The sequence below is a fragment of the Tsukamurella strandjordii genome, assembly GCF_039525985.1.
GTDB lineage: Bacteria > Actinomycetota > Actinomycetes > Mycobacteriales > Mycobacteriaceae > Tsukamurella > Tsukamurella strandjordii.
Map to the genome: position 1 here is coordinate 521,064 of NZ_BAAAII010000006.1, position 54,872 is coordinate 575,935.

Consider the following 54,872-nt stretch of genomic DNA (forward strand, 5'->3'; position numbering starts at 1 on the left):
CATGACGCCGGAGCCGCGGTCGACGTGGTCTTCCGCGGCTTCGGTCTCGCCGCGGTCGACGAGAGCCCGTTCGTGAACCAGATATTCGACCCCGACGTGGTCGACGAGTTCCAGATCGCGCCGCCGCATGTGCGGGACGACCTACTGCGGCGCCATGCCAACACCAATTACGGCGCCGTGGAACACGCCCTCACCGAGGACCTGTTCACCCGCTGGTACCGCGAGCGGGTCAGCGGCGAACACCGCCTGCGAGTGCACCGCACCAGCGAGGTGACGGCCTGCGGTCCCGCCGCCGACGGCCTGCTCGATGTGACGGTGCGCGTCACCACCACGGGCGAGGAACGCACCGCGCCCTTCGACGCGGCGATCTGCGCGACCGGCTTCCGTCCCGCCGGATTGCACGGCCTGTCCACGGCGGCGCCGGACGGGACCGATGTCCGGGTCGCGCGCTCGCACCGCGCCGTGATCGAGGGCCGTGAGGTCCCGGGCCTGTACGTACAGGGCGCCGATCTGACCGGCCACGGCCTCGCCACCACACTCCTCTCCAACGCCGCCGTCCGGGCGGGGGAGATCGCAGCCGCACTCGAACACGACGATCACGAGGAGGAGCGATGACGAGCCGCACCGACAGCCCGCTGTTCCGCGCCACCGCCACCACACCGTTCACGGTCTTCGTCGCCGACGATCCCCGGGACGTCGAACTCGCGCAGGCGTTGCGCTACGACGCCTTCTCCACCGAGCTCGGCGCACCGCTGCCCGGTGCCACGATGAGCGAACGACTCGGCCGCCCCATCGATGTGGACCGGTTCGACGCGTACAGCTCGCAACTGCTGGTGCGGCACGAGCCCACCGGCCGCATCGTCGGCTGCTACCGGGTGATCCTGCCTGCACCCCGGGACCAGCGGGAGGTGTTCACCGAGACCATGTTCCAGCTCAGCCCGCAGTTCGCCGCGATCGCCGACGACGTCGCGGAATGGGGCCGGGCCACCATCGCGGCCGACTTCCGCGGCGGTGTGGTCTCCGTGCTCCTGCGGATCGCCTTGCTGGAGTTCTACGAGCGGTCCGGGTTCCAGTACGCGATGGGCTGCATGTCGGTCCGCATGGAGGACGGCGTGCACCCCCGGGGCGCGCTGATCCGCGCCACCCAGGGGTACGTGGACGACACCGACAGTCGCACCGTCGGCGAGCTGTACGCCGTGCCCCGCCGCCCCGTCGAGGTCGACGGCGTCCCCCTGGCGCGTTTACCGCGGCCCGCCGGCACAGTCGAGGAACTGGTGCCGCCCACCATCCCCACGGCGATCCGGTACGGCGGCCTGATCTGCGGCGACCCCTCGTACGACCCGGACTTCGAGATGGCCGATTTCCTGGTGCTCTTCGACGCCGACCGCCTGCGCAGCCGGGGCCTGATGGACGACGTGCGGGCGCTGGTGGCCGCACTGTGAACCTGATCGCACCGCTGACCCGGGCGGTGATCCGCCGCCCGCGCACCGTGCTCCTCCTGGCCGGCCTGGTGCTGGTCGTGCTCGGCTGGCTCGGCGCCGGTGTGGGCGGCGCCCTCAAGAGCGGCGGCAGCGTGGACCCGGCCGCCGAATCCGCTCGAGCGCAGGCCGTCCTGGACGAGGAGTTCGGGCGCGGCGGCTCCTCGCTGGTGCTCGCGCTGACCGCGTCCGAGGGCGCCGATCCGGCGGTCGGCGCCGACTACGCCGCCCGGGTCAGCGAACGGCTCCAGGCCGACCGGACCGTGCAGCGGGTGTCCTCCGCCTGGTCGGGACCGGCCGCACAGGCACGCCTGACCTCGGCGGACGGCCGCACCGGGCTCATCGTCGCGGCGGTGTCCGGCGGTAGCGGTGAGGCCCCGAAGAACGCGCAGGCACTGGTCGACGCCCTACCGCCGCCACCCACCGGGATCCGGCTCGATGTGGGCGGCGAGACCATCACCTACCAGCAGATCAACGAGCAGTCGGGCCGCGACCTCCTGCGCGCCGAGCTCGTGGCGCTCCCGCTCACCTTCCTGGTGCTGGTCTGGGCGTTCGGGGGACTGGTCGCCGCCGCGGTCCCGGTGGTGCTCGGAGTGGCCGCCATCATCGCCACCTCCGGTCTCCTGCGGCTCGTCGCCGAAGTCACCGACGTCTCCGTGTTCGCCCTCAACCTGATCACCGCGATGAGCCTCGCACTGGCCATCGACTACACGCTGCTCGTGGTCAGCCGGTACCGCGAGGAGGTGGCTGCGCGCGGTGACCGCGACGAATCGCTCGTCGTGGCCATGACCACGGCGGGCCGCACGGTGGTCTTCTCCGCCGTCACCGTCGGGCTGAGCCTGGCCGCGATGGTGCTGTTCCCGATGTACTTCCTCCGGTCCTTCGCCTACGCCGGACTCGTGGTCGTCGGCTTCACGGCCCTCGCCACGCTCATCGTCACGCCGGCCGTGCTCACCGTGCTCGGGAACCGGATCGACAAGGGGCGGGTGGGCCGCGGGCCCCGCCCTGCCGACGAATCCCGCTGGTACGGCATCGTCCGGGGCGTGCAGCGCCGCGCCCTGCCGCTGGGGATCGGTGTCGTCGCACTGCTGCTCGTGCTCGGCGCCCCTTTCCTGTCCGCGAAGCTCGGCTACCCCGACGACCGGGTGTTGCCGCGCGAGGCCTCCTCGCACCGGGTCGGCGACGAACTCCGGAGCTCCTTCACCCCGAATCCCACCGCCGATGTGCTGATCCTGCTGCCCGACGGCGCACCGTCGGGCAGCGAGGGCTACGCCCGCGAGCTGTCCCTGGTCGACGGCACCGGAGCGGTCCTCGGACCCGACGGCACCTGGCAGCGCGGTGTGCGCGTGGCCGACGGCGATCCGACCGCGCGGGCCGGGACGAAGCTGCTGCTCACGGTGGCCAGCGACCGCGACCCGATGTCGGAGGCCGGCCGGGCCCAACTGGACGCCCTGCGCGCCGTCCAGCCGCCCGGAGACGTGCTGTTCGCCGGTGCGGCACAGGCCGATCGGGACGCGGTCGACTCGATCCTCGGCGCCGTCCCGAAGGTGCTGCTGGCGATCGCAGTCACCACCTTCCTGCTGCTGTTCCTGCTCACCGGCAGTGTGCTGCTCCCGATCAAGGCGCTCGTGATGAACGTGCTCTCACTGTCGGCGACCTTCGGGGCGATGGTGTGGATCTTCCAGTGGGGCAACCTCGGTGGCCTCGGCACCACCGTGACCGGGCACCTCATCGCCGATATGCCGGTGCTGATGTTCTGCATCGCCTTCGGCCTCTCGATGGACTACGAGGTCTTCCTGCTGTCCCGGATCAAAGAGGAGTGGGACGGCATGGGGGTGCAGGACCGGGCGGCGAACGACGAGGCCGTGGCCCGCGGTATCGCGAGCACCGCCCGGGTGGTCACCGCGGCGGCCCTGCTCATGGCGGTGGTCTTCGCGGCGATCGGTACCTCGCAGGTGTCGTTCATGAAGATGTTGGGCGTGGGACTCGCGCTCGCCGTGATCCTCGACGCGACCCTCGTGCGGATGGTGCTGGTGCCCGCCTTCATGAAGATCGCCGGCACCGCCAACTGGTGGCCCGGATTCCAGCTTCCCGGCACCGCTGATCACACGCCGGTCAGGTCTCCGCTGGACGACGACCCCGCCCGGCTGTGATCCGAGTCATCGAATCCGTCGTAGAGGATCGTGCACGATAGGATTCGGGCGTGACCGAGGAATCGCCCCTGCTCGCCAGCCTCCGTGCCGCCGTCGCCGCGGCCCCCGACGATGTGGCACTGCGCGTGCACTACGCCGAACTGCTGCTGGACGCCGGGCGTGCGGACGAAGCGGTCGCCGAGGCGGCACTCGCGCTGAGCCGCGCACCGTCGGACGCCCCGGCCCGGGCGCTGCTGGCCCGCGCCATGGGCGGTGGCCCGGCGCCCGCCGCGCCCGCGGAAGAGCCCGGCACGCGGCCCGAGCACGAGCACGAGCCCGATCCTGAGCCCGGATTCGACTGGGCGGCGGCGGAGGACGAAGTGCGCGACGTGATTCCGCCCCGGTTCGAGGACCCGGAGGAGATGATCGCGGTGCCCGCCGTCGAGGCGGGAGCGGCGGGCCTGTGGCAGGTGGACGGTCCCGAGGGGCTGCGCCTCGCCGACGTCGGCGGGATGCACGACGTCAAGCAGCGGCTCGAGGCGGCCTTCCTCGCTCCGATGCGGAACCCGGAACTGCGCCGCCTGTACGGCAAGTCGCTGCGCGGCGGCATGCTCCTGTACGGCCCGCCCGGCTGCGGTAAGACCTTCCTCGCCCGCGCGGTCGCCGGTGAGCTGGGCGCCGGATTCCTCTCCGTGACCGTGAGCGACATCCTGGATCAATTCCTGGGCAACTCCGAGAAGAACCTGCACGAGATCTTCGCGACCGCGCGGCGGCAGGCGCCCTGCGTGATCATGTTCGACGAGCTCGATGCGATCGGCGGCAAGCGATCCCGGCACCAGTCCACCGTGATGCGTACCGTGATCAACCAATTGCTCATCGAGCTGGACGGGGTCGATTCGGCCACGGAGAACGAGGGGGTCTTCGTGCTCGCCGCCACCAACACGCCGTGGGATGTGGACCTGGCACTGCGCCGGCCCGGACGGCTCGACCGGATGGTGCTGGTGACGCCGCCGGACGCGCCCGCCCGCGCCGCGATCATCGAATACCACCTCCGTGAGCGTCCGATCGAACGGATCGACGTTGCCGCGCTGGTGCGCAGGACGGACGGATACTCGGGAGCCGACATCGCGCACATCTGCGAGAGCGCCTCCGAGATCGCCCTTCTCGACTCCGTGCGTACCGGCACGCCGCGGATGATCACCACCGGCGATCTACTGACGGCGGCGAGCCAGATCCGATCGTCGTGCGAGGAGTGGTTCTCGGCCGCCGAGAACGTGGCCACCTTCTCCAACGAATCCGGCGCCTACGACGATCTGGTCCGGTACCTGCGCACGCGGGGACGCAGGTGACCGGCCAGCGGGACCAGCTGGGCGATGCGATCGGCGAGGACGCGCGCACCCTGGAGAAACTCGGCCTGCTCCTGGAGGCTCGGCAGTTCACCACGGCCGCCGCGCTCGCCGGGGCCTTCCTCGCGGCGCACCCCACCGATCCCGACGCGCTGGTGGCCCTCGGCAAGGCGCAGGCCGGACTCGGGGACGAGTCCGCCGCCATCGATTCCTTCGCGCGCGCCCTCGGCGCCGCGCCCGATCACTACATCGCGGCGGTGTGCCTGGCCGGGGCCTACAGCGACGCGGGCCGCCACCAGGAGGCGCTGACCAGGGCCCGGGCACTCGTGAAGGCGCATCCGCACATCTGGGGCAGCCACCTCACCCTGGCGGCACTCGCCCTCGCGACGCAGAATCCCCGCCTGGTCAACGAGGCCTACATGGCGGCGAGGACCGCGGTGGAACTCGAACCGCAGGAACCCGAGAATCACGTGACCCTCGGGCTCGCGGCGCACCGGCTCGGCGACCGCGACACCGCGCGGCGAGCGACCGAGGAGGCCCTGCGCCTCGACCCGAACAACGCCGCCGCCCTCAACAACCGTGGCCTGGTGATGAAGCGGTTCCGGCCGGGCAAGCACGCCGCGGAGATCGACACCTACGCGCGTGCGGCCGCCCTCGATCCGCTCGATCGCGTGGCCCGCTACAACCTCGAGGTCGTGGCCTACAACACGTTGGCCCGGACCGGCTGGTTCATCGCGCTGCCGATGATCGTGGCGATCATCTCGTCGGTGCTCGTCTCCCGCCCCACCGGCGGCCCGATGTCGTCGGCGATCATCCCCGCGCTGATCGGCATGGTGGTCGTGACGGCGCTGTGGGGTGGCTGGGCGGCCTTCAACCTCCGACGAATCCCGTCGCGTCGTCGCCCGGTGCTCGCGCGTGTCGCGAGGAGTTCGGGACCGGTCGCGACGATCGGCGCCTCGCTGGCGCTGTTCGCGCTCGCGACTCTCACGGTGATACCGCTGTCGATGATCGTGACCGGACTCGGTGCGGGGCTCTTCCCGCTCCTACTGGTCCATCGCGTCGTCGAGTACGCGACCCGCGCCGCCCTCCGGCGTCGACATCCCGACCGCGGCTAGATCCAATTGCGGCGCTTGAACATCCAGTACAGGCCGCCCGCCAGGATGATCATCGTCAGCGTGCTGAGCACCCAGCCCCACTCCTGCTCCGAACCGGGATACGGGACGTTCTGGCCGAAGTAGCCGGTCACGGCGGTGGGCACGGCGATGATCGCCGCCCAGCTGGTGAGCTTCTTCATCACCGTGTTGAGCTGATTGTCGACCAGTGCCAGATTCGTCGATCGCACGGATTCGACGTTGTCGCGCAGGGTCTCGGTCCAGTCCGCCGCGCGCATGGTGTGGTCGTGGACGTCCTCGGCGTAGGGGAGCAGCTCGCGCTTGTCCGGATCGGCGGACACCCGGCGCAGCAACGCGCCCGAGACCTCGCGCATCGGCTGCACGATCCGGCGCAACTGTCCGACCTGTTTGTGCAGCGTGAAGGTCTCCTGCGCCACCTCGTCGCCGCCGTGGCCGTCGTCGAACAGCGCCGACTCCAGCTCGTCGACCTGCTCGTCGATCGCGGTGACCCGCACCGTGTACCCGTCCACGATCGAATCGAGCAGCAGCAGTTCCAGCGCGTAGGGCCCGTGTTTGAGCAGCACCTCGTTCTCGGCGATCGAGTGAGCCGCCCCCGCGACGTCGAACCCCGCGCCGAGCCGGACCGTGAGCAGGCCGCATTTGAACAGGAACAGTGAGATCCGGCTGGTGGTGCCGTCCTCGGTGACCGTGTACGCCGTCACGAACAGCGCGTTGTCGTAGCGCAGCGACTTCGGCCGCTCGTGCACCGTGAGCGCGTCCTCGACGGCGAGCGGATCCAGGTTCAACGCCTCCGCGATCGGTGCGAAGGACTCGTCCGTCGGGTCGAGCACGTCCACCCACGCGAGACCGGACTGATCGGACAGCGCCTCCGCGATCACCGCGGGGTCGGAGTTCTCCTCGACGTCGAAGTGCGACGACGACCCGGGCTGCCAGGTGCGGATGGTGGACTTCATGGTCGCAACATTAGGACGATCACGGGCCCGGCCGCTCCACGAGCGACGCGAGCGACTCCGGCGCCTGCACGCAGTACGAGTCGGTGAGCAGCTCGGCGACCTCGTCCCAGTCGGTGTCCTCGTCGACGATGATGCCCACCGTGGTCGCGCCCCACTCGGTGCGGAAGTACGGATGGCCCAGGTTCTCGAACGCGGGGACCTCGCCCGGCTCGGCCCGGAAGATCAATCGGAACAGCTGATCCTCGCCGCCGAAGACGTGCGCCACCGTCGAACCGCGGACCCGCCACCGGGTGCCCACCCAGGCGCGGTCGGCGACGCATTCGGGGAAGGCGTCCAGGATCGCCGCGAGGCGGTCGATCCACTCGTCGGGAACGTCTGGTCGGGCGGTCACGTCAGAAGGGTATCGTCGGCCCCATGCTGAACGTGGGTGTGTTGGGATCCGGCGGCAAGGTGGGCCGCTCGATGGTGGACGCGGTGGACGCGGCCGACGATCTGGCGCTGAGCGCCGCCGTGGACGCGGGCGATACGTTGACCGCGTTCCTGGACTCGAACACGCAGGTGGTCATCGACTTCACCCATCCCGACGCGGTGATGGACAACCTGAAGTTCCTCATCGACAACGGTATCCACGCCGTGGTCGGCACCACCGGCTTCACCGACGACCGGCTCGACACCGTGCGCGGCTGGCTCGCCGAGAAGCCCGGCGTCGGAGTGCTCATCGCGCCCAACTTCGCCATCGGCGCCGTCCTCTGCATGCGGTTCGCCGCGCAGGCCGCGAAGTACTTCGACTCCGTCGAGGTGATCGAGCTGCACCATCCCCACAAGGCCGACGCACCGTCGGGCACCGCCACCCGCACCGCCGAGCTGATCGCCGAGGCCCGCGAAGAGGCCGGCCGCGGCAAGATGCCCGACGCCACCTCCGCCGAGTTCGATCGCGCCCGCGGCGCCCGGGTGGACGGTGTGCGCGTGCACTCGGTACGTGTCGCGGGCCTCGTCGCCCACCAGGAGGTGCTGCTGGGCACCCAGGGCGAGACCCTCACCATCCGGCACGATTCGCTCGATCGCAGCTCCTTCGTTCCCGGCGTGCTGCTCGCGGTGCGCGGCATCTCGGACCGCCCCGGTCTCACCGTGGGCATCGAACCGCTGATGGACCTGTGACCGGACGCAGCTCCGCGCGGAGCAACCTGGGGCCGCTCCTGGTGATCGGCTTCCTCTCGATCGCGATGCTGGTGTACATCGGCCTCATCGGGGTGTGGGCGTGGATGATCATGCGTCGCGGCGGGGGAGCGAACCTGGGCCTCGGCGCCGGCATGATCCTGCTGGGTCTGGTGGGGCTGTGGATCCTGTACTCGGTGCTGCGCAACGGCTACGCGCACCAGCGGCTGGCCGCGCAGGTCAAGGACATGGGCCGCGACCTGGATGTCAGCGACCTGCCCACGATGCCCTCCGGCCGTGTGCAGCGGGACGCGGCGGACACGCTGTTCGCCCAGGTCAAGGCCGAATACGAGGACGATCCCGAGTCCTGGGTGAACGCCTACCGGCTGGCCCGCGCCTACGACTACGCCGGAGACCGCTCCCGCGCCCGGGACTGGATGACGCGCGCCGTCGCCATGGAGAAGAAGAGCCACTGATGGCCGTGCTCCTGGTGATCCACCACACGCCGTCTCCGCACTGCCAGGAGATGTTCGAGGCGGTGCTCGCCGGGGCCACCGACCCCGAGATCGAGGGTGTGGAGGTGGTGCGCCGCGCAGCGCTGTCGGTGACCGCCCCCGACGTCCTCGCGGCCGACGGCTTCGTGCTCGGCTCGCCCGCGAACCTCGGCTACATCTCGGGGGCCCTCAAGCACGCCTTCGACACGATCTACTACTCGTGCCTGGACTCCACGCAGGGCCGGCCCTACGGCCTGTACCTGCACGGCAACGACGGCACCGAGGGTGCCTCCCGCGCGGTGGAGTCCATCACCGCCGGTTTGGGCTGGGTGCAGGCATCGCCGCACGTCGTGGTGTCGGGGAAGCCGACCAAGGCGCAGCTCGAAGAATGTTGGAACCTGGGCGCCACGGTGGCCGCCCAGCTCATGGCCTGAAGATCGGCACCGCTGCGCCGATCCGTGATCGAGCCGGTCTACCATCCCGGCATGTCCGATTCGCGGCTCGATCTCCTGCGGTGGCAGTTCGATTTCACCTGGTCGCTCGCCGAGGTGCACCTCGCCGAGCTGGTGCCCGAGGACTTCCTCTGGGAGCCGGCTCCGCAGTGCTGGACGATGCACCGCGATTCCGCGGGCACCTGGACGCCGGACTGGGCCGACACCGAACCCGACCCGATCCCCATCCCCACCGTCGCGTGGGTGGCCTGGCACCTCGGCTGGTGGATGAGCGTCACCGTCGACCACCTCAGCGGCGCCCCGCCGCGATCGCGGGATGACGTCCGGTGGCCCGGGCCCGACGGTGCCGTGGCCTCGCTGCGCGGGTTCCGCGACGAATGGCTGACGGTGCTCGGCGGGCTGACCGAAGCCCGGCTCGACGAGCCGTCCGCGTTCCCGTGGCCGCAGGACGCCGGACTGACGGTGGCGAACCAGCTCGCCTGGGTGAACGCCGAGCTGATGAAGAACGTGGCCGAGATCGGCCAGTTGCGCCTGCTGCGCGCCGTTCGTGAGCCTGTCAGCGGTCCCGCCTAGACTGGGGGCGTGATCGCGACGCCCTACGAAGACCTGCTCCGCGACGTGCTGGAGAACGGCACGCACCGCCCCGACCGCACCGGTACGGGCACGCGCAGCGTGTTCGGGCGCCAGCTCCGCTACGACCTGTCCCAGGGCTTCCCGCTGATCACCACCAAGCGCGTGCACCTGAAGTCCATCGCCTACGAGCTGCTGTGGTTCCTGCGCGGCGATTCGAACGTGAAGTGGTTGCAGGACAACGGCGTCACCATCTGGGACGAGTGGGCAGATGCGGACGGCGAGCTCGGCCCCGTCTACGGCGTGCAGTGGCGCAGCTGGCCCACCCCCAACGGCGAGCACATCGACCAGATCAGCAAGGCCATCGAACTGCTGCGCACCGATCCGTCCAGCCGGCGCAACATCGTCTCCGCCTGGAACGTGAGCGAGATCGAGAACATGGCCCTGCCGCCGTGCCACGCCTTCTTCCAGTTCTACGCGGCCGACGGCAAACTGAGCTGCCAGCTGTACCAGCGCAGCGCCGACCTGTTCCTCGGCGTGCCCTTCAACATCGCCAGCTACGCCCTGCTCACCCACATGGTGGCCGCACAGGTCGGCCTCGAACCGGGCGAGTTCATCTGGACCGGCGGCGACTGCCACATCTACGACAACCACGTCGAGCAGGTCACCGAGCAACTGCGCCGCGACCCGTACCCGTACCCGCGGCTCGAACTCGCGCCGCGCGATTCGATCTTCGACTACACCTACGAGGACATCACCGTCCACGACTACCAGCACCACCCCGCCATCAAGGCGCCGGTGGCGGTCTAGTGATCGGGCTCATCTGGGCCCAGGCCCGCGGCGGCGTGATCGGCGCCGACGGTGGGATTCCGTGGCACATCCCGGAGGACATGAAGTTCTTCCGCGAGACCACGGCCGGCGCCACCATGCTCATGGGCCGCAAAACCTGGGATTCGCTGCCGCCCCGGTTCCGGCCGCTGCCCGGCCGCACCAACATCGTCGTCACGCGGGACCGCACCTGGTCGGCCGACGGTGCCCTGGTCCAGCACGATCTGACGCTCCCGGACACCGAGGACCTCTGGGTGATGGGCGGCGGCGAGATCTACGCCGCCGCACTCCCGTCGGCCGACCTGCTGGCCGTCACCGAGGTCGATGCCGACATCGACGGTGACACCGTGGCCCCGGCGATCCCCGACGACTTCGCGCTCACCGACGACACGGGCTGGCGCGACTCCTCGTCGGGCCTGCGGTACCGCCACCTGACCTACCGGCGAACGGCAAGCCAGTAGGGATTCGCCCCGAGAGGGTGGGTAGCCTTAGCCCTTATGAGTGCGACCTCGGCGACCACATCGCCCACCACCCCCTTCGGCACGATCTCCGTCGCGATGGTCACTCCGTTCAAGGCCGACGGCACCCTCGACCTCGAAGCCGGGCAGAAGCTGGCGTCGCACCTCGCCGATCAGGGCGTCGACGGCCTCGTCGTCGCGGGGACCACCGGTGAGTCGCCCACCACGCAGCCGTGGGAGAAGGTCCAGTTCCTCAAGGCAATCCTGGAGGCCGTGGGCGACCGCGTGAAGATCACCGCGGGTGTGGGCACGTACGACACCGAGGAGTCGGCCGTCTTCGCGCGCGACGCCGCCGAGGCCGGCGCACACGGCCTGCTCGTGGTGACCCCGTACTACTCGCGCCCGCCGCAGGCCGGCTTGCTGGCGCACTTCACCACCGTCGCCGACGCCACCGACCTGCCCGTCCTGCTCTACGACATTCCGCCGCGCTCCGTGGTCCCGATCGAGACGGCCACCCTCCGCGCGCTCGCCGAGCACAAGAACATCGTGGGTGTGAAGGACGCCAAGGGAGACCTCGGCGCCGGCGCCCGCCTCATCGCGGAGACCGGCCTGCAGTACCTCTCCGGCGACGATCCGCTGAACCTGCCGTGGCTCTCCGTGGGCGCGGCGGGATTCGTCTCGGTGATCGGCCACGTGGTCGCACCGCAGCTTCGCGCCCTGCGCGACGCCTACTTCGCGGGTGAAGTCGCCCGCGCCCAAGAGATCAACGCCTCACTCAGCCCGGTGTACGAAGCCATGGCGGGTCTGGGCGGCGTCACGTTCTCGAAGGCAGCACTGGCCCTCCAGGGCCTCGATATGGGCATTCCGCGCCTCCCGCAGGTGCCGCCCACCGGTGAACAGCGCGACCGGCTCGCCGCGCTCCTGACCCAGGCAGGGGTTCTCTAAGACATGACAGACGACGCAGCAGGCAGTACCCGACGGAGCCGGAAGGTCACCCGGCAGGCCGGCCCACCCGCCGAGCCCAAGCCCGTGATCTCCACCTCGGCGGCCCGCGTCGTGGTCGAGGACGCGCCGAAGGCGGCCGCGAAGACCGCGCCCGCGAAGACGGCACCCGCGAAGACCGCGCCCGCCAAGGCCGCACCGGAGAAGGCCGCTGCCGAGCAGCAGGCACCGGCCCAGAAGTCGGCGCCCAAGGGCGACCGGAAGCGCGGCGGTGGCGGACGCCGCGGCAACGACCGCGGATCACGCGGCAGCGCACCGTCGCCCGCGGTCGAGCGGCTCGGGCCCCCGCCCAAGCTGCGCAAGGGCGGCCTGCGCGTGGTGGCGCTCGGCGGCATCAAGGAGATCGGTCGCAACATGACCGTCTTCGAGTACGACGGCAAGCTCCTGATCGTGGACTGCGGCGTGCTCTTCCCCGAGGACCAGCAGCCCGGCGTCGACCTGATCCTCCCGGACTTCCGCTACATCGAGAACCGGATCAAGGACGTCGAGGCGATCGTCCTCACTCACGGCCACGAGGACCACATCGGCGCCGTGCCCTTCCTGCTGCGTCTGCGGCCCGACATCCCCATCGTGGGCGCCAAGTTCACGCTCGCCCTGATCAAGGCGAAGTGCGACGAACACCGTCTGCGTCCCAAGCTGATCGAGGTCCGCGAGGGCGAATCCACCAGCCACGGCCCGTTCGAGTGCGAGTACTTCGCCGTGAACCACTCGATCCCCGACGCGATCGCCGTCGCGATCCACGCCGGCGGCCAGGTGGCCCTGCACACCGGTGATATCAAGCTCGACCAGCTGCCGCTCGACGGCCGCCTCACCGACCTCGCCGGCTTCTCCCGCCTCGGCGATGCCGGCGTCGACCTCTTCCTGGTGGACTCCACCAACGCCGAGGTCCCGGGCTTCGTGACCCCCGAGCGGGAGATCGGGCCCGTGCTCGACAACGTGATCGGCCGGGCCAAGGGCCGCGTGATCGTCGCGTCCTTCGCCTCGCACGTGCACCGCATCCAGCAGATCGTCGACGTGGCCGTGGCACACAACCGGCGTGTGGTCTTCGTGGGCCGCTCCATGGTGCGCAACATGCAGATCGCCCAGGACATGGGCTATCTGCGGGTGCCGGAGGGTGTCGAGGTCGATCTCGACACCGCCGCCTCGCTGCCCGATCACCGGATCGTGCTGGTGTCCACCGGATCTCAGGGCGAACCGCTCTCCGCGCTGTCCCGGATGGCCCGCGGCGAGCACCGCAACATCACCATTTCCCCGCAGGATCTCGTGGTGCTCGCGAGCTCGCTGATCCCGGGCAACGAGAACTCTGTGTTCGCCGTGGTCAACGGCCTCGCGAAGCTGGGCGCCACCGTGGTCACCCAGCAGAGCGCGAAGGTGCACGTGTCCGGCCACGCCAGCGCGGGTGAGCTGCTGTACCTGTACAACGCGGTGCGTCCGCGCAATGCGATGCCGGTGCACGGCGAGTGGCGCCACCTGCGCGCCAACGCCGCGCTGGCCGAGGCCACGGGCGTGCCGAAGGACCGGATCATGCTCGCCGAGGACGGCGTGGTCGTCGACCTGGTCGACGGTGTCGCGAAGATCGTGGGCCAGGTGCCCGTCGGTCACGTCTACGTGGACGGCTCATCGGTGGGCGATGTGGGCGAGTCGACGCTGTCGGACCGCCTCGTGCTCGGCGAGGGCGGCTTCATCGCGATCAGCATCGTGATCGACGAAGAGGGCAACTCCGTGACCACCCCCGAGGTGAGCGGACGCGGCTTCTCCGACGATCCGACCGCACTCAAGGAGGCGGAGAAGCTGGTCGAGGAGACGATCGCGCAGCTCGCCGCCGAGGGCATCAAGGATCAGCACCGCATCGCGCAGGCCGTGCGGCGCGCCGTGGGCCGCTGGGTCTCCAACACCTACCGGCGCCGCCCGATGATCGTGCCGACCGTGATGGTGGTGGGGGAGTAGGACTCCCCGGGCGGGCTCGCTAGCGGGCCCGCTCCACCTTCGCGATCTGTGCACGGAAGAGCTCCCAGAACTGGTCGCGATCGACCTCCCGCGGGATGACGCCCTCGGATCCGTCGAGTAATGCGGCATTGTCCGACGTGAATCGTACGGAGCGGCCTTCGACCTCGATGAAACCGCTCATCGAGGCGAGCCGGCTTTGCGGTGTGCGGTACTCGAAGACGCTGGCGCGCTTGCGCACAAGATCGTCGGGGAGCGACACGACGAACAGCGTCATCCCCTGGGGCACGCACGCTTGCGCGCGCACAATCGATTCGGCCGTGAGCGGTTCCGCGTACACCTCGCCCTCCAGGCTCAGGTTGTCCCAGATGCCGGTGGTCAACGAAGAGTAGGTGCCGGTGGTCGCCCGCTCCTTGTTCCTCGTGGCCGTGAAGCAGGGTTCCGGACCGCCCAACGTGGTACCGCTTCCCCAGGCGGAGCTGTCCTTCCGTATCGAAATCGTTGTTCCTGGCGGCAGTTCCGCCTGGTCGAGGGCGAGGCCGGCCACAGGATTCTTCGGCTCCTCATTGTCCGAGCAACCCGCGAAGACGAGACACGCGATCAGAGGCACGGCAGCTCGGCGCCGTAGCGTCACTGGCGCTCGATCTTGGCGATCTGGGCGCGCAGGATCTCCCAGAAGGTGTCGGTGTCGAGTACCTTGCCGTCGGGCGACGTGCCGACGACTCCGACTGTCACACCGTGCAGTTCGGCGGTCGCCTCGATCCGTTGCGATCCGGATCGGAAGGCCGTGGGATTGACGCGGGCGAGATCCGCGGGTGCAGGGACGCGCCGTTCCCGCGGCGACATGTCGCACGCCACGTTCTGCTCGCCGAGGACCTCCGCCACCGGGCGGCCGAACACCGACGCGTAGTACATCGTGTCGCCTCGCCAGGCCTCGGCCTCGACTGCGCTCGACCCTGCGAGCCGCTGTTGCAGCTCGTGGGTCTTGACCGCGCAGCGAGAGCTGTTCGCGGGGCGGGTGCCGACCGCGGGAAAGGTCATCGGAAACGTCTTGTAGTCATGGCTGCCGGGTGGAAACTCCTGCGCCGTGAGGACCGCGTCCTTCGGCACGACCGGTGCCGCTTGCGCGATCGCTGGAAGTGCAGCGGCCGCGACCACCGCGACCGATCCGCCGGCGAGAACCGAGCGGATCGTCACGGCTGCCGCTCCACCTTGGCGACCTGTGCGCGCAGCGTCTGCCAGAACGAGTCCGCGTCCACCGGCTTTCCGTCCCTCCCGTGCGCCTGGACGGACACCGTGACGCCGCGTACGTCCACCCAGCTGTCGATGGACGAGCCCCTGTAGGTGGTGATGTGTGTCCGATAGCTGGCGAGGTCGGGCGGCGCCGCGAGCTTCTGCGGCCGTGCGTTACCGCTGGAATCGGCATCGCACGTCGCGTCGATCTCGGCGACTCGCGCGGTGTACGCGCGACCGACCACCCCCGACTCGATCTTCGTCGTACCTCGGAGGACCTCTGCGCTCACGGCTTTCACGCCGGAGATCGACTTCACCGCGTCGCGGACCGCACGGTCGCACGCGGTGTTCGCAGACTCGTCGCCGTTGAAATCGATGGTCGCATCGTCGGTCTTGTAGCCGGTGCTGCCGAGCGGGAATTCGTTGGCGGCGAGGACAGCTTGCGCGGGCACGATCGGCGCCGCCTGCGCTAGCGCAGGGATGGACAGCGCAGCGAAGGTCAGGGCGCCGACGGCGGCGAACCGGCGGCCGATCACGGCTGCCGCTCCACCTTGGCGACCTGCGCGCGAAGAATCTGCCAGAACGCGTCGGTGTCCGCCGGCTGGTTCCCGCGACCGTCCACGGAGACGCCGACGGCAGCGCCACGAACGTCGACGACACCGATGGCCGAATCCCGGGACTCCGAGAGGAAGACGAATCCGTTGTACCTACTCAGGTCGGCAGGGAGCGGCGCGATAGCGAGCTGCACTCCCAATTCGGCTCCACACACACGGAAGACGGTGCGCATCGCGTCGGCCATCGGACGATCGTTCACGCTGGCTTCGAGCTTGCTGGAGCCTCGCACGGCCTCGGCGTCCGTACTCTTCGCGCCTTCGAGTCGCTTGTCCAGATCGTACGAGGCACGCTCGCAGGAAGAGTCCCCGGTGACCTTCACGGGCGGCGCCCCGATTTCGGACGAGACCTTGTATTCGACACTGCCGAAAGGGAATTCGTTCGCCGCGAGAATCGCCTGCGCGGGCACGACCGGCGCGGCCTGCGCCACCGCCGGCAGGCCGATGACGACGGCGCCGGCGATCGAGGCCGCGGCGACGAGATGACGAGTGTTCATTGGTTCCCCCCTGGGATCGATGAAGCCGGTCAGCGACCGGTCTGGACCTTCTGGATCTGTGCGCGGAAGACGGCCCAGAAGCGATCGGTGTTCGCCGGTGTCGCGCTGAGGCCCTCGACGTAGACGTTCACGGTGTATCCGTTGACGTCGGCGAAGCCCTGGACCGCGCCGATGCGGCCGTCCTCGCGCGCCGTCATCACGACGGGGGAGTACCGGACCAGATCGGGCGGCGTCGCGAGCTGTCCGCCGTCGCAGCGCTCGACCACAGCGCGCCACTGGTTGGTGACCACCGGCGACAGCACGGCCGAGGACATGAACGAGTAGCCGTTGCGTGCGGTGGCCTCGGCGCCGTTCACCGACGCCAGCGTGGCGTTGAGACCATCGCCCGCCGCGCGGCAATCGGCGGGAGAGGACTCCGGGATCTTCACCTTGGCGGTGGCCGCGTTCGGGTCCACCCGGTAGTCGGTGGAGCCGGCCGGGAACTGCGCCGGGCCGAGCAGCAGGTTGGTGCTGACCGGGGCCGCCGACGCGGCGGGCGCGGCGAGTGTGCCGACGGTGGCGATCGCGGCGACGAACGCCCCGGCGGAGGCCAAGCGGGCGCGACGAGCCCGTGCGGTATTCACAGTCATGCCACGGATCCTACGACATAGTTCATTGCGTCAGGTGAAAGATCCGGGAACGTCGGGGGCGCGATCGGGCGGCGCTTCGGCGGCGGCCCGATGCCGCCCCGCAATGAGGATTAGGGTTGGCCGCGTGAAGCCCGCACGCATCGAACGCGCCGCCCTCGTCGAAGCGGCCCGCGCGGCCGGTCCGGACGCGCCCACGCTCTGCGGCGACTGGACGGTGACGGACCTGCTCGCCCACCTGATCCTGCGCGAGTCCCGCCCGGACGCCGCGGCGGGCATCCTGCTGCGCCCGCTCGCCCGGCACACCGCCCGCGTTCAGGAGAGCATCGCCGCCCGGCCGTTCGACGACCTGCTGGCCACGGTCGCGGGCGGGCCGCCGCGGCTGTCGCCGCTGCGGCTCGTGGACGAGCAGGCGAATCTCGGCGAATTCTTCGTGCACACCGAGGACATCCGCCGCGCCGCACCGGGATGGAAGCCACGCCGGCTGGACCCCGGCGTGGAACAGGGCCTCGCCGCGGCCGTCGCCCGGATCGCCGCGCTCACGCTGCGGCGTGCGCCGCTCCGGATCAGCCTCACCACCGAGGCCGGAACGCTGGTCACCGCGGGTAAAGGGCCCGACGTCGCCGTGATCGGGGCGATCGGCGAGATCGCGATGTGGGCCTACGGGCGCGATGAGGCGCTGGTCACCTTCGAGGGCGACGATCCGCACATCGACCGGCTCGGTTCGGTGGCGCGGTCGCTCTGACGACGCGCCGTCCACCTTGTTACTTGTGTTGCACTTGATACAGATGGGGCAGGTGTCGATAGACTGCCCCCATGGCAGCGAAGACGACCACCCGTGCGCGCAGCGCCGCGAACTCCCGTTCGGGGAGCAGCCGCGGCCGCGCCGCGAGCTCGGCCGGCGGCCGTAAGACCGCGCCGCGCACCCCCGCGAAGCAGACCAAGCAGAACGCCAAGCAGGGCCCCGGCATGGCCGCCAGCGCCGGTAGGGGAGTGGGCCGCGGACTCGGTGCCAGCTGGAAACTGCTGGCCAGGGGTGTCGGTGGCGCCGTCCGCAGCGGGCGCCGCGCACCGTCGGAGACCGCCGAGACCGAGGTGCTCAGCGCCACCGCCGGCCCGGAGGGCACGCCGCGCAACAGCGGCACCCACTCGCGTGACGGGCTCGCGCTCGGGCTGTTCGCCATCGCGATCGTGCTCGGCGCCGCCCTCTACTTCGACGCGGGCGGGCCCGTGGGCTCGTTCTTCTCCACCGCCGTCCGCGCCGTCGTCGGCTGGTTCTCGGTGCTCGTGCCGGTGCTCGCCATCGCGCTCGGCGTGATCATGATGCGCCGGCCCGACAACCCCGGAGCCCGCGTGCGGCACCGCGTGGGCGGTGCCCTCATCGTTCTCGCCTTCCTCGGCCTGCTGCACATCGGCGCCGGCCGCCCCGCCGAGTTCGACGACCGTGCCGCCGCGGGCGGATACCTCGGCTACATCGTGGGCGGCCCGCTCACCGACGGTTTCACCGCCTGGATCTCGGTGCCCCTGCTGGTGCTCGTCGCCCTCTTCGGTCTGCTCCTGGTGAGCGGAATGACGGTGCGCGAGATCATCGATCGCCTCAAGTTCTACTTCGGGGTCGACCTCGACCGCCAGTACGGCGACGACGAGGAGCCGCTCGACGACGACGATCTCGATTCGCCCTTCGCCTTCGACTCCGGCCCGGCCGACACCGCGAGCCTCGCCGCGTCGCCCTACGGCGACCCGTACGAGAACTACCCGGCCGACCCCGCGCCGCCGAAGCGCAGCCGCCGCAAGACCGCCCCAGCCGAGCCCGACGAGGCCCTGTCCGACCAGGTGACCGCGCCGATCGGGGCCGATCCCGCACCGTCGGACGAGCCGACCGTCGAGGTTCCGCCGAAGGCCGCGTCGAAGCCCCGTCGCGCCCCCGTGGTCAAGGACAACACGCCCCCGCCCGCCCCCAAGGCGGCCGAGTTCACCGTGGCCCGCACCATCGACAACGAGAACTACATCCTGCCCCCGGCCGACCTCCTCATCGAGGGCGAGCCCGCCAAGGCCGGAACCAGCGCCAACGACGCGATGATCGACGCGATCACCGGCGTGATGGAGCAGTTCAAGATCGACGCCGCCGTTACCGGCTACACGCGCGGTCCCACCGTGACCCGCTACGAGGTGGAACTCGGACCCGGCGTGAAGGTGGAGAAGGTCACCGCGCTGCACCGCAACATCTCCTACGCGGTCGCCACTGACAACGTGCGCCTGCTGGCCCCGATCCCCGGCAAATCGGCCGTGGGTATCGAGGTGCCCAACACCGACCGCGAGATGGTGCGCCTGGCCGACGTCCTCGCCGCCGACAGCACCCGCAAGGACACGCACCCGCTGGTGATCGGCCTCGGCAAGGACATCGAGGGCGAAATGGTCAACGCCAACCTCGCCAAGATGCCCCACCTGCTCGTGGCCGGCTCCACCGGCTCGGGTAAGTCGAGCTTCGTGAACTCGATGCTCGTCTCGCTGCTCGCGCGGGCCACGCCCGACGAGGTACGGATGATCCTCATCGACCCCAAGATGGTCGAGCTCACCCCCTACGAGGGCATCCCGCACCTCATCACGCCCATCATCACCGACCCCAAGAAGGCGGCCGCCGCGCTGTCCTGGCTGGTCGAGGAGATGGAGCAGCGGTACAAGGACATGCAGGCCTCGCGCGTGCGGCACATCGACGACTTCAACCGGAAGGTGAAGTCGGGCGAGATCACCACCCCGCTCGGCAGCGAGCGCGTGTACCGGCCGTACCCCTACATCGTCGCCATCGTCGACGAGCTCGCGGACCTCATGATGACCGCCCCGCGCGACGTCGAGGAGGCGATCGTCCGGATCACGCAGAAGGCCCGCGCCGCCGGCATCCACCTGGTGCTGGCCACGCAGCGCCCGTCGGTCGACGTGGTCACCGGCCTGATCAAGACCAACGTGCCCTCACGCCTGGCGTTCGCGACGTCCTCACTCACGGACTCGCGGGTCATCCTGGACCAGCCCGGCGCCGAGAAGCTGATCGGTATGGGCGATGCGCTGTTCCTGCCCATGGGCGGCAAGACCACCCGCATGCAGGGCGCCTTCATCACCGACGAGGAGATCAGCTCCATCGTCGACTTCGTGAAGAACCAGGCCGAGCCCGACTACACCAACGGGGTCACCGAGACCAAGGTCGAGAAGAAGGACGTCGACCCGGACATCGGCGACGACCTGGACGTCTTCCTGCAGGCCGTGGAGCTCGTGGTCACCTCGCAGTTCGGCTCCACCTCGATGCTGCAGCGCAAGCTGCGCGTGGGCTTCGCCAAGGCCGGCCGTCTGATGGACCTCATGGAGACCCGCGACATCGTGGGCCCGTCGGAGGGGTCGAAGGCGCGCGACGTTCTCGTCACGCCCGACGAGCTGCCCGGCCTGCTCATGGTGCTACGCGGCGGCGGCGACGCCGGCGCGGACGACTCGGACGACGAACCGGACTTCTAACTGTTATAGTGATCATGCATTTGTGAGGGGAGTATCCCGCTCGCAGCGCGATCGTCATCACGGTGGATCGATATCCGCCCGGGCGCGCTGAACCCGCATCGTCGGGTGGGGAGAGACCTCCGGATCTTGTACCGGAGGTATATGCAATGCACGTCTCAACCCTTGTCTGGGTCGTCTCCATCCTGGTGGTTCTGGGACTCTTCGTCTTCGACTTCTTCGCCCACGTGCGCACCCCGCACGAGCCCACGCTGAAGGAGTCCGGCTTCTGGACCGCCGTCTACATCGGCCTGGCCGTGATCTTCGGCATCGGCGTCTGGGTGGTGTCCGGACCGCAGTACGGCGGAGAGTTCTTCGCCGGATTCGTCACCGAGAAGGCGCTATCTGTCGACAACCTCTTCGTGTTCGTCATCATCATGGCGAAGTTCGCCGTTCCCAAGATGTACCAGCAGAAGGTGCTGCTCATCGGCATCGTGATGGCGCTGGTCATGCGCGGCATCTTCATCGCCGTGGGCGCCGCCGCCATCTCCGCGTTCAGCTGGGTGTTCTACCTGTTCGGCATCTTCCTCATCTACACCGCCTTCAAGCTGGTCAAGGAGGCCGCGTCGCCCGAGGGGCCGATCGACGACGAGGAGAAGCGCGAGAGCCGCGTGGCCTCGCTGTTCAAGAAGATCGTCCCCACCACCGATCAGTACGACGGCGACAAGCTGGTCACCAAGATCGACGGCAAGAAGGTCGCCACGCCGCTGCTGCTGGCGCTGGTCGTGATCGGTTTCACCGACCTGCTGTTCGCGTTCGACTCGATCCCCGCGATCTACGGCCTCACCCAGGAGCCCTACCTGGTGTTCATGGCCAACGCCTTCGCGCTGATGGGTCTGCGCCAGCTGTTCTTCCTGATCGGCGGACTGCTCGACCGCCTGGTGTACCTGTCCTACGGCCTGTCGATCGTGCTCGGCTTCATCGGCGTCAAGCTGGTGCTGCACGCCCTGCACGAGAACACGCTGCCCTTCATCAACGGTGGCCAGCCGCTAGCCGTCCCGGAGATCTCGACCGGCCTGTCGCTGGCAGTGATCATGGGTGTCCTCGCGATCACCACGATCGCGTCCTTGCTCAAGTCCAAGCACGACGACAAGAAGTCGATCGACGCCGGCTCCGAGTAGACCGACAGCGCGAAGCCCCGTCCGTCACCACGGTGACCGGCGGGGCTTCGTCGTTTCGGTGCGCGGTCGTCTCGGTGCGCAGTCGGGTCAGTGCGCGGGTTCGAGCACGCCGACGGCCACCGTGGAACCGCGATCGGCATCGGTGACCACACGCGCGGCGAATCCGGCGGCGCGCAGCAGCCGCTCGGTGTACTCGGCCTGGTAGCGGCCCGTCTCGATGAGGACGACGCCGCCGTCCGCGAGCCACATCCGCGCCTCGGCGGCGATCCTGCGATGCACCGCCAATCCGTCGGCGCCGCCGTCGAGGGCCACGCGCGGCTCGTGCTCGCGGGCCTCGGCGGGCATCGTCGCGATCGCCGCCGTGGGGACGTACGGGGCGTTCGCCGCGATCACGTCCACCCGGCCGGACAGCTCGCGGGGGAGTGAGGCGTACAGATCGCCGGTGAGCACCGTGGCGCCGGGCGCATTGAGCCTGGCGTATTCGAGGGGCACCGGGTCGATGTCGACCGCGTAGGCCTCTTCCGCAGCGCAGGTGGCGGCGACGGGGGCCACGCCGCAGCACAGCTCGACCAGGACAGCCGGACGGGCGTCGTCCGCGAGCTCGGCGAGCAGCTCGGTGCGCCGGCGCGGCACGAAGGTTCCGGGGCCCACGGCCAGCCGGCGACCCCGGAATTCGACCCAGCCCAGCAGGTGCTCGAGCGGTTCACCACAGCAACGTCGCCGTACCAGATCCTCGAGTTCCGCGCCGGTCGCGGTCGAGGCGAGCAGCTCGGCTTCCTGGTCGGCGAACACGCAACCCGCCGCTCGCAATTCGTCGATCACGTCCACCCGAAGAGTCAATCATGGTTCACCGAATCGGCCATACACTTCGGGCTGTGAACGCCTATGGATTTCCGCCCGCGGGACCGTCCGGATCGCCGCCCCCGCGCGCCCTCCCGGCACGCCCCGGTCCGACGGGGCCGGCCGTCGCGATCGGCTCCGGCGCGGTCGCGATCCTGTCCGTCGCGGTGGCCGCGGTCGTGGCGGATCGCATGCCCTCGTCGGCCTCCGCGGCGACGGTGTGGGCCGCCACCCTCCTCCCGTACCTCCCGATTCTGGCGTATCTCGCGGCGGTCGGCAGGGGCCTGACGGGCAGGCTGGCCGGTGTGGGCGCGTGGACGCTCGTGGCACTCACCGATACCGGTGTGGCGCTGTGGCTGGCCCTCACGCGGGGCGAAGTGCATCGCTTCATCGACGCGATCGTGGTGCTCACCGGCGTGGTGATGACGGTCGGCGGGGTCGCGGGGTGGGGGCTCGCCCGCCGGGACGGGATCGCCTGGATCGCCTCCGTTCCCGTGGGCATCGGCACCTGGGCGCTGTGGCAGTACGTGGTCGGGGAGCAGGTGCTCGGCGCGGTCACCCAGGGGGCGCCGGCCGCGATGCAGGTCGGTTTCGCCGTGTTCACCTGGGTGATCCCGATACTCGTCGGGTGGTTGATCGACGTGCTCACGCGCGGCCCCGGAGCGACCCGGCCCACCGTCGAGCCGGGGTGGGGCTAGAGGGACACCAGCATCCGGGTGTTGCCGAGGGTGTTCGGCTTCACGTAGCTCAGGTCGAGGAACTCGGCGACGCCCTGGTCGTAGCTGCGGCACAGTTCGGCGTACACCTCGGCGCTCACCGGCGTGCCGTCGATCTCCACGAAGCCGTGCCGCCCGAAGAAGTCCGTCTCGAAGGTGAGCACGAACACCCGCTGCAACTCCAGGAACCGCGCCTCGTCGAGCAGGCGCGCCACGATCTTGTGCCCGATCCCGTGCCCCTTGACCGCCGGATCCACCGCGAGCGTGCGGATCTCACCGAGATCCGACCACAGCACGTGCAGCGCACCGCAGCCGACGATCTCGCCGCCCACCTGCGCCACCCAGAACTCCTGGATCGACTCGTACAGCGTGACCAGGTTCTTCTCCAACAGGATCCGGCCCGCGTAGACGTCGATGAGGCGCTTGATCGCGGGGACGTCGGAGGTCCGGGCGCGACGCAACTCGTCGGCGGCGGAGGTGGTCATCGCCAAACACTAGCGCGCGCGGGCGCCGATCCCCGGACCCGATAGGCTTAGCGCCGTGAGTGCACCGGATGGCGTGAGTCCCACGGACACACGTGTCTCCAATGTGAATGTGGCGAACGCCCTCACGGTGCTTCGGATCGTACTCGTGCCGGTCTTCCTGGTGGCCCTGTTCGCCGACGGCGGCCACGATCCGCACTGGCGGTGGATCGCCTTCATCGTCTTCGCGGTGGCCATGTTCACCGACCGCGTGGACGGCCAGATCGCGCGCCGCTACGGCCTCATCACCGACTTCGGCAAGCTCATGGACCCGATCGCCGACAAGGCCCTGACCGGTGCCGCGCTGATCGGCCTGTCGATGCTGGGCGATCTGCCGTGGTGGGTGACCGTGGTGATCCTGATCCGCGAACTCGGGATCACCGTCTTCCGGTTCGCCGTGATCCGTGACGGCGTGATCCCGGCCAGTCGCGGCGGCAAGCTCAAGACGATGCTGCAGACGATCGCGATCGGCCTCTACCTCATGCCGCTGCCCGCGTGGATGGACCTCCCGAAGGCCGTCGTCATGGGCGCCGCGGTCATCGTCACGGTGTGGACCGGCATCGACTACCTCGTGAGCTGGTGGCGTGCCCGCACCTGAGGCGGCCGGCCTCGTCGCGGCCCTGACCGCGCGCGAGCAGACCGTGGCCTCCGCGGAATCGCTCACCGCCGGACTGTTCGCCGCCACGATCGCCGACGTCCCCGGCGCCAGCGCGGTGCTCCGCGGCGGCCTCATCGTGTACGCCACCGATCTCAAGTCCACGCTGGCCGGGGTGCCGGCCGATGTGCTCGACCGCTGCGGACCCGTGCACCCGGACACCGCCCGCCTCCTCGCCGACGGCGCCCGCGATCGCTGTGGTGCCGACTGGGGCGTCGGCCTCACCGGGGTGGCCGGCCCCACCGAACAGGACGGCGTGCCCGTGGGCACCGTCTACCTGGGCATCGCGGGACCGTCGGGCACGTCCGTCACCGCCCTGCGGCTCGACGGTGACCGCTCCGCCGTCCGGCACGGCGCCGTCTCCGAGGCGCTCCGGGAGCTCCGGGACCGGGTCCTCGACCCGAATCCGTAAGGAAATTCCGCAAACGGGAACCAACCGGGCCTCCTCAGCGTTGAGTGAACAGATATCAAGTTTCAACGACGAATCGGAGGTGAGCATGGCTCTACTGTTGCGCGAAGCGATCGGCGAGAATCTGCGCAAGACGCGGGTCCGCCAGGCACGCACGCTCCGGGACGTGTCGTCGGCGGCCCAGGTCAGCTTGGGCTACCTGTCCGAGGTCGAGCGCGGCCAGAAGGAGGCGTCCAGCGAACTGCTGGCCGCCATCTGCGGCGCACTCGACGTGGAGGTCGCCGAACTGGTGGCACAGGCCAGCGTCTCGATGCGGCCGTTCCCGAAGCTGGTCATCCCGGCCCCCGCCATGGCGGCCGCCTGACCCGAGATCACGGGCCGCGGGTACGGGGGAAATCCCTGAACCCGCGGTCCGGGGCCGCACAACGGCCCGGATACCCGATAGATTGGACATCACGTCGGTACGTCGCCCACTCGGGCCCGCGCCGACCCGACCGGACACACTTCGACACGGAGGCGTAGTAGACCGATGGCTAACCCGTTCGTCAAGGGCTGGCGCTACCTCATGGCGCTGTTCAACGCGAAGATCGACGAGAACGCCGATCCCAAGGTGCAGATCCAGCAGGCGATCGAGGACGCCCAGCGGCAGCACCAGGCACTGTCCCAGCAGGCCGCAGCCGTGATCGGCAACCAGCGGCAGCTGGAGATGAAGCTCAACCGCCAGCTGGCCGAGGTGGAGAAGCTGTCCGCCAACACCCGCCAGGCCGTGCAGCTGGCCGATCAGGCCGCCGGCGCCGGTGACGCCGCCAAGGCCACCGAGTACACCAATGCGGCCGAGGCCTTCGCCGCGCAGCTGGTGACGGCGGAGCAGAGCGTGGAGGACCTCAAGGCCCTGCACGATCAGTCCCTGCAGGCCGCCGGCCAGGCCAAGCGCGCCGTCGAGCAGAACGCTCTGCAGCTGCAGAACAAGCTCGCCGAGCGCACCAAGCTGCTCAGCCAGCTGGAGCAGGCGAAGATGCAGGAGCAGGTCTCCGCTTCGCTGAACCAGATGGGTCAGCTGTCGGCGCCCGGCAACACCCCGAACCTCGACGAGGTGCGGGAGAAGATCGAGAAGCGGTACGCCAACGCCCTCGGCTCCACCGAGCTCGCGCAGAACTCGGTCCAGGGCCGGATGGCAGAGGTGCAGCAGGCCACCGTGCAGATGGCCGGGCACTCGCGGCTGGAGCAGATCCGGGCTTCGATGCAGGCCAACGGTCAGATCGCCGGTGCCCCCGCGGCACCGCAGGCCGCCCCCGCACCGCAGGCCGCGCCCGGCCAGGCCGGCCCGAACCCCGCCGGACAGTAAGGGCGCCGTGAGCTCCCAGGGAGGCCGCTACCGCACCGACTTCTCGGCGGTGGCGGCCTCCGCTGCACGGATGGCCACCTCCGCGATCGGCGCTTCGGCGACCGCGATGGAGGCGGCCGCCCGCGCCGTCGACGAGGCCCGCGACAAGGCGGCCCGGCGGCGCGACCCGAAGATCGCGCACCAGCGCGCCATCCGCAACGCGCGGCACACCGTCAACGGCTGGGCCGCCACCACCTCGGCGTCGGCCGTCGTCTCCGTCGGCGGATTCGCCGCTGCCGCACCGGTGGTCGGCGGCACCGCCACCGCGATCACCGCCGTGATCGTGGTTCCCGCGGCCTACGCGGTGCGCAAGCTGCGTCGCCTCCGCAAGACCCCGGTACCGCCGCGCACCTATGCCCGGCGCACCATCCCCGCGGCATCGTCCGCGCTGCACGACCCCGTGCGTCGGCTGGCCGACGCCGAACAGGAATTCCTCGCCCTGGTCTCGGTGCTCTACCGCTCGGGCGCCCTCCCGCCCGATGCGCTCTCCGAGCTCGACGACGACGCCGAGGCCTCGGCCGACGCGATCATCTCCTACAGCGAGCAACTGGTCGACATGGAGCGCGCCATCAGCGGCGGGGGCGAGTCCGCGATCATGCTGCGCGCCGTCCTCGACGACGGGCTGCGCAGCCTCGACGAGGGCATTCTCACCTACCAGGACATGGTGCGGTCCGCCGCGTCCACCGTCGCCGCCGCACGGCAGTCGCTGGGCTCACCGTCGCGCTTCGACGACCTCAGTCGCGCCACGCCACGTCTGCAGGAGACCGCCGAACGGCTCCGCGCCTGGGCCTACGGCATCGAGGCGCTGCCCCCGGTGCCCGACCCGCATCGCTGGTAGATCCGCTCAGGGTTCACCCCGATCTTTCCCCGAACTCCCAGCTCAGCGCGTGACTTCCCCGCTCGGGCGGAGGCAGTATGGATGGTGAAAGAACTGGCGCACACACCATCGAAAGGACCCGCAATGTTCTGGAAGATCATCGGCGCGATCGTCGTCATCTGGATCGCCCTCATGGTGGCATCGGCGATCATCAAGTCGCTGCTTCCACTCGCCCTCATCGCACTGGTGATCATCGGTATCGTCTCGGTGGTCAAGTGGCTGGGCTCGGGCAAGAAGAGTTCCACCACCCTGTGACCGCGGGGCCGCCCGCACGGAAGGAGTGCGGGTGCGCGTCGCCATCGTCGCCGGATCCGAGGCCGGGCATGCATTGCCCGGCCTCGCGCTCGCTCTCCGGCTGAACGCCGCCGGACACACCGCGGTGGTCTTCACCGGCCGGCAATGGGCGGGCGTGGGCGCCCACCGCGGAATCGACACCCGGGAACTGCCAGGGCTCGCCGCCCGGCCCGGTGACGACGACGGTGATGCCGGCGCGAAGATCCACGACCGCGCCGCGTACATCGCCACCCGCCTGCTGCCCGAGCTCGCCGCCGCCGAGCCCGACCTCGTGGTGGCCGACATCCTCACGCCCGGCGGCGGAATGGCGGCCGAACTCCTGAGCCTGCCGTGGCTCGAACTGAGCCCGCACCCGCTGTACCTGCCCTCGAAGGGCCTGCCCCCGATCGGCGCCGGGCTCGCACCGGGACACACACCGCGCGAACTCCTCCGCGATTGCGTCCTACGCGCTTTCACCGCTCGCGACTTGCGTAACGGGCGCCGCCAGCGCGAAGCGGCGCGCGCCGGAATCGGCCTTCCCGCGAGCGATCCCGGCCCCGAGGGCAGGCTCGTCGCCACCATTCCCGCGCTGGAGGTGCCGCGGCCCGACTGGCCCGCACGGACCCACCTCGTGGGGCCGCTGACGCTCGAACCCACCGAGGAACTCTGCCCGGTTCCCGACGGCGACGATCCGCTGGTGATGGTGGCACCGTCGACCGCGGCGACGGGGGAGCAGGACCTCGCCGAGACCGCCGTGGCCGGACTCGACGGTGCGGGCGTGCGGATCGCCGTCTCCGGACTCAACCCGCCCGCGTTCGACCTGCCGTGGGTCGCCAGCGGCTTCGGCCGCCAGGACCGTCTGCTCGAACAGGCCGACGCGGTGGTGTGCGGCAGCGGCCACGGCATGCTCACCAAGGCCCTCACCGCCGGGCGCCCCGTTGTGCTGGTGCCCGGCGGCGGCGATCAATGGGAACTCGCGAACCGGGTGGCGCGGCAGGGGAGCGGCGTCCTCGTGCGTCCCGCGACCCCCGGCGCGATCCGCGACGGTGTGCGCGCGGTGCTCGGCGATCCGGCGTACGCCGCAGCCGCGCGCGCGGCGGCCTCCTCCGCGCACCGGGTCGCCGACCCGGTGCAGGTGTGCGAGGCCTACCGGTAGCCTGGTCCGGTGCGTCTCACCGACTTCCGCGAACTGCTCGTCACCGAGTTCGGCACCCTCCGGGGCGAGACCCTGATGCGCGACCACCGGCTCACCGAGTTCGGCATGACCGGCGACGAGGCCATCGAATCCGGCGTCGACCCGCGCGATGTCTGGCGGGCGTTGTGCTCCGAGTTCGACGTGCCCAAGAGCCGCTGGTAACCGGGCCTCCGCCGGGACGGGGACACTGCCCCGACCCAGACGTGCCCACGAGCCGCTGGTAGCTACACCGGCGTCGGTCCCGGCGACCACCAGCCCTGCCGCGTGACGTCGGTGCGGCCGTAGGCGGCGGGCGGCGCGGACACGTACGGCAGGTACCGCTCCAGCGCGCCCCACTCCCGGCCCCAGTCGTTGTCGAGGTAGGTCGGCACGGTCTGCGCCTTGGCCAGCAGCAGCGCCCAACCCAGCGGACCGCCGGCGTCGCCGCCCTGCCACGTGGTGGTGGCCGCCGCGGCCAGATCGCGCTCCGGCTGGATCCGCCACCGCGGCTGCTCGGCGATGCCGCCGAACTCGCGCCACTGCCGCTGGCACGGGAAGCCGATGCCGGCGCCCCAGTCGACCAGCGTGGGATCGTCGCCGATCAGGTCCTGCAGCGTGGTGAGCTGCGGGACCCGGGGCGGCGTGTACGCCACCCACGTGCGCTCCGACGGTGCCGTGACCTCCGCGCGCACCCGCACCGCCGTGGCGCCGCGCGGCACCTGGTCGGCGGGCACCCGCAGGTTCCGCCACGCCGGCGGGGGGCCGATGTCGATCGGGGTGACCGATCCGGCGGGTGTGATCGTTCCTGTGCCGGTACCGAATTCGAGCTGCAGGTTGCTCGGGTCGAAGCGGCCAGCCACGCTGATCGTGAGCAGCTTGTCCACCCCGCCCGCGGGCAGTGCGTACCAGCTGGAGACGGCCTTCGCGGAGCGCTGGCTGGCGCCCTGCTGGCGGCTGCCCACCACCGGGACGCGCGCCGGATCGAGCCCGAAGGGCAGCGCCGCGGTCGAGCCGTTGACGCCCGGCGTGCTGAGCGTGCCGCCGCCGGTGCCACCGGTGTTCGACGCGGTGGTGTCGGCGTCGCCGGTGTTGAGCAGGTCGGCCGCGCCGCGGGAGGTGGTGTTGAGATCGCCCGCCAGACCGTTCGGCGTGAAGTTCTCGTTCTCCTCGCCCACCAGCGGCTGCGGTGAGTTCCCGATCGGCGTGAGCACACCGGCGTTCGCATCGCGCTCGGCGAGCACCTCGTCGGCCATGCCGCACGGATTGCCCGCGAGCGACTGCAGGTTCTGCAGTCCGTAGGAGTAGGCGGGCCGCTGCACCAGGATCGACGCGGCATTGGTCGCGCCGATCATCGCGATGATCAGCGTGGCCACCAGCGTGATCGGGGTGGCCCACCCGGGCAGGCGCACCGACGGTGTCGACGGCGGCGGCGTCCACCCGGTCACGTGCACCACCAGTGCGGCCGCGAGCAGCACCACGGTGAGCGCCACGAAGACGCTGGCCAGCTTGATGCCCGCGATCGACGGCTCTTCTCCACCCCAGGGGATGCCGAAGTTGCCGGGATAGAACCAGCCGTTGGTCGACTCGAAGGCCAGTGCCGCGGCGCCCGAGGCGGCGGCGAGGAAGAGCAGCCGGAACTGCAGCCGCCGGACCACCCGCGGGCCGATGGCCACGGCCGCCACCGCGGCCACCATGGCGCCGAGCGTGGCGAAGGCGCCGAAGTGATGCGTCCACTTGGTGGGGTTGAAGGCCATCACCAGCAGCGAGACGCCGATGGCGGCCACGATCCGCCGTGCGGGCCCGGTGGCGATCCCCGGGATGCGGCGGCGCCACAGCAGCGCGACCGCGGTGGCCGCCGCCGCGAGGAACATCGCGAGCATCGAGAACCGCCGTGCCACCGAGCCGTTGGGGTTCTGCTGGAACAGGGTCTCGTACCGGATGATCTCGCGGTGCCAGGGCTCGGCCGGACCGACGGTGCTCAGCAGCTTGGTGGATTGGATCATCTCGATCAGCCCGTGATCGCCGAAGATCAGGAACAGCACCGAGGCGCCGGCGGCGGCGAGCGGCAGCAGCGAGCCGGCGTAGCCGTTCGCGGCCACGTGGGCGCGCACCGCCTTCCACAGCGGTGCCGCGGCCACGAGGAAGACCACGAAGGCGAAACTGCCGGTGGGTGCGGCGGACAGGGTCAGCCCCGCCACGATCAGCCCGACGCCCGCGGGCGCGAGCCGCTGGGTGGCGATGGTGCGCTCCACGCAGCACCAGGTGAGCACGGTGCCCAGCGCCACGATCGGCTCGGGACGCAGGCCGGGGTTGTAGGTCAGCCAGAACAGGGTGAAGACGGCCGCCGCCGCCCACAGGCCGCGGGCGTGATCGCGGGGCGCGCGGCGCTTGCTCAGGCCGAGCCGGGGGAGCACCTCGCGGGAGATCAGCAGCCAGGCGATGATGCCCGACACCAGCGCGGGCAGCCGCAGCCACGGGCTGGACACGCTGAGCTCGCTCATCCAGGCGACCACGTAGAAGGGCATGCCGAAGGGGGCGTAGGGCGCGTCGTAGTAGCGGAAGACCTCGGGCATGTAGCCGGAGTGCAGGGCCGCCTTGATCATCCCCAGGATGTAGCCGTCGTCGGAGGTGGGGGCGCCGATGATGTGCCACACCAGCAGGCTGCCGATCACGGCGGCGTCGGCGAGCCCGAACCGCAGCCAGTGGCCGGGGATCAGGTGGCGGCGCTTGCGACCGTCGGCCCGATCCAGCACGGCCAGCGCGACGATCGAGATCAGCACGCACAGCACGCCGATCACGATCGCCAGGCCCTTGAGCAGCGACGGTGTGGAGGTGTAGCGCGAGTCCACGTTGATGTGCACGTTCGGCAGCGGGCCGGCCTGCGTCGGCGGCAGATCGCTGAAGACGCCCACTACCTGCGGCCGGAAGTCGCCGCGCACCTCGCCGCGATCGGGCAGGCCGGCCGCGCTCGCGGTCGCGGCCTGATCGTCGACGGTGATCGTCAGGTCGCCGCACCGGGCCGCGTCCTGCCGCGGCACGGTGTACACGAGCGCGCCGCGCGAGCGCACCGTCACCGATTCGGCATCGGTCGTCACCCACAGGCCGACGGTGCGCGCCCGGTCGCCCGCCGGTGGCGGAGTGGTGGCGAGGAGCACCGTCTCCTTGTCCATCGGCTGCGCGGCGATGAGCGCGCACGGCACCGTCGCCCGCATGTCGAGCGGCTTGTACATCGTCAGCGGCGCGGTCACCGAGGCGGGCGAGCCGGCCTGCGGCCAGTCGATCGTCACGGCGGTCTGCTTGATGGGCAGCAGCGGCGTGGCGATCGCGAGCAGCAGGCCCACCAGGCCGGTGACGACGGCGACGATCCGAGCGGTACGGCGATTCACGATCACTGAGCGTATCGGGCCCGGGCGGTCACCTCGGACAGGCGCGTGGGAGGGGCCCCGCGGCGTGTGATTTCTCCCCGGCTGCACGTTATGCTGTGACCACCGACACAGTCCGTCGCTCGATCCGCCACCCCTGGATCGCAGTGCACAACAGAAAGCCTGGTGGTTTCCGTGACCCTTGACGCCAACTCGCCGATCAACAAGCTCCCCGGTGGCAACACCGAACGGGACCTGGCGGGCGACCACGATGCGGACCCCCGGGGCGGGCAATCGGCCTCCGTCGAATCCTTCTCGCTCGACGATCGGTACACGCGCGAGCAGGGCACGATCTACCTCACCGGCATTCAGGCGCTGGTGCGCATGGTGCGCGACCGGGCGCGGCTGGACCGCCGCCAGAACCTCCGCACCGCCTCGTTCATCTCCGGCTACGAGGGCTCGCCGCTCGCGGGCTACGACCTGGAGATCGCCAAGCGCGGCAAGTACCTCAGCGACTACAACGTGGTGCACCGGCCGGGCCTCAACGAGGAGCTCGCCGCCACCTCGGTGATGGGATCGCAGGTCGCGGCCCAGGTGGGCAACCTCACCGAGGGGGTCGACGGTGTGGTCGGCTACTGGTACGGCAAGGCCCCCGGCCTCGACCGCGCCACCGACGCGCTGCGCCACGCCAACCTCATCGGCACGCACCCCACGGGCGGCGCGGTGGCCCTCGTCGGCGACGATCCGGGTGCCAAGAGCTCGACGGTGCCCTGCGCCTCCGAGATGGCGCTCGCGGACCTGTACATGCCGATCCTCTACCCGGCCGACTCGCAGGACATCCTCGACCTCGGCGTGCACGCCGCGATCATGTCCCGCGTCTCGGGGCTGTGGACCTCGTTGAAGATCTCCGCGCACGTCGCCGACGGCGCCTCGACCGCCGATGTGCACCCCGACCGCATCCTGCCCGTCTACGGCGATCTGGGCACCAGCCCGCACGTCCCGTCGGGCAAGCTGCTGGGTGCCAATCTCATGGAGCTGGAGCAGAACCAGCTCACCGTGCGGATGCCCCGCGCCACCGAGTACGCCCGGATCAACCGGCTCAACCGCATCGAGGTGGGCTCGGCCGACGACCGGATCGGCATCGTGGCCGCAGGCAAGACCTACATGGATGTGCGGGAGTCGCTGCGGCTCATCGGCATCGGCGACGACGAGCTGAACCGGCTCGGCATCCGCATCCTCAAGATGGGCATGGTCTACCCGTTCGAGCGGCAGATCCTGCACGAGTTCATCGACGGGCTCGACGAGGTGATCGTGGTCGAGGAGAAGCGTGACTTCCTCGAGACCATGATGCGCGACATCCTGTTCCGGCACCCCGGCGCGCCGAACATCGTCGGCAAGGCCAACGAGGACGGCTCCACTCTGTTCTCCCGCTTCGGCGAGCTCGACGTCGACTCGGTGACCCGCGGTCTCGCCTCCCGGCTCGCCCGCGTGCACCAGGTGCCCGCCGCGAAGGACTGGCTGGACCGCAAGGCCCGCCAGCGCACCCGGATCGAACTGCCGCTCGCCGTGCGCAGCCCGTACTTCTGCTCGGGGTGCCCGCACAACAGCTCCACCAAGGTCTCCGACGACACGCTGGTGGGCGCCGGCATCGGCTGCCACGCCATGGTGCTGCTCATGGACCCGCAGCAGGTGGGCGATGTGACCGGCGTCAGCCAGATGGGCGGCGAGGGCGCGCAGTGGGTGGGCATGGCCCCGTTCGTCACCCAGAAGCACTTCGTGCAGAACATCGGCGACGGCACCTTCATGCACTCCGGCTCGCTGGCGCTGCGCCAGTCCGTGGCATCGGGGGAGCGGATCACCTACAAGCTGCTGTTCAACGGCACCGTCGCCATGACGGGCGGCCAGGATCCGGTGGGCGAGATGACGCTGCCGCAGATCTGCACCCTGCTGCTGGCCGAGCGGGTCACCAAGGTGGTCGTCACCTCCGACGATCCCAAGCGCACCAAGGCCCTCGGGATGCCCGCCGGTGTGGACGTGCGCGACCGCGCCGACATGATGGACATCCAGCGCGAGCTGGCCGAACTCGACGGCGTCACCGTGCTGGTGCACGATCAGCACTGCGCGGCCGAGAAGCGGCGTAAGCGCAAGCGCGGCAAGTACCCCACCCCGGACCAGCGCGTGGTGATCAACGAGCGGATCTGCGAGGGCTGCGGCGACTGCGGCCAGAAGAGCAACTGCCTCTCGGTGCACCCGGTGGATTCGGAGTTCGGCCGTAAGACCCGCATCGACCAGAGCTCGTGCAACCTCGACTTCTCGTGCCTCAAGGGCGATTGCCCGTCGTTCGTCACGGTCACGCCGGGCGCCACGGGCAAGGTGCGCAAGTCGGTCCCGGACATCAGCGCCGACGCGGTCGCGCAGCCCGTGAAGGCGCGGCGCGAGGCCGACGGCTTCTCGATCCGGGTCACCGGCATCGGCGGCACGGGTGTGGTCACGGTCTCGCAGATCCTGGCGACGGCCACCGTGCTCGACGGGCACGTGGCGCGCACCGTCGACATGACCGGCATGGCGCAGAAGGGCGGCGCCGTGGTCTCCGACGTCAAGGTGTCGGCCGGTTACGTCGAACAGGCCGCGAAGGTGGCCTCGGGCGACTGCGACGTGTACCTCTCCTGCGACGGGCTCGTGGGTGTCGATCCGGCGAACCTCAAGGTGGCCTCGCCCGAGCGCACCACCTCGATCGTCTCCACCACCAAGGTGCCCACCGGCGCCATGGTGATCGACACGGCGGTGGGCTACCCGGATCAGGGGAGCATCCACGAGGCGATCGACCGGGCCTCGCTGCGGTCGGTGTACCTCGATCCGGGCGCGCTCACGCTGGCCCTGTTCGGAGACGAGCAGTACGCGAACATGTTCATGGTGGGCGCCGCCTTCCAGACCGGCGCGCTGCCCATCACCTCGGCGTCGATCGAGCGGGCCATCGAGCTCAACGGCGTGGCAGTGGACAAGAACCTGCAGGCCTTCCGCCGCGGCCGCCAGTCGGTGGCCGATGCGGCCGGCGTGACCGCGGCGATCGACGCGCTGCATCCCGCTCCCGCTCCGGTGGAGCCGAGCCCGTTCGCGGCCCGGCAGACGGCGCGCCTCGGGGAGGTCTCCGAAGAGCTGGCGCGCATGGTCGGCCTGCGGGTCGATGAGCTGGTGGCCTACCAGGACACGTCCTACGCCACCCGCTACGTGGACGACGTGGCCCGCGTGCTGCGCGCCGAGCAGCGCTGGGGCACCGAGGATCTCACCGCCGCCGTGGCGCACTACCTGCACAAGCTCATGGCCTACAAGGACGAGTACGAGGTGGCCCGCCTCACGCAGGACGCCGAGTTCGCCGCGCACGTGGCCGACGAGTTCGGTGCCGATGCGAAGAAGGCGATCCGCCTGCACCCGCCGACGCTGCGGGAGATGGGCCTGAAGAACAAGCTGGCCCTGGGCGAGTGGGTGAACCCGGGCATGAAGACGCTGGCCAGGATGAAGCGTCTGCGCGGCACCCGGCTCGACCCGTTCGGCATGACCGAGATGCGGCGCATGGAGCGCTCGCTCATCGCCGAGTACCGGGCCCTGCTGGGGCTGATGATCGCCGCGATCGAGGGCGATCGGGTGACCGAGGAGCAGCGCGCCCAGGTGATCGCCCTGGCCGAGCTGCCCGATGTGGTGCGCGGCTACGAGGGCGTCAAGACCGCCAACGTGGCGACCTACCGCGCCGCGGTCCAGGCGCAGCTGGAGGCGCTGGGCTGGTAGTCCCGCCCATCGGACGACGGTGCCAGTCCCGGCCTCCGGGGCGGGCACCGCTGCGTTCGACCCGTTCGAACGCCGGTCTCAACCGGCACTTCATGTCGACGGTGCGCCCGATGTCCGGTGGTCGGGTGTCGTCGCAGGTGGTGGCAGTGGTCGGCGCCGCCGATCTGTGGCATCGGCGGGGCTCGCGGCGTGTCGCAGCCGAGGTGCTTGCTTCGAACGGTCGTTCCCCTATAGTCGTGAGTGTTCGACGTGAAAGCGAGCCGATGAGATCGCGCCGAGTGCGGATGCGAAAACTTGTCAGTGGCCCTCTCTAGCGTCCTTGGCAACACACTTCAGACAGCGCCGGCGGATCGTCGGCCCGAAGGACGGAGAGTCTCATGGCACCTGCGGCACCGGATCGTGAAAAGGCGCTGGAGCTGGCGCTCGCTCAGATCGACAAGAACTACGGCAAGGGCTCGGTCATGCGCCTCGGTGACGAGGTCCGCCAGCCCATCTCGGTGATCCCCACCGGTTCCATCGCGCTCGATGTCGCGCTGGGCATCGGCGGCCTCCCGCGGGGTCGCGTCGTGGAGATCTACGGCCCGGAATCCTCGGGTAAGACCACGGTCGCGCTGCACGCGGTCGCCGAGGCGCAGGCCAAGGGCGGTATCGCCGCCTTCATCGATGCCGAGCACGCGCTCGACCCCGATTACGCCGCCAAGCTCGGTGTCGATACCGATGCGCTGCTGGTGTCCCAGCCCGATACCGGTGAGCAGGCGCTCGAGATCGCGGACATGCTGATCCGCTCGGGCGCGCTCGACATCATCGTGATCGACTCGGTGGCCGCGCTGGTCCCCAAGGCCGAGATCGAGGGCGAGATGGGCGACAGCCACGTCGGTCTCCAGGCCCGCCTCATGAGCCAGGCGCTCCGCAAGATGACGGGCGCGATGAACAACTCGGGCACCACCGCCATCTTCATCAACCAGCTGCGCGAGAAGATCGGCGTCATGTTCGGCTCGCCCGAGACCACCACGGGCGGTAAGGCACTGAAGTTCTACGCCTCCGTCCGCTTGGATGTGCGCCGTATTGAGACCCTCAAGGACGGTACGGATGCGGTGGGTAACCGCACCCGCGTCAAGGTGGTCAAGAACAAGGTCTCGCCGCCGTTCAAGCAGGCCGAGTTCGACATCATCTACGGCCAGGGCATCAGCCGCGAGGGCTCCATCATCGACATGGGCGTCAACGAGGGCTTCATCCGCAAGTCGGGCTCTTGGTACACCTACGACGGTGACCAGCTGGGCCAGGGCAAGGAGAACGCCCGCAAGTTCCTGCTGGAGAACCCGGACGTCCGCGACGAGATCGAGAAGCGGATCAAGGAGAAGCTGGGCGTCGGCGCCGACGTCACCGCCGTGGATGCCGACGAGATCGCCCCGGCGCCCGTCGAGTTCTAGCCGCCGTGTCCGATTACTCGGACGATGAGGTCGTCTCGCGCCGTCGGCGTCGTGGGTGCCGGCCCAGTGACGCCGACGGTGCGCCGGAGCGGCAGGTCGAGCAGGATCCGGCCAAGCGGGAGGCGCTCGCCCGCGACGTGATCTATCGCGCCCTCGGCGCCCGCGATCATTCGCGGGGCGAGCTGCGGGCCAAGCTCGCGCGCAAGGGTTTCGACGAGGAACTCACCGAGCGCATGCTCGATAAGTTCACCGCGGCGGGCCTCGTGGACGATGCGGCCTTCGCCCAGCGCTGGGTGGAGTCGCGGCACCGGTTCTCGGGCCGCGGCCGGCGCGTGCTGGCACAGGAGCTGCGCACCAAGGGCATCGGGGAGGCGGAGGCCGCCGCCGCGCTCGACACCGTGAGCCGCGACGACGAGGCCGAACGCGCCGCCGAATTGGTGGAGCGCAAGCTCGCCCGCGTCGAGATCCCGGACGGCCGCACCGAGCGCGACAAGCTGACTCAACGGCTGGTCGGCATGCTGGCCCGGCGCGGGTACCACCCGTCGCTGGCGCTGTCGGTGGTGCTCGACGCGGTCCGCGCCAAGGCGGCCGCCGAATAAGACCAGGGGGAGAACCCCGGCGAAGCGAGGCCCTCGGAGATCACTCCGGGGGCCTCGCTATTTTCCCGGCGAATCGCTACGGTCGAATCATGACTGCCGGAACGGCCTCGGGCCACGCACGGAAGGGTGATCCGGCGAACGGTTGACGGCGCGGGCGCCGCCGCGTGGGAACGGAATTCGAACGAATACTCCACTCCCACGAAAGGAAGCCATGCCAGCACGGTTCAATCACACCATCATCTTCGCGGCCGATAGTGCGCAGTCCGCCACGTTCTACCGCGACTACCTCGAAGCCCGGTCCGTCGACTCCTGGGGCGTCTTCACCAATCTCGAGATCGAGGACGGCGTCCTCCTCCAGATCGCCGCGCCGCCGATCGAGATCCAGCCGCAGCACTACGCCTTCCTCGTCGACGACGACCACTTCGATCGTGCCTACGCCCTGCTCACGGACCGCGGTGTCGATCACGCCGCCGATCCGTTCTGGCAGCGGCCCGGCGAGATCAACCACGAGCACGGCGGCCGCGGCGTGTACGTCCGCGATCCCGCGGGGCACGGCATCGAGCTGCTCACCCGCCCGTACCTCTGACGGTGCACGACGAGGCCCCCGGAGTCGGAACTCCGGGGGCCTCGGCGGGGGAGCCTCAGTGGCTGCGGCGCTCGCGCATCTTCCGCTCGACCCAGCGGGCGAGACGGGTGAGGCCGTAGTTGATCACGATCATGATGACCGCCACCACGATCAGCGCCACGAACAGCGAACGGTAGGTGATACCGGCCTGGATGCCCTGCCGCACGATCTCGGTGTAGCCGATGATGTAGCCCAGCGCCGAGTCCTTGAGCGCCACCACCATCTGCGAGATCAGCGCCGGCAGCATGGCCGTGATCGCCTGCGGCAGCAGGATCAGCCGCATCAGCTGGTTCTTCCGCAGGCCCAGCGCCGAGGCCGCCTCCGACTGCCCCTTCGGGAGCGAGTTGATGCCGGAGCGGATGATCTCGGCGATCACCGAGCCGTTGTACATCGTGAGGCCGAAGACCACCGCCGCGAACGCGAGCTGCGCGGAGGGGAACAGCGATGCCGCCGCGAAGGCGTAGTACGCGAACAGGATCAGGATCAGCACCGGGATCGCGCGGAACAGCTCGACCACGGCGCCGCTGAGCCAGCGCACGGCGCGGTGATCCGAGAGGCGGCCCAGGCCGAGCACGGTGCCGAGCACCATGGCGAAGATGATCGAGACCACCGCCGCCAGCAGTGTGCCCCACAGGCCCGGGATCAGGTAGGTGGTCCAGAACCGGGAGTCGACGATCATGTCCCACTTGGACCAGGCGAGCTGGCCCTTGTTGTTCATGACCCACAGCACCCACACCGCGAAGGCGATCATCGCGGCGATGAAGCCGACCGCGACCAGCTGGTCCCGGCGCTGCTGCTTGGGGCCGCGTGCATCGAAGAGCACGCTGCCCTTCTGCTTCGGGTTGATCTTCGGGGCCTTCGGCGGCAGATCGTTCACCGGGTTGGGAAGGTCCACGGGGTTCGGCTGGGTCATCGCTTCACCGCCAATCGGTTGGCCAGGTAGGTGAACAGCAGGCCCATCGGCAGCGTGATCGCCACGAACCCGGCGGCGATGATCGCGAAGATGGTGTAGATCGAATCGGGATAGGTCTCCACCGACGACTTCATGAGCAAGGCCGCTTCGGAGACACCGATCACCGACGCGATCGTGCTGTTCTTGGTCAGCGCGATGAGCACGCTGCCCATCGGCGCGGTCACCGCGCGCAGCGCCTGGGGAAGGACGATGGTGCCGAAGACCGTGAAGAAGGGCAGGCCCAGTGCACGCGCCGCCTCGGCCTGACCCACGGGCACGGTGTTGATGCCCGCGCGCAGGGTCTCGCACACGAAGGCCGCGGTGTAGAACGAGAGCCCGAGGATCGCGAGCCGGAAGTTGTTCTCCCGCACGAAGCTGTCGTTCTGGGGTGCCAGCGTGAGGCCGAGCATCATGAACAGGCCCATCCAGCAGAACAGGATGATCAGCGTGAGCGGGGTGTTGCGCACCACGTTGACGTAGAAGTTCGCGAACGAGCGCATGATCGGCACCGGGCCGACCGCCATACCGGCGAGGATCATGCCCCACACCAGGGCGATCACACCCGAGAAGAAGGTGAGCTTGATCGTCATCCAGAACGCGGGCCACAGCAGCGGTCCCATGTAGTCCCACATGGTGGTCACGAGGCACCTCCGCACTTCGTCGAGGGCGCGCTCACGAACGCGAGATCGCCGACCGAGGGCTTGAACTTGTCGAAACCACCCGCACGGTCGATCAGGCGCTGCGTCTCCGCGTCGCCCAGGTTCTTCCGCAGCGCCTTCTCCCAGCTGCCGTCCGCGATCATCGCGTTGATGGCGGTGTTGATGGCGTCCTGCGTCTGCTTCTTGTTCTTGGGAATGCCGATGCCGTAGCGCTCGGTGGAGAAGGGGCTGCCCGCCTTCTTCTGCGAGCCCTTGATGCACTGGTCGGTCAGGTAGGTCATGTCGACCACGCGGAACTCGCCGCCGTACTGCTGATTGAAGCCGGCCAGGATCGACTCATCGGTGGTGAGGGCGTCGATGCTCTTCTGGTGCAGCGCCTCGGTACAGGTGGAGTACGAGTCGAACTCCTGCAGCTGCACACCGGGCAGCTGCGCCTTCACGTTCTGGGCGGACGTGGAACCGGCGGCCGAGCACAGCTTCTTGCCGTTGTTGAGATCGGCGAGCTGCTGCAGGCTCTGATCGTCCTTGCGCACCAGCAGACCCTGCCGCACCACGAGGTACGGACCGGCGAAGTCGACCTTCTTCGAGCGTGCCGCGTTGATCGAGTAGGTCGCGGCGATCATGTCGACCTCGCCGTTGTTGATCAGCGTCTCGCGCTGCGCGGACGGCGTCTCGCGCCAGCGGATCTTCGGTTCTTTCCAGCCGTTGGTCTTGGCGATCGAATTCACCACGTACGAGCTGACGTCCACGTCGAAGCCGGACATCGACTTGTCGGGATTGCGCAGGCCGAGACCGGGCTGGTCGTACTTCGTGCCCAGGATCACCGACCCCGATTCGATGGACTTGAGCAGATCGCGGGGGCCGGTGCTGCCGCACGCGACCAGACCGCCGACCATGGCGATGCTCGCGATCACGACCGCGAGTAGGCGGGTACTCCTTCGTCTACTCATCATCAGTGGCTCAGGATCTTCGACAGGAAGTCCTTGGCGCGGCTGGACTTCGGCTTGTTGAAGAAGGACTCGGGATCGGTGTCCTCGACGATCGCACCGTCGGCCATGAACAGGATCCGGTCCGCGGCCTTGCGGGCGAAGCCCATCTCGTGGGTCACCACGACCATCGTCATGCCCTCCTTGGCGAGGGAGACCATCACGTCGAGGACCTCGTTGACCATCTCGGGGTCGAGCGCGGAGGTCGGCTCGTCGAACAGCATGACCTTGGGCTCCATGGCCAGTGCCCGGGCGATGGCCACGCGCTGCTGCTGTCCACCGGAGAGCTGTGCCGGCATCTTGTCGGCCTGGCTGGCGATACCCACGCGGTCCAGCAGTTCCATCCCGCGTTTGCGGGCGTCGGCCGCCGACTTCTTGCGCACCTTGATCGGTGCCAGAGTCACGTTGTCGATGATCGACTTGTGGGAGAACAGGTTGAAGGACTGGAAGACCATGCCCACATCGGCGCGGAGTGCCGCGAGGCCGCGACCCTCCTCGGGGAGCACGGAGCCGTCGATCCGGATGGTGCCGGAGTTGATCGGCTCCAGGCGGTTGATGGTGCGGCACAGGGTCGACTTGCCGGAGCCGGACGGGCCCAGCACGACGACGACCTGCCCCTTCGGCACGGTCAAGTTGATGTCCTTGAGTACGTGAAGATCGCCGAAGTATTTGTCGGCCGACTGGATCTCGATCATCGGGGCCGCGCCGGTGGGCGCGGTCGCTTCGGGAGTGGTCATGGGGAGAGCCTAGGAGTTTCGAGGTTTCATCCGCGTAAAGTTCGTGGTTATTGGTGCGGCGGAGTCGCACTCAGCACGCTCGTGCCGCCGTGACGGGCCGATCCGGACTGTGCGGCATCGTGCTGCGCATCGTCCTCGGCACGCCTAGAGTCGAATCATGGCGAACGACGAGAACCTCTCCGACCTGAACGAGACCCCGGCGCAGGCCCAGGCGGAGGCCGCGCAGGCCGAGGTGGACGCCCGTGCCGCCGTCGGCGCCGATTTCGACTCCGAGTCGGACACGGAGCTGGAGCAGCTCGAATCCGAGGAGTGATCCCGCCGCGGCGGTGAGGCGAATCGAACGATTTGCTCCTGCCGATATCCTGGTGAGGTGATCGAATCCGCCCACCAGAGCCGCACGTATGAGGTCCGTACCTACGGGTGTCAGATGAACGTGCACGACTCCGAGCGCCTGTCGGGCCTGCTCGAGGACGCCGGCTACGTGCGCGCGGACGGCGACGAGCAGGCCGACCTCGTGGTCTTCAACACCTGCGCGGTCCGCGAGAACGCGGACAACAAGCTGTACGGCAACCTCAGCCACCTCGCGCCCGTCAAGCGCGAGCGGCCGGGCATGCAGATCGCCGTCGGCGGGTGCCTGGCCCAGAAGGACCGCGGCACCGTCGTCGACAAGGCCCCGTGGGTCGACGTGGTCTTCGGTACCCACAACATCGGCTCGCTGCCCACCCTGCTGGAGCGGGCGCGGCACAACAGCAAGGCCGAGGTCGAGATCAAGGAGGCGCTGGACGCCTTCCCGTCGACCCTGCCCGCCCGCCGCGAGAGCGCCTACGCCGGCTGGGTCTCCATCTCCGTCGGGTGCAACAACACCTGCACCTTCTGCATCGTCCCCAGCCTGCGTGGCAAGGAGGTCGACCGCCGCCCGGGCGACATCCTGGCCGAGGTGCAGGCCCTCGTCGACCAGGGCGTTTCCGAGGTCACCCTGCTCGGGCAGAACGTTAACGCCTACGGCGTGAACTTCGCCGACCCCGAGATTCCGCGCGACCGGGCCGCCTTCGCCGACCTGCTGCGCGCCTGCGGCCGGATCGAGGGCCTGGAGCGGGTGCGGTTCACCAGCCCGCACCCCGCCGAGTTCACCGACGACGTGATCGACGCGATGGCCGAGACCCCGAACATCTGCCCGCAGCTGCACATGCCGCTGCAGTCCGGCTCCGACAAGGTGCTCAAGGACATGCGGCGCAGCTACCGCAGCACGAAGTTCCTCGGCATCCTCGACAAGGTGCGCGAGCGCATTCCGCACGCCGCGATCACCACCGACATCATCGTCGGCTTCCCGGGGGAGACCGAGGAGGACTTCCAGGCCACCCTCGACGTGGTGGAGAAGGCGCGGTTCAGCTCCGCCTTCACCTTCCAGTACTCGATCCGTCCCGGCACGCCCGCGGCGGACCTGCCCGACCAGCTGCCGAAGAAGGTGGTGCAGGAGCGCTACGACCGGCTCATCGCGCTGCAGGAGCGGATCACGCTCGAGGAGAACCAGAAGCAGGTGGGCCGCCGCGTCGAGCTCCTGGTCGCGCTCGGCGAGGGCCGCAAGGACGCCGAGACCAAACGGATGTCCGGCCGCGCCCGCGACGGCCGGCTCGTGCACTTCGCGGGGCGCGAGGACATCCGCCCCGGTGACGTGGTCGAGGTCGAGATCACCGGCGCCGCGCCGCACCACTTGGTGGCGGACGGCGGCGTCCTCACGCATCGCCGCACCCGCGCGGGCGACAACGTCGAGGCGTCGATCACGCCGGTCACCGCGCCCGTCGGGGTCGGGCTCGGACTGCCGCCGGTGGGGCGTCCCGCCGCGGCCGCGGAGCCCGCATCGACGGGCTGCTCGACCTGCTGACGAGCTCTACGACGACCTGTAGGAGACAACGACCCGCCCGGGGTGGACAATGGAGCCCATGAACGCCGACAGCGAGAACCCGCAGAGCGCCGAAGAGCTCGAGGAACTGCGCACGCAGGTCGAGTCCGTCGAGAAGAAGCTCGCGGGCGAGTTCGAGCCCGGTCCGCGGATCCTCGTGGCCGCCGTGGCGGTGCTCGTCGTCATCGGTTCGCTCGCGCTGCCGCACACCGGCTCGGTCACGGGCCTGCAGATCCTCATGGGTGATGCGCACGCGGACAACAGCTCGCTGGTGATCGTCTCCAAGATCTTCGTGTGGCTCGAGGTGCTGTTCGGCGTGATCGCCTCCGGTGCCGCGGTGCTCACCCGCCGCTGGGTGCTCGCGGTGATCGCCGGCGCCGGCTGCGGCGTGGGATTCGTCTTCGGCCTGCTGTCCGTGTGGTCGCGGCAGACCCCGGGCCTGCACGGCGAGCCGCCGTCGGGCGCCGGCATCGGCCTGCTGCTCGGCTGGTTCGCGATGATCGTGCTCGCGATCGTGTGGATCAAGACCATCTGGGCGCGCACCGCCTTCCAGCGCGCGGCCGAGCAGGAGCGTCGCGACGCCGCCGAGAAGTGGGAGGGCTTCGCCCGCACCAACAACATCGGCGTGCACCGCCCGGTCCAGGCCGAGCGCCCCTCCACCGATCAGCAGTAGCTCAGTCCGCGCCGTAGATCCGTTCCCGCAGGCGCGCGATGAACGCCTCCTCCTCACCCGGGGCGACGGTGCGCGGCGCCTCCGGCTGGGGTGCCTCGGGCGCGGTCACCAGTTCGCCCAGGTAGGTCTCGGGCTGGTTCAGGAAGCGCCGCCAATGCTGCACCACCGCCAGGTCCTCCCAGGCGCTGTCGGCGGGACCGCTCGGGCGCAGCTCGACGATCTGCGCGCCCGGCGTCGCCGCCAGGATCGGGGAGTGGGTGGCGCAGATGATCTGCGATCCCGCTGCGCGGAGCTGCCCGAGCAGGGCGACCAGCCGGAGGCAGGAGTGGAAGGACAACGCCGATTCGGGCTCGTCGAAGACGTAGAACCCGGGCTCGGTCAGCATGGTCTCGAAAATGGTGAAGAAGCCCTCGCCGTGGCTCTGGTGCTCGACGTCGTCGGACCAGTAGCCGAGCTTTCCCGCGAAGCGTTCGTTCATCTCCAGCACCGTCTCGGCACGCAGGAAGAAGCCGTGCCGTGCGGTGCGCGGTCCGCGGCGCATCGCCAGGCCGCGCATCGTCAGGTCCAGGCGTAGCGCCTCGCCGAGCGGAGTCTTGGGGGTATCGAGATTGCCGCCCAGCTTGGCGGCGCGACCGCCGCGGGCGTCGAGCCCGAACTGTTCGGCGATCGCCTCGACCAGCGTCGATTTCCCGGAGCCGTTCTCGCCGACCACGAAGGTCAGGGGAGCGGTGAGCGGCAGTTCCCCACCGGCCATGAGCGGTGCCAACGCGGGCACCGAACGGACCCATGCCGGCAGGCCCCGGCCTCGCTCCGGTGAGACCGAGAGGCTCCGGACGAACACGGCGCGACTAGCGGTTCTCGACCGCGCTCTCGGCGGCGTCAGCCCACTCGCGCCACTGCTGCGCCTGCTCCCGCAGCCGCGTGGCGTCCTTCTTCTTGCCGGCCTTCTCCGCCTTCTCGGCCTGGTCCTCGAACTGCGCGACGCGCTCGCGGAACTGCGCGGCGCGGGCCGTGGCCTCGGGGTCGGTGCGGCGCCACTGGCTGTCGTCGGCCGACTTGACCTTCTTCTCCAGCGCCCGGATGCCGGCCTCGAGCGATCCCATCTGCTCGCGGGGGACCTTGCCGATGGCCTCCCACTTGTCCTGCAGCTCGCGCAGAGCGGCCTTCGATCCGCTGAGGTTCTGCGCCGGATCGATCCGCGGCGCGTACTCGTCGAGCAGGGCCTGCTTGGCCTTGCCGTTCTCGGCGAACTCGGCGTCGCGCTCATTGGCGGCGGCGTTGCGGGCCGCGAAGAACTCGTCCTGGATGCCCTTGAACCGGGCCCACAGCGCATCGTCGGTGTCGCGCGGCGCGCGGCCGGCGGCCTTCCACTTCGACAGCAGATCCCGGAACTTCGCGGAGGTCTCACCCCACGTGGTGTCGTTCTTGAGCTTCTCGGCCTCGGCGATGAGCTCTTCCTTGCGGGCCTTGGCTCCGGCCCGCTCGCGGTCGAGCTCGGCGAAGTGGGCGCCGCGCCGCTTGTTGAAGGCGTCGCGTGCCTTGGAGTAGCGCTTCCACAGGGCATCGTCGGTCTTGCGGTCGACGCCCTTGATCGTCTTCCACTCGTCCAGCAGGGCGCGCATCCGGTCGCCCGCGGTCTTCCACTGGGTGGAGTCGGACGCGATCTGCTCGGCCTCGGCGGCGAGTGCCTCCTTGCGGGCGATGGCCTCCGCGCGACCCTTCTCGCGGTCGGCGGTCGCCGTGACGATCGCGGTGTCCGCACCGGTCAGCAGCGCGCCGACCCGTGCGGCGAGGGAGTCCAGGTCGCCCACGACGGCGGCCGTCGGCAGCCCGTCGGCGATCTGCTGGGCCGCGCTGCGCACCTTCTTCGGATCCCCGGTGCCGCTGGCCAGTCGCTCCTCGAGCACCTCGACCTCGGTGGCCAGCTCGTCGTACTTGCGGCCGAAGTGGGCGAGGCCCTCGGCGGATTCGCCGGCCTGCCAGGAACCGACCGGCCGCTCACCGGCCGAGGAGGTCACGTACACCGTGCCGTCGGGGTCGACGCGGCCGAACTTCGTTGGATCCGATGCGGGGCGTACCCGAGCGGCGGGAACCGCCGGGGCGTGCGGGCGAGGCACTGCGGGGCGGGGCCCCGGATGCGGCTTGGGCCCGGGGTGAGGCTTCGGCGCGCTCGGTGCGATCGGGTCGTTCTCGGCCACGGTGGTTTCCCCTTGTCGTCTGCGCCGCGCGTCACGGCTGCCGGTCGTCTGGGCCCACACCCTGTGGACCTGCAGTCCATTGAATCACTCCGTGGCCGGTCCGGCGCGATCGATTAGCGTTCTCGTCGTGCATTCCATTCCGCCCCGCTCCGGGCCCGCGATCGTGATCCCGGGCGCTCCGCTGCTCGTGCCCGAGTTGGTCGGCGTTCCCGGCGATCCCGAGGCCGATCGCCTGCGCGCCGCCGTCGTCGCCGCCGGTACGTGGCTCGGTGCGCGCGCGGCTACCTGGCGGATCATCGGCGCCGAGCCGCTGACCAGCCGCGAGGGCGCCGGGACCTTCGCCGGATACGGCGCCGATGTGCTGGTCACGGGGGCGCCGGGCGCACCGTCGGGCGATGCGGCCCCCGATCCGCGGTGGCCGCTGCCGCTCCTCATCGCGGCGTGGCTGCGGGGGCGCACCGCCGCGTCGACACGGATCGTCGGCCCGGACGAGCCCGCGGACGGCACCGTCTTCGTGCTCGACGGTCCGAACACCCTCACCGAGCGCGCGCCCGGCGGTTTCCGCCCGGACGACGCCGAGATCTTCGCCGCCGAGTGTGCCGCCGTGTGCGACGGTGCCCCGACCGACGGCCTGGCACCGGAGTGGGTCGCCGCCGCCGAGGCCCTCCGCACCGGAGTCGTGCGCACGTTGTACCGCGACGCGCCCTTCGGCGTGGGCTACCTCGTGGCGACGGGCGGGGCGGGATGACGGTGCGCCCCGTCGCCGTCGTCGGTCCCACCGCGACCGGCAAATCGGATCTGGCGCTCGACCTGGCGGAGCGGCTCGGCGGCGAGATCATCAACATCGACGCGATGCAGATGTACCGCGGCATGGACATCGGCACCGCGAAGCTCCCCGAAGTAGAGCGTCGCGGCATCGCCCACCATCAGCTCGATGTGCTCGACGTGACCGAGACCGCCACGGTCGCCGCGTATCAGGAGCGGGCTCGCGCCGATGTGGAGGCGCTGCTGGCGGCGGGGAGGACGCCGGTGATCGTGGGCGGCTCGATGATGTATTACCAGGCCCTGCTCGACGAGTGGAGCTTTCCCGCCACCGATCCTCAGGTGCGCAGGCGATTCGAGGACCGGCTCGCCGAGATCGGCCCGCTCGCCCTGCACCGCGAACTCACGGCTCTCGACCCCGCGGCGGGGGCGAAGATCCTCAGCACCGACGGCCGGCGGATCGTGCGGGCGCTCGAGGTCGTCACCATCACGGGGGAGCCCTTCGCAGCCTCGGCGCCCGAGATCGGGCCCGCCCGATGGGACACGGCGATCGTGGCACTCGACCGCGACACAGACCTGCTCGACGCCAGGATCGACCTGCGGACCCGAGCGATGTTCGACGGTGGCCTCGCGGACGAGGTGCGGGCGTTGGAGGCCGCGGGGCTGCGCGAGGGCGTCACCGCGTCGCGCGCCATCGGCTACGCCCAGGTGCTGGCCGCGTTCGACGGCGAATACGACCTCGATCAGGCACGGGAACTCACGTTCATCGGCACCCGCCGGTACGTGCGGCGTCAGCGCTCGTGGTTCCGGCGCGACCCCCGCGTCGTGTGGCTCGACGCCGCGCGGGAGGACCTGCTCGACGCCGCGCTCACCGCCCATCGTTCGGCGCCGTGGCGGCCGTAGACTGACGGCATGGATTTCCTCAAGGGACACGGCACGGAGAACGATTTCGTGATCCTGCCGGACCCCTCGGTCGACATCGATCTCACGCCCGGACTCGTGGCGGCGCTGTGCGACCGCCGCGCGGGTATCGGGGCCGACGGTGTGCTGCGCGTCGCGCGCGCGGGTGACCTGCGGGACGCCGGTGTGCTGGATGCGCTGCCGGCGGGCGTGGGGCGCGAGGACTGGTTCATGGACTACCGCAACTCCGACGGTTCGGTCGCCGAGATGTGCGGCAACGGGGTGCGCGTCTTCGCGCACTTCCTGGCGGCCTCGTCGCTGGTACCGGGCTCCGAGTTCGTGGTCGGATCGCGGGCGGGCGCCCGGGCCGTCGTGGTGCATCACGCCGATCCCGAGGCGGCGGAGGTCTCCGTGGCGATGGGGCCGACCACCGTCTTCGGCGCCTCGTCGGCGGGCGTGGACGGCCGCGATCTCGCCGGTATCGCCGTCGACGTGGGCAATCCGCACCTGGCCTGCGTGGTTCCCGGACTCACCCTCGAGGATCTGCGGAATCTCGACGTCAAGACCGCGCCCACCTTCGATCACGGCCTGTTCCCGCACGGCACGAACGTCGAGGTGCTCACCCCGCTCGCCGACGGCGCCGTGCACATGCGGGTGCACGAGCGCGGCTCGGGCGAGACCCGGTCCTGCGGAACGGGCACCGTCGCGGCCGCGGTCGCCGCCCTGCGCGCCGCCGGACTGGAGACGGGCGCGGTGGACGTGCACGTCCCGGGCGGGACGGTCACCGTCACCATCGGGGCGGACGGCGCGACCCTGCGCGGGCCGAGCCGCATCGTGGCCACCGGCACCGTCCGGACCTCCGCCCAGGGGGCCTGACCGCGTTCGCTCGGCGAAAACCCGCGTGACCTCGGACGTGTCCGCGTGCCACACTGGAGGCATATGACAGACACAGATACCTGGGAGCCGATCGATCGGGCGCAGCCCACCGTCGGTGAACTCCAGTTGCAAGAGCGCTCGTCGCTGCGCCGCGTCGCCGGTCTCTCGACCGAGCTCGACGATGTCACCGAGGTCGAATACCGGCAGCTCCGCCTGGAGCAGGTGGTCCTGGTCGGCGTGTGGACCGAGGGCTCCGCGGCGCAGGCGGATTCCTCGCTCGCCGAGCTCAAGGCGCTCGCCGAGACCGCGGGCTCCGAGGTCCTCGAGGGCCTCATCCAGCGCCGCGACCGCCCGGACCCCGCCACCTACATCGGCTCGGGCAAAGCCCACGAGCTGCGCGAGGTGGTGCTCGCCACCGGCGCCGACACCGTGATCTGCGACGGCGAGCTCACTCCCGCACAGCTCAACGCGTTGGAGAAGGTGGTGAAGGTCAAGGTGATCGACCGCACCGCGCTGATCCTCGACATCTTCGCCCAGCACGCCACCTCCCGGGAGGGTAAGGCCCAGGTGAGCCTGGCGCAGATGGAGTACATGCTGCCGCGGCTGCGTGGTTGGGGTGAGGCCCTGTCCCGGCAGGCCGGTGGCCGCGCGGGCAGTAACGGCGGCGTGGGCCTGCGTGGTCCCGGTGAGACGAAGATCGAGACCGACCGCCGGCGCATCCGCGAGCGGATGGCGAAGCTGCGCCGCGAGATCAAGGGCATGAAGCAGGCCCGCGATACCAAGCGCGGGGCCCGCCGCCGCTCCGGAGTGCCCGCCGTGGCCATCGCCGGGTACACCAACGCCGGCAAGTCGAGCCTGCTCAACGCGCTCACCGACGCCGGGGTGCTGGTCCAGAACGCGCTGTTCGCGACGCTCGATCCCACCACCCGGCACGGCACGTTGACCGACGGCCGCGATGTGGTCTTCACCGACACCGTCGGCTTCGTGCGGCACCTGCCCACGCAGCTGGTCGAGGCCTTCCGCTCCACGCTGGAGGAGGTCGTCGACGCCGACCTGCTGGTGCACGTGGTTGACGGCAGCGATCCGATGCCGCAGCGCCAGATCGACGCCGTGCGGCACGTCTTGCGCGATGTCGCGGGGGAGCGTGAGGCGTCGCTTCCGCGGGAACTGTTGGTGATCAACAAGATCGACGCCGCCGATCCGGTGGTGCTCGCCCAGCTGCGGGTGGCGCTGCCCGAGGCGGTGTTCGTCTCGGCGCACACCCGTGAGGGCATCGACGAGCTGTTGGCGCGAATGACGGAGCTGATCACCGCGGGCGATGTGGAGGTCACCGCGCTGGTGCCCTACGAGCGCGGCGATCTGGTGGCGCGGATCCATGCCGAGGGCACGATCCTCACGACCGAGCACGAGGCCGACGGTACGCGCATCACCGCTCGTGTCCCGGGCCCTCTCGCGGGCCTGCTGTCGCAGTTCCCGGGGTAGTCGCGCAGAATCGACGCATGAGTCGAACCCCGTCGGGCCCACCGCTGTCGGCCGGAACGCGTCTTGCGTCCGCGCTCCTGGTCGGGGTGATCGTGACCGGTGCCGTCGGGTTCCTGGTGGATCCGACACTGGGCGTGCTGGCCGGGATCGGGGCGGCGGCCGCGGCCTTCGTCATCACCGGGTGGATGGTGCTGTGGCCGCTCGACGCCGACTCGACACGGGCGACGGTGCAGCGGGAGGACTTCCGGCCCAAGGTCACCGAGCTCGTGGTGGCGGTGATCGCCCTGAGCGGCCTGGTCGCGATCGTGACACTGCTGGTGGCGGGCGAATCCGAGAACAAGGACGCCGCCGCTGCGGCGGCGCTGATCGCCGCGTTCTCGGTGTGGGCTGCGCTGCACCTGACCTACGCCACGCAGTACGCCGACCTGTTCTACGGCGACCGCGGCGACACCCCCGGAGGCATCGACTTCAACAGCGACGATCCGCCGGCGTACCGGGACTTCTTCTACTTCAGCTACAACCTCGGCATGACCTACCAGGTGTCCGACACCTCGGTCTCGTCGCGGGAGATCCGCAGCGTGGTGCTGCGGCACTGCCTGCTGTCGTACGTCTTCGGCACCCTGATCCTGGCGACGGCGATCAATCTCGTGGTCGGGATCGTCTCGGGCTAGGTCAGCGGTCCGCCGAGGTCTCGGCGCCCAGGAGGAGCAGTTCCACCATCGGTGTCGCCTTCCCGGGCTGGGGCTCGGTGCCGATGATCATGTCCGACCACAGGAACGATTCCGCGAGCCGCACGATCGCGTAGGCGAGATCGTCGGCGGACACCCCGTGCACGTCCTCCGCGTGCGGCACGCCGATCTCGGTGAGCCAGTCCCGCACCCATCCGATCAGCCGGGCCTGCACCACGCTGCCGCCGGACTGCAGCACCCGCATCGCGAACTCGGGCTCGTCGGCCGCGAACCGGGCGAGTGGGGGATAGCTGCGCACCTCGTGCGCGAGCCGATCGAAGGCGCGCAGGAAGGCAGCACGGTCGCGCACCGGCTCGTCGGCCTCCACGCGCACGATGGCCTGCGCGATGCCCGACCAGATCGCTTCCCCCACGACGTGTTCGCGGCTTCCGAACCAGCGGTACACCGTGGCACGGCCCACCCCCTGTGCCGAGGCGAGCTGGCCGATGTCCACCCGGCGGCCGTCGCGGAACCACTCGGCCGCGCACTGGATCAGGGCGAGCTGGTTGGCAGATCGGTCAGGATGAGACATAATCCTATTTTGTCTCGCCCGTTGGCGGGTGTCAAAAGTTCAGCTGAGGAGAATCCTGCATGGATGTGAAGTTCACAGCGGAGGAGGAGGCGTTCCGGGACGACGTGCGCGCGTTCCTGGACACGCATCTCACCGCGGACCTGCGCGCGGCCGGCGATCTGGCCACCAGCGTCTACTCCGACCACGAGGCCAGTCTGCAGTGGCAGGCGATCCTGCACGAGCGCGGCTGGGCCGCGCCGGCGTGGCCGGTGGAGTACGGCGGCCAGGACTGGACGGTGGCGCAGCACTACCTCTTCTCGCGTGAATCCGTGCTGGCCGGGGCGCCCTTCCTCTCGCCGATGGGGATCCGGATGGTGGCGCACGCCATCATCAAGTTCGGCACCGAGGAGCAGAAGAAGTTCTTCCTCCCCGGCATCCTCGACGCCTCGGTGTTCTTCTGCCAGGGCTACTCCGAGCCCGAATCGGGATCCGATCTCGCGTCGCTGTCGATGCGCGCCGAGTCCGACGGCGACGACTTCCTGCTCAGCGGTTCGAAGATCTGGACCACCCACGCCCGCGAGGCGAACTGGATGTTCGCCCTGGTCCGCACGTCCAAGCAGGAGCGCAAACAGCAGGGGATCACGTTCATCCTGCTCGATATGACGGTGCCCGGCATCGAGATCCAGCCGCTGGTCATGGCCTCCGGTGAGGAGGTGCAGAACGTGGTCTTCTTCGACAAGGTGCGGGTGCCGAAGGCGAACGTCCTGGGCGAGATCGACGAGGGCTGGACGGTGGCCAAGTACCTCCTCGAATTCGAACGCGGCGGCGGTGCCTCCGCCCCGTGGTTGGAGGTCTCACTCGACCGCCTCGCCGAACAGGCGAAGACGGTGCCCGGCCGCGCCGGAAAGCCACTGGCGGAGGATCCCGACTTCGAGCTCGGTCTCGCCGAGCTGCGTGCGCGGGTCGATGTGCTGGAGATCCTCGAACACCGCTCGCTGGCGGTGCTCTCGGCGGGCGGCAATCCCGGGCCCGCGTCGTCGATGCTGAAGATCCTCGGCACCGAGATCAGCCAGGCGATCACCGAGTTCATCCACAAGAGCGCGGGGCCGCGCGGCCGGGTGTACCAGCCGCACGTGACCCGGCCCGGCGGACCGGTGGTGGAGTACATCCCGCCGGCCGACGGCGCGCACAGCGGCGACCTCTGGCAGGCCGTGGCACCGCTGCGCTACTTCAACGATCGCGCCGGCTCGATCTACGCCGGCTCCAACGAGATTCAACGGAACATCCTGGCGAAAGCGGCATTGGGGCTGTAAATGGACTTCACACTCACCGACGAACAGACATTGCTGCGCGACTCCGTGACCGCGTACCTCTCGGGCCGGTACCCGCTGCTCGAATCGCGGCAGGCGGCGCGCTCGGCCACCGGTTGGCAGCCGGACGTGTGGCGGGCCTTCGCCACCGAACTGGGCATTCTCGCCGCGACCCTGCCCGAGTCCGTGGGCGGCCTCGGCGGTGGCCCGGAGGAGATGATGGTGATCAGCGAGGCGCTCGGCGGCTCCCTGGTGGTCGAGCCCTACATCGGCACCGCGGTGGTGGGTGGCTCCCTGCTCACCGGCGCCGGTGGCACCGCTGCCGACACGGTGGCGGAACGGATCGCCGAGGGGGAGGCCCGGATCGCCTTCGCGCTCACCGAGCCCGATTCCGGCCGCGAGCCCTGGGACGTCCAGCTCACCGCGACGGCGCAGGGCGATGGCTACGTGCTCTGCGGCGCCAAGATCGTGGTGGCCGACCTTCCGCTGGCCACCCACCTCATCGTCGCCGCGCGCACCACGGGGGAACGGCTCGACCGGGAGGGCCTGTCGCTGTTCCTGCTGGAGTTCGATCCGCAGGCTCCGCCCGCCGGCATCACCGCCCAGTACTTCCGGACCATCGACGATCACCACACGGGTGATCTGACCTTCACCGATGTGGTGGTTCCGGCGTCCGCGCTGCTCGGTACCCCGGGGCGGGCCTGGCCGGTGATCGAACGCGCCCTCGACGACGGTGCCGCGGCGGTGTGCGCCGAAGCCGTGGGAATCATGCGCCGCGTGGTGGCGGACACCGTGGAGTACGCCAAGCAGCGCAAGCAGTTCGGTGTCCCGATCGGCTCCTTCCAGGCCTTGCAGCATCGCATGGTGGACATGTCACTGGAGCTGGAGCAGGCGGTGGCGGCCACCTACCTCGCCGTACTGAACCTGGACGGTACCGAGCAGCGACGGCGCCGCGGCGTCTCGGCGGCGAAGGTCACCATCGCCCGCGCGGCCCGATTCATCGGCCAGAACGCCGTGCAGCTGCACGGCGGCATGGGCCTGACGGAGGAACTGGCCATCGGCCACTACTTCAAGCGCCTCACCGCGATCGAGACCGAATTCGGATCCGCCACCGATCATCTGCACCGGTACGCGGAGGCCACCCGCTGAGATCGCCCGTACGACGAGGCCCCCGCCGGGATTCCGGCGGGGGCCTCGTCGTACGGGCGGGGGCGGTCAGATCCTGCGCATCACGGTGACGACCTTGCCCAGCACCACGGCGTCGTTGCCGTGGATCGGATCGAACGCGGGGTTGTGCGGCATGAGCCAGACGTCCTTGCCGGTGCGACGGAAGGTCTTCACGGTGGCCTCCCCGTCGAGCATCGCGGCCACGATGTCGCCGTTGTCGGCCACGGACTGCTGCCGTACCACCACCCAGTCGCCATCGCAGATGGCCGCGTCGACCATGGACTCGCCCACCACCTTGAGCAGGAACAGCGATCCCTCGCCGACCAGCTCGCGGGGAAGCGGGAAGATCTCCTCCACGGCCTCCTCCGCCAGGATCGGGCCGCCGGCGGCGATGCGCCCCAGGACCGGCACGAAGGCCGGCTCCGGCATGCGCTCCTCGTCCTCCATGACCCGCTGAATCACCTGTGCCGTGCGCTCTTCGGCGCCCTGCACGTTCACCGCGCGCGGCCGGTTCGGATCACGATGGAGGAAGCCGAGGCGTTCGAGCGTCCGCAGCTGATGCGCCACCGACGAGGTGGAGGTGAGGCCCACCTCGTCGCCGATCTCGCGGATGCTGGGCGGGTAGCCGCGGTCGCGGACCGACTTGCGGATCACCTCCAGCACTTGCTTCTGGCGACGCGTCAAGTGATCTTCGGACACGTTGCCCTGTGCGTCGCGGAAGCGCTTGTCGCGGTGTTGAATCTGCCGGTCCTCTGTCATCGTCTCGTTCCTCACGCCCGTCGCTGTTGACACCACTGTAGTCCAGTTCGACCG

The 54,872-nt window shown here is 69.9% G+C and carries 57 protein-coding genes (1 of these 57 only partly in view); 39 read left to right on the forward strand and 18 right to left on the reverse strand.

The genetic code is table 11. From position 1 onward, the window contains the following. The 5 genes in view from ABD108_RS13650 to ABD108_RS13670 are tightly spaced (at most 50 nt apart) and all read left to right on the forward strand, a layout consistent with a single transcriptional unit that may run on beyond the window. A protein-coding gene (locus ABD108_RS13650; protein ID WP_343930650.1) for a lysine N(6)-hydroxylase/L-ornithine N(5)-oxygenase family protein crosses the window boundary here: on the forward strand, positions 1-615 show its 3' portion. It extends 720 nt beyond the left edge of the window; only the last 615 of its 1,335 coding nucleotides appear in the window; the start codon falls outside the window, past its left edge; the stop codon is at positions 613-615. Continuing rightward, positions 612-1,442: a GNAT family N-acetyltransferase gene (locus tag ABD108_RS13655; RefSeq protein WP_305110845.1), complete on the forward strand. Its 831-nt coding sequence runs from the start codon at positions 612-614 to the stop codon at positions 1,440-1,442. Before ABD108_RS13650 ends, ABD108_RS13655 begins: the two co-directional genes overlap by 4 nt. Further along, positions 1,439-3,631, forward strand: a complete 2,193-nt coding sequence (locus tag ABD108_RS13660) for an MMPL family transporter (protein WP_343930557.1) — start codon at positions 1,439-1,441, stop codon at positions 3,629-3,631. The genes ABD108_RS13655 and ABD108_RS13660 overlap by 4 nt, the downstream gene beginning before the upstream one ends. 50 nt (positions 3,632-3,681) lie before the next feature. Continuing rightward, positions 3,682-4,959, forward strand: coding sequence for an ATP-binding protein (locus tag ABD108_RS13665; protein ID WP_343930558.1), 1,278 nt, complete (start codon positions 3,682-3,684; stop codon positions 4,957-4,959). After that, positions 4,956-6,071: a tetratricopeptide repeat protein gene (locus tag ABD108_RS13670; RefSeq protein ID WP_343930559.1), complete on the forward strand. Its 1,116-nt coding sequence runs from the start codon at positions 4,956-4,958 to the stop codon at positions 6,069-6,071. The genes ABD108_RS13665 and ABD108_RS13670 overlap by 4 nt, the downstream gene beginning before the upstream one ends. Here the strand turns inward: ABD108_RS13670 and ABD108_RS13675 are convergent. Together ABD108_RS13675 and ABD108_RS13680 are read right to left on the reverse strand one after the other, a co-directional pair. Next, positions 6,068-7,042 (reverse strand): magnesium transporter CorA family protein, encoded by a 975-nt coding sequence (locus tag ABD108_RS13675; protein WP_220659189.1) that lies wholly within the window; start codon positions 7,040-7,042, stop codon positions 6,068-6,070. The two genes, ABD108_RS13670 and ABD108_RS13675, sit on opposite strands and share 4 nt — an antisense overlap. A 19-nt stretch (positions 7,043-7,061) precedes the next feature. Beyond that, entirely contained in the window at positions 7,062-7,433 is a 372-nt protein-coding gene (locus tag ABD108_RS13680; protein ID WP_220659188.1) for an MmcQ/YjbR family DNA-binding protein, read from the reverse strand. 23 nt (positions 7,434-7,456) lie between these two features. On the opposite strand from ABD108_RS13680, the gene dapB reads away from it, so the two are divergent. Genes dapB through ABD108_RS13720 form a run of 8 tightly spaced genes read left to right on the forward strand, consistent with a single transcriptional unit; the run spans position 7,457 to position 13,948 of the window. Continuing rightward, entirely contained in the window at positions 7,457-8,200 is a 744-nt protein-coding gene (gene dapB / locus ABD108_RS13685) for a 4-hydroxy-tetrahydrodipicolinate reductase (RefSeq protein WP_220659187.1), read from the forward strand. Continuing rightward, positions 8,197-8,673 carry a hypothetical protein gene (locus ABD108_RS13690; RefSeq protein WP_220659186.1) on the forward strand — a complete coding sequence of 159 codons (477 nt, stop codon included), beginning with the start codon at positions 8,197-8,199 and terminating at the stop codon, positions 8,671-8,673. The genes dapB and ABD108_RS13690 overlap by 4 nt, the downstream gene beginning before the upstream one ends. Beyond that, on the forward strand, positions 8,673-9,125 hold the full coding sequence (locus ABD108_RS13695) for a flavodoxin family protein (RefSeq protein WP_343930560.1): 453 nt from the start codon (positions 8,673-8,675) through the stop codon (positions 9,123-9,125). The genes ABD108_RS13690 and ABD108_RS13695 overlap by 1 nt, the downstream gene beginning before the upstream one ends. Positions 9,126-9,176: 51 nt before the next feature. Further along, positions 9,177-9,716: a DinB family protein gene (locus ABD108_RS13700; RefSeq protein ID WP_343930561.1), complete on the forward strand. Its 540-nt coding sequence runs from the start codon at positions 9,177-9,179 to the stop codon at positions 9,714-9,716. 9 nt (positions 9,717-9,725) lie between these two features. Continuing rightward, positions 9,726-10,523, forward strand: a complete 798-nt coding sequence (locus tag ABD108_RS13705) for a thymidylate synthase (RefSeq protein WP_220659183.1) — start codon at positions 9,726-9,728, stop codon at positions 10,521-10,523. Continuing rightward, on the forward strand, positions 10,523-11,002 hold the full coding sequence (locus ABD108_RS13710) for a dihydrofolate reductase (RefSeq protein WP_220659182.1): 480 nt from the start codon (positions 10,523-10,525) through the stop codon (positions 11,000-11,002). Before ABD108_RS13705 ends, ABD108_RS13710 begins: the two co-directional genes overlap by 1 nt. 36 nt (positions 11,003-11,038) lie before the next feature. Further along, positions 11,039-11,944, forward strand: a complete 906-nt coding sequence (dapA, locus tag ABD108_RS13715; RefSeq protein ID WP_305110836.1) for a 4-hydroxy-tetrahydrodipicolinate synthase — start codon at positions 11,039-11,041, stop codon at positions 11,942-11,944. Between the two features lie 3 nt (positions 11,945-11,947). Further along, positions 11,948-13,948 carry a ribonuclease J gene (locus tag ABD108_RS13720; RefSeq protein ID WP_255585827.1) on the forward strand — a complete coding sequence of 667 codons (2,001 nt, stop codon included), beginning with the start codon at positions 11,948-11,950 and terminating at the stop codon, positions 13,946-13,948. 19 nt (positions 13,949-13,967) lie between these two features. Here the strand turns inward: ABD108_RS13720 and ABD108_RS13725 are convergent, their stop codons facing one another. Genes ABD108_RS13725 through ABD108_RS13745 form a run of 5 tightly spaced genes read right to left on the reverse strand, consistent with a single transcriptional unit; the run spans position 13,968 to position 16,915 of the window. Continuing rightward, positions 13,968-14,555 (reverse strand): hypothetical protein, encoded by a 588-nt coding sequence (locus ABD108_RS13725; protein ID WP_343930562.1) that lies wholly within the window; start codon positions 14,553-14,555, stop codon positions 13,968-13,970. Between the two features lie 20 nt (positions 14,556-14,575). Then, complete coding sequence (locus ABD108_RS13730; protein ID WP_343930563.1) at positions 14,576-15,142, reverse strand: hypothetical protein; 567 nt, start codon at positions 15,140-15,142, stop codon at positions 14,576-14,578. Continuing rightward, the gene (locus ABD108_RS13735) at positions 15,139-15,714 is read right to left on the reverse strand and encodes a hypothetical protein (protein WP_305110830.1); all 576 of its coding nucleotides are present in this window, start codon (positions 15,712-15,714) and stop codon (positions 15,139-15,141) included. The genes ABD108_RS13730 and ABD108_RS13735 overlap by 4 nt, the downstream gene beginning before the upstream one ends. Continuing rightward, entirely contained in the window at positions 15,711-16,286 is a 576-nt protein-coding gene (locus ABD108_RS13740) for a hypothetical protein (protein ID WP_305110829.1), read from the reverse strand. The genes ABD108_RS13735 and ABD108_RS13740 overlap by 4 nt, the downstream gene beginning before the upstream one ends. 29 nt (positions 16,287-16,315) lie before the next feature. Continuing rightward, positions 16,316-16,915 (reverse strand): hypothetical protein, encoded by a 600-nt coding sequence (locus ABD108_RS13745; RefSeq protein WP_220659176.1) that lies wholly within the window; start codon positions 16,913-16,915, stop codon positions 16,316-16,318. 124 nt (positions 16,916-17,039) lie between these two features. On the opposite strand from ABD108_RS13745, the gene ABD108_RS13750 reads away from it, so the two are divergent. From ABD108_RS13750 to ABD108_RS13760, 3 genes are all read left to right on the forward strand, one after another. Further along, on the forward strand, positions 17,040-17,657 hold the full coding sequence (locus ABD108_RS13750; protein ID WP_220659175.1) for a TIGR03085 family metal-binding protein: 618 nt from the start codon (positions 17,040-17,042) through the stop codon (positions 17,655-17,657). 71 nt (positions 17,658-17,728) lie between these two features. Continuing rightward, positions 17,729-20,413 (forward strand): FtsK/SpoIIIE family DNA translocase, encoded by a 2,685-nt coding sequence (locus tag ABD108_RS13755; RefSeq protein ID WP_343930564.1) that lies wholly within the window; start codon positions 17,729-17,731, stop codon positions 20,411-20,413. Between the two features lie 146 nt (positions 20,414-20,559). Next, entirely contained in the window at positions 20,560-21,570 is a 1,011-nt protein-coding gene (locus tag ABD108_RS13760) for a TerC family protein (protein WP_220659173.1), read from the forward strand. Positions 21,571-21,657: 87 nt separating this feature from the next. Here the strand turns inward: ABD108_RS13760 and ABD108_RS13765 are convergent, their stop codons facing one another. Beyond that, a complete protein-coding gene (locus tag ABD108_RS13765; protein WP_220659172.1) occupies positions 21,658-22,398 on the reverse strand; it encodes a putative protein N(5)-glutamine methyltransferase in 741 nt (246 codons plus the stop codon). Between the two features lie 47 nt (positions 22,399-22,445). Here ABD108_RS13765 and ABD108_RS13770 point away from each other — a divergent pair, with 47 nt between their 5' ends. After that, positions 22,446-23,108 (forward strand): hypothetical protein, encoded by a 663-nt coding sequence (locus tag ABD108_RS13770; RefSeq protein WP_343930565.1) that lies wholly within the window; start codon positions 22,446-22,448, stop codon positions 23,106-23,108. On the opposite strand, the gene ABD108_RS13775 is transcribed toward ABD108_RS13770, so the two are convergent. Then, positions 23,105-23,611: an amino-acid N-acetyltransferase gene (locus tag ABD108_RS13775; protein WP_344185652.1), complete on the reverse strand. Its 507-nt coding sequence runs from the start codon at positions 23,609-23,611 to the stop codon at positions 23,105-23,107. The two genes, ABD108_RS13770 and ABD108_RS13775, sit on opposite strands and share 4 nt — an antisense overlap. 55 nt (positions 23,612-23,666) lie before the next feature. Here ABD108_RS13775 and pgsA point away from each other — a divergent pair, with 55 nt between their 5' ends. From pgsA to ABD108_RS13815, 8 genes are all read left to right on the forward strand, one after another. Next, positions 23,667-24,245 (forward strand): CDP-diacylglycerol--glycerol-3-phosphate 3-phosphatidyltransferase, encoded by a 579-nt coding sequence (pgsA, locus tag ABD108_RS13780; RefSeq protein ID WP_220659170.1) that lies wholly within the window; start codon positions 23,667-23,669, stop codon positions 24,243-24,245. Further along, complete coding sequence (locus ABD108_RS13785) at positions 24,232-24,714, forward strand: CinA family protein (protein ID WP_343930566.1); 483 nt, start codon at positions 24,232-24,234, stop codon at positions 24,712-24,714. Before pgsA ends, ABD108_RS13785 begins: the two co-directional genes overlap by 14 nt. Positions 24,715-24,799: 85 nt before the next feature. After that, complete coding sequence (locus ABD108_RS13790; protein ID WP_220659168.1) at positions 24,800-25,075, forward strand: helix-turn-helix domain-containing protein; 276 nt, start codon at positions 24,800-24,802, stop codon at positions 25,073-25,075. A 165-nt stretch (positions 25,076-25,240) separates the two neighbouring features. After that, positions 25,241-26,056: a PspA/IM30 family protein gene (locus tag ABD108_RS13795; protein WP_220659167.1), complete on the forward strand. Its 816-nt coding sequence runs from the start codon at positions 25,241-25,243 to the stop codon at positions 26,054-26,056. A 7-nt stretch (positions 26,057-26,063) separates the two neighbouring features. Further along, a complete protein-coding gene (gene pspM / locus ABD108_RS13800; RefSeq protein ID WP_220659166.1) occupies positions 26,064-26,933 on the forward strand; it encodes a phage shock envelope stress response protein PspM in 870 nt (289 codons plus the stop codon). A 123-nt stretch (positions 26,934-27,056) separates the two neighbouring features. Continuing rightward, positions 27,057-27,227 carry a hypothetical protein gene (locus ABD108_RS13805; RefSeq protein WP_220659165.1) on the forward strand — a complete coding sequence of 57 codons (171 nt, stop codon included), beginning with the start codon at positions 27,057-27,059 and terminating at the stop codon, positions 27,225-27,227. Positions 27,228-27,258: 31 nt separating this feature from the next. Next, entirely contained in the window at positions 27,259-28,401 is a 1,143-nt protein-coding gene (locus ABD108_RS13810) for a glycosyltransferase (RefSeq protein WP_343930567.1), read from the forward strand. Positions 28,402-28,410: 9 nt separating this feature from the next. Continuing rightward, positions 28,411-28,602, forward strand: a complete 192-nt coding sequence (locus tag ABD108_RS13815; protein ID WP_220659163.1) for a DUF3046 domain-containing protein — start codon at positions 28,411-28,413, stop codon at positions 28,600-28,602. 62 nt (positions 28,603-28,664) lie between these two features. Here the strand turns inward: ABD108_RS13815 and ABD108_RS13820 are convergent, their stop codons facing one another. Next, positions 28,665-31,805 carry an arabinosyltransferase domain-containing protein gene (locus tag ABD108_RS13820; RefSeq protein ID WP_343930568.1) on the reverse strand — a complete coding sequence of 1,047 codons (3,141 nt, stop codon included), beginning with the start codon at positions 31,803-31,805 and terminating at the stop codon, positions 28,665-28,667. Between the two features lie 231 nt (positions 31,806-32,036). On the opposite strand from ABD108_RS13820, the gene ABD108_RS13825 reads away from it, so the two are divergent. The 4 genes from ABD108_RS13825 to ABD108_RS13840 all read left to right on the forward strand — a co-directional run bounded on the left by ABD108_RS13825 (position 32,037) and on the right by ABD108_RS13840 (position 38,179). Continuing rightward, positions 32,037-35,564: an indolepyruvate ferredoxin oxidoreductase family protein gene (locus ABD108_RS13825; protein WP_343930651.1), complete on the forward strand. Its 3,528-nt coding sequence runs from the start codon at positions 32,037-32,039 to the stop codon at positions 35,562-35,564. Between the two features lie 377 nt (positions 35,565-35,941). Further along, entirely contained in the window at positions 35,942-36,994 is a 1,053-nt protein-coding gene (gene recA, locus ABD108_RS13830) for a recombinase RecA (RefSeq protein ID WP_220659161.1), read from the forward strand. 5 nt (positions 36,995-36,999) lie between these two features. Beyond that, a complete protein-coding gene (locus ABD108_RS13835; protein WP_343930569.1) occupies positions 37,000-37,593 on the forward strand; it encodes a regulatory protein RecX in 594 nt (197 codons plus the stop codon). A gap of 211 nt (positions 37,594-37,804) precedes the next feature. Beyond that, positions 37,805-38,179, forward strand: coding sequence for a VOC family protein (locus ABD108_RS13840; RefSeq protein ID WP_220659159.1), 375 nt, complete (start codon positions 37,805-37,807; stop codon positions 38,177-38,179). Between the two features lie 55 nt (positions 38,180-38,234). Here ABD108_RS13840 and ABD108_RS13845 read toward each other — a convergent pair whose 3' ends face one another. Genes ABD108_RS13845 through ABD108_RS13860 form a run of 4 tightly spaced genes read right to left on the reverse strand, consistent with a single transcriptional unit; the run spans position 38,235 to position 41,510 of the window. Then, positions 38,235-39,131, reverse strand: coding sequence for an amino acid ABC transporter permease (locus ABD108_RS13845; protein ID WP_220659158.1), 897 nt, complete (start codon positions 39,129-39,131; stop codon positions 38,235-38,237). After that, a complete protein-coding gene (locus ABD108_RS13850; RefSeq protein ID WP_220659157.1) occupies positions 39,128-39,811 on the reverse strand; it encodes an amino acid ABC transporter permease in 684 nt (227 codons plus the stop codon). The genes ABD108_RS13845 and ABD108_RS13850 overlap by 4 nt, the downstream gene beginning before the upstream one ends. Continuing rightward, the gene (locus tag ABD108_RS13855) at positions 39,808-40,779 is read right to left on the reverse strand and encodes a glutamate ABC transporter substrate-binding protein (RefSeq protein WP_220659156.1); all 972 of its coding nucleotides are present in this window, start codon (positions 40,777-40,779) and stop codon (positions 39,808-39,810) included. The genes ABD108_RS13850 and ABD108_RS13855 overlap by 4 nt, the downstream gene beginning before the upstream one ends. Positions 40,780-40,781: 2 nt before the next feature. Continuing rightward, positions 40,782-41,510, reverse strand: coding sequence for an amino acid ABC transporter ATP-binding protein (locus ABD108_RS13860; RefSeq protein ID WP_220659627.1), 729 nt, complete (start codon positions 41,508-41,510; stop codon positions 40,782-40,784). A 199-nt stretch (positions 41,511-41,709) separates the two neighbouring features. Here ABD108_RS13860 and ABD108_RS13865 point away from each other — a divergent pair, with 199 nt between their 5' ends. Genes ABD108_RS13865 through ABD108_RS13875 form a run of 3 tightly spaced genes read left to right on the forward strand, consistent with a single transcriptional unit; the run spans position 41,710 to position 44,125 of the window. Then, a complete protein-coding gene (locus ABD108_RS13865; RefSeq protein ID WP_305110820.1) occupies positions 41,710-41,865 on the forward strand; it encodes a hypothetical protein in 156 nt (51 codons plus the stop codon). Between the two features lie 57 nt (positions 41,866-41,922). Then, a complete protein-coding gene (miaB, locus tag ABD108_RS13870) occupies positions 41,923-43,434 on the forward strand; it encodes a tRNA (N6-isopentenyl adenosine(37)-C2)-methylthiotransferase MiaB (RefSeq protein ID WP_374758727.1) in 1,512 nt (503 codons plus the stop codon). A gap of 58 nt (positions 43,435-43,492) precedes the next feature. Continuing rightward, positions 43,493-44,125 carry an Rv2732c family membrane protein gene (locus tag ABD108_RS13875; protein WP_220659154.1) on the forward strand — a complete coding sequence of 211 codons (633 nt, stop codon included), beginning with the start codon at positions 43,493-43,495 and terminating at the stop codon, positions 44,123-44,125. A gap of 1 nt (position 44,126) precedes the next feature. On the opposite strand, the gene ABD108_RS13880 is transcribed toward ABD108_RS13875, so the two are convergent. Together ABD108_RS13880 and ABD108_RS13885 are read right to left on the reverse strand one after the other, a co-directional pair. Next, positions 44,127-44,900, reverse strand: a complete 774-nt coding sequence (locus tag ABD108_RS13880; protein ID WP_343930570.1) for an AAA family ATPase — start codon at positions 44,898-44,900, stop codon at positions 44,127-44,129. Positions 44,901-44,973: 73 nt separating this feature from the next. Further along, positions 44,974-46,323 (reverse strand): DUF349 domain-containing protein, encoded by a 1,350-nt coding sequence (locus tag ABD108_RS13885; RefSeq protein ID WP_220659152.1) that lies wholly within the window; start codon positions 46,321-46,323, stop codon positions 44,974-44,976. Between the two features lie 127 nt (positions 46,324-46,450). Between ABD108_RS13885 and ABD108_RS13890 the strand changes: the two genes are divergently transcribed. The 5 genes from ABD108_RS13890 (at position 46,451) to ABD108_RS13910 (ending at position 51,014) form a co-directional block, all read left to right on the forward strand. Next, complete coding sequence (locus ABD108_RS13890) at positions 46,451-47,071, forward strand: class III extradiol ring-cleavage dioxygenase family protein (protein ID WP_343930571.1); 621 nt, start codon at positions 46,451-46,453, stop codon at positions 47,069-47,071. After that, positions 47,068-47,988: a tRNA (adenosine(37)-N6)-dimethylallyltransferase MiaA gene (gene miaA, locus ABD108_RS13895; RefSeq protein WP_343930572.1), complete on the forward strand. Its 921-nt coding sequence runs from the start codon at positions 47,068-47,070 to the stop codon at positions 47,986-47,988. Before ABD108_RS13890 ends, miaA begins: the two co-directional genes overlap by 4 nt. Before the next feature lie 9 nt (positions 47,989-47,997). Further along, on the forward strand, positions 47,998-48,861 hold the full coding sequence (gene dapF, locus ABD108_RS13900) for a diaminopimelate epimerase (RefSeq protein WP_343930573.1): 864 nt from the start codon (positions 47,998-48,000) through the stop codon (positions 48,859-48,861). A gap of 63 nt (positions 48,862-48,924) precedes the next feature. Further along, positions 48,925-50,343, forward strand: a complete 1,419-nt coding sequence (gene hflX / locus ABD108_RS13905; RefSeq protein ID WP_220659149.1) for a GTPase HflX — start codon at positions 48,925-48,927, stop codon at positions 50,341-50,343. A 17-nt stretch (positions 50,344-50,360) separates the two neighbouring features. Next, positions 50,361-51,014 carry a DUF1345 domain-containing protein gene (locus ABD108_RS13910; protein WP_220659148.1) on the forward strand — a complete coding sequence of 218 codons (654 nt, stop codon included), beginning with the start codon at positions 50,361-50,363 and terminating at the stop codon, positions 51,012-51,014. A 1-nt stretch (position 51,015) separates the two neighbouring features. On the opposite strand, the gene ABD108_RS13915 is transcribed toward ABD108_RS13910, so the two are convergent. After that, on the reverse strand, positions 51,016-51,603 hold the full coding sequence (locus ABD108_RS13915) for a TetR/AcrR family transcriptional regulator (RefSeq protein ID WP_305110815.1): 588 nt from the start codon (positions 51,601-51,603) through the stop codon (positions 51,016-51,018). 59 nt (positions 51,604-51,662) lie between these two features. On the opposite strand from ABD108_RS13915, the gene ABD108_RS13920 reads away from it, so the two are divergent. Both ABD108_RS13920 and ABD108_RS13925 read left to right on the forward strand, forming a co-directional pair. Beyond that, positions 51,663-52,895 (forward strand): acyl-CoA dehydrogenase family protein, encoded by a 1,233-nt coding sequence (locus tag ABD108_RS13920; RefSeq protein ID WP_220659146.1) that lies wholly within the window; start codon positions 51,663-51,665, stop codon positions 52,893-52,895. Then, complete coding sequence (locus tag ABD108_RS13925; protein WP_343930575.1) at positions 52,896-54,041, forward strand: acyl-CoA dehydrogenase family protein; 1,146 nt, start codon at positions 52,896-52,898, stop codon at positions 54,039-54,041. Positions 54,042-54,107: 66 nt separating this feature from the next. On the opposite strand, the gene lexA is transcribed toward ABD108_RS13925, so the two are convergent. Continuing rightward, positions 54,108-54,818, reverse strand: a complete 711-nt coding sequence (lexA, locus tag ABD108_RS13930) for a transcriptional repressor LexA (protein WP_255585822.1) — start codon at positions 54,816-54,818, stop codon at positions 54,108-54,110. Positions 54,819-54,872 lie beyond the last annotated feature (54 nt).

Bases quoted from the DNA above. Each gene is read 5' to 3' on its own strand.
- ABD108_RS13655 (WP_305110845.1), top strand. From the start codon at position 612: ATGACGAGCCGCACCGACAGCCCGCTGTTCCGCGCCACCGCCACCACA.
- ABD108_RS13675 (WP_220659189.1), bottom strand. From the start codon at position 7,042: ATGAAGTCCACCATCCGCACCTGGCAGCCCGGGTCGTCGTCGCACTTC.
- dapB (WP_220659187.1), top strand. From the start codon at position 7,457: ATGCTGAACGTGGGTGTGTTGGGATCCGGCGGCAAGGTGGGCCGCTCG.
- ABD108_RS13695 (WP_343930560.1), top strand. From the start codon at position 8,673: ATGGCCGTGCTCCTGGTGATCCACCACACGCCGTCTCCGCACTGCCAG.
- ABD108_RS13700 (WP_343930561.1), top strand. From the start codon at position 9,177: ATGTCCGATTCGCGGCTCGATCTCCTGCGGTGGCAGTTCGATTTCACC.
- dapA (WP_305110836.1), top strand. From the start codon at position 11,039: ATGAGTGCGACCTCGGCGACCACATCGCCCACCACCCCCTTCGGCACG.
- ABD108_RS13720 (WP_255585827.1), top strand. From the start codon at position 11,948: ATGACAGACGACGCAGCAGGCAGTACCCGACGGAGCCGGAAGGTCACC.
- ABD108_RS13740 (WP_305110829.1), bottom strand. From the start codon at position 16,286: ATGAACACTCGTCATCTCGTCGCCGCGGCCTCGATCGCCGGCGCCGTC.
- ABD108_RS13745 (WP_220659176.1), bottom strand. From the start codon at position 16,915: ATGACTGTGAATACCGCACGGGCTCGTCGCGCCCGCTTGGCCTCCGCC.
- ABD108_RS13755 (WP_343930564.1), top strand. From the start codon at position 17,729: ATGGCAGCGAAGACGACCACCCGTGCGCGCAGCGCCGCGAACTCCCGT.
- ABD108_RS13760 (WP_220659173.1), top strand. From the start codon at position 20,560: ATGCACGTCTCAACCCTTGTCTGGGTCGTCTCCATCCTGGTGGTTCTG.
- ABD108_RS13775 (WP_344185652.1), bottom strand. From the start codon at position 23,611: ATGACCACCTCCGCCGCCGACGAGTTGCGTCGCGCCCGGACCTCCGAC.
- ABD108_RS13790 (WP_220659168.1), top strand. From the start codon at position 24,800: ATGGCTCTACTGTTGCGCGAAGCGATCGGCGAGAATCTGCGCAAGACG.
- ABD108_RS13795 (WP_220659167.1), top strand. From the start codon at position 25,241: ATGGCTAACCCGTTCGTCAAGGGCTGGCGCTACCTCATGGCGCTGTTC.
- ABD108_RS13805 (WP_220659165.1), top strand. From the start codon at position 27,057: ATGTTCTGGAAGATCATCGGCGCGATCGTCGTCATCTGGATCGCCCTC.
- recA (WP_220659161.1), top strand. From the start codon at position 35,942: ATGGCACCTGCGGCACCGGATCGTGAAAAGGCGCTGGAGCTGGCGCTC.
- ABD108_RS13840 (WP_220659159.1), top strand. From the start codon at position 37,805: ATGCCAGCACGGTTCAATCACACCATCATCTTCGCGGCCGATAGTGCG.
- ABD108_RS13845 (WP_220659158.1), bottom strand. From the start codon at position 39,131: ATGACCCAGCCGAACCCCGTGGACCTTCCCAACCCGGTGAACGATCTG.
- ABD108_RS13855 (WP_220659156.1), bottom strand. From the start codon at position 40,779: ATGAGTAGACGAAGGAGTACCCGCCTACTCGCGGTCGTGATCGCGAGC.
- ABD108_RS13860 (WP_220659627.1), bottom strand. From the start codon at position 41,510: ATGATCGAGATCCAGTCGGCCGACAAATACTTCGGCGATCTTCACGTA.
- ABD108_RS13865 (WP_305110820.1), top strand. From the start codon at position 41,710: ATGGCGAACGACGAGAACCTCTCCGACCTGAACGAGACCCCGGCGCAG.
- ABD108_RS13875 (WP_220659154.1), top strand. From the start codon at position 43,493: ATGAACGCCGACAGCGAGAACCCGCAGAGCGCCGAAGAGCTCGAGGAA.
- miaA (WP_343930572.1), top strand. From the start codon at position 47,068: ATGACGGTGCGCCCCGTCGCCGTCGTCGGTCCCACCGCGACCGGCAAA.
- dapF (WP_343930573.1), top strand. From the start codon at position 47,998: ATGGATTTCCTCAAGGGACACGGCACGGAGAACGATTTCGTGATCCTG.
- hflX (WP_220659149.1), top strand. From the start codon at position 48,925: ATGACAGACACAGATACCTGGGAGCCGATCGATCGGGCGCAGCCCACC.
- ABD108_RS13910 (WP_220659148.1), top strand. From the start codon at position 50,361: ATGAGTCGAACCCCGTCGGGCCCACCGCTGTCGGCCGGAACGCGTCTT.
- ABD108_RS13915 (WP_305110815.1), bottom strand. From the start codon at position 51,603: ATGTCTCATCCTGACCGATCTGCCAACCAGCTCGCCCTGATCCAGTGC.
- ABD108_RS13920 (WP_220659146.1), top strand. From the start codon at position 51,663: ATGGATGTGAAGTTCACAGCGGAGGAGGAGGCGTTCCGGGACGACGTG.
- ABD108_RS13925 (WP_343930575.1), top strand. From the start codon at position 52,896: ATGGACTTCACACTCACCGACGAACAGACATTGCTGCGCGACTCCGTG.
- lexA (WP_255585822.1), bottom strand. From the start codon at position 54,818: ATGACAGAGGACCGGCAGATTCAACACCGCGACAAGCGCTTCCGCGAC.